The sequence below is a fragment of the Xanthomonas sp. Leaf148 genome, assembly GCF_001423585.1.
In the GTDB taxonomy this organism is placed as follows: domain Bacteria; phylum Pseudomonadota; class Gammaproteobacteria; order Xanthomonadales; family Xanthomonadaceae; genus Xanthomonas.
Genome location: NZ_LMOP01000001.1, coordinates 573,639 through 631,309, shown reverse-complemented (window position 1 = coordinate 631,309; position 57,671 = coordinate 573,639). Strand labels below are relative to the sequence as shown.

The 57,671-nt window shown below is 63.5% G+C and carries 38 protein-coding genes, 3 other RNA genes and 3 pseudogenes (2 of these 44 cut by a window edge); 26 read left to right on the top strand and 18 right to left on the bottom strand.

The features are described 5' to 3' along the window. Positions 1–1,438, bottom strand: partial view of a response regulator gene (locus ASF90_RS02610; protein WP_055845474.1) — the 5' portion only. The gene continues 1,745 nt to the left of window position 1, outside the view; 1,438 of the gene's 3,183 nt are visible here — the first part of the coding sequence; its start codon is at positions 1,436–1,438; its stop codon lies beyond the left edge, outside the window. 158 nt (positions 1,439–1,596) lie between these two features. Between ASF90_RS02610 and ASF90_RS02605 the strand changes: the two genes are divergently transcribed. Continuing rightward, the gene (locus ASF90_RS02605) at positions 1,597–2,760 is read left to right on the top strand and encodes a PAS domain-containing sensor histidine kinase (protein WP_055845471.1); all 1,164 of its coding nucleotides are present in this window, start codon (positions 1,597–1,599) and stop codon (positions 2,758–2,760) included. Beyond that, positions 2,753–3,121, top strand: a complete 369-nt coding sequence (locus tag ASF90_RS02600; protein ID WP_055845468.1) for a response regulator — start codon at positions 2,753–2,755, stop codon at positions 3,119–3,121. The genes ASF90_RS02605 and ASF90_RS02600 overlap by 8 nt, the downstream gene beginning before the upstream one ends. 32 nt (positions 3,122–3,153) lie before the next feature. Here ASF90_RS02600 and ASF90_RS02595 read toward each other — a convergent pair whose 3' ends face one another. Then, complete coding sequence (locus tag ASF90_RS02595) at positions 3,154–4,503, bottom strand: glycoside hydrolase family 16 protein (RefSeq protein ID WP_055845466.1); 1,350 nt, start codon at positions 4,501–4,503, stop codon at positions 3,154–3,156. A 371-nt stretch (positions 4,504–4,874) separates the two neighbouring features. Then, positions 4,875–5,150: a DUF2798 domain-containing protein gene (locus tag ASF90_RS02590; RefSeq protein WP_055845463.1), complete on the bottom strand. Its 276-nt coding sequence runs from the start codon at positions 5,148–5,150 to the stop codon at positions 4,875–4,877. 133 nt (positions 5,151–5,283) lie between these two features. Between ASF90_RS02590 and ASF90_RS02585 the strand changes: the two genes are divergently transcribed. Beyond that, the gene (locus ASF90_RS02585) at positions 5,284–6,231 is read left to right on the top strand and encodes a LysR family transcriptional regulator (protein WP_055845461.1); all 948 of its coding nucleotides are present in this window, start codon (positions 5,284–5,286) and stop codon (positions 6,229–6,231) included. Positions 6,232–6,412: 181 nt separating this feature from the next. Here ASF90_RS02585 and ASF90_RS02580 read toward each other — a convergent pair whose 3' ends face one another. Beyond that, entirely contained in the window at positions 6,413–7,996 is a 1,584-nt protein-coding gene (locus ASF90_RS02580) for an alpha-L-arabinofuranosidase C-terminal domain-containing protein (protein ID WP_055845458.1), read from the bottom strand. Positions 7,997–8,238: 242 nt separating this feature from the next. Between ASF90_RS02580 and ASF90_RS02575 the strand changes: the two genes are divergently transcribed. Next, positions 8,239–9,288 (top strand): aldose epimerase family protein, encoded by a 1,050-nt coding sequence (locus ASF90_RS02575; protein WP_055845455.1) that lies wholly within the window; start codon positions 8,239–8,241, stop codon positions 9,286–9,288. A 382-nt stretch (positions 9,289–9,670) separates the two neighbouring features. Here the strand turns inward: ASF90_RS02575 and ccsA are convergent, their stop codons facing one another. Then, complete coding sequence (gene ccsA / locus ASF90_RS02570) at positions 9,671–10,462, bottom strand: cytochrome c biogenesis protein CcsA (protein WP_055845453.1); 792 nt, start codon at positions 10,460–10,462, stop codon at positions 9,671–9,673. A 338-nt stretch (positions 10,463–10,800) separates the two neighbouring features. Between ccsA and ffh the strand changes: the two genes are divergently transcribed. The 8 genes from ffh to rplS all read left to right on the top strand — a co-directional run bounded on the left by ffh (position 10,801) and on the right by rplS (position 17,686). Beyond that, complete coding sequence (gene ffh / locus ASF90_RS02560; protein ID WP_055845447.1) at positions 10,801–12,177, top strand: signal recognition particle protein; 1,377 nt, start codon at positions 10,801–10,803, stop codon at positions 12,175–12,177. Positions 12,178–12,650: 473 nt separating this feature from the next. Further along, on the top strand, positions 12,651–13,478 hold the full coding sequence (locus ASF90_RS02555; RefSeq protein WP_055845443.1) for a DUF2314 domain-containing protein: 828 nt from the start codon (positions 12,651–12,653) through the stop codon (positions 13,476–13,478). Positions 13,479–13,485: 7 nt separating this feature from the next. Continuing rightward, complete coding sequence (locus tag ASF90_RS02550; protein WP_055845441.1) at positions 13,486–14,577, top strand: nitronate monooxygenase; 1,092 nt, start codon at positions 13,486–13,488, stop codon at positions 14,575–14,577. Then, the gene (locus ASF90_RS02545) at positions 14,568–15,365 is read left to right on the top strand and encodes an aminotransferase class IV family protein (protein WP_055845438.1); all 798 of its coding nucleotides are present in this window, start codon (positions 14,568–14,570) and stop codon (positions 15,363–15,365) included. Before ASF90_RS02550 ends, ASF90_RS02545 begins: the two co-directional genes overlap by 10 nt. A gap of 109 nt (positions 15,366–15,474) precedes the next feature. After that, positions 15,475–15,735, top strand: a complete 261-nt coding sequence (rpsP, locus tag ASF90_RS02540) for a 30S ribosomal protein S16 (RefSeq protein ID WP_005989876.1) — start codon at positions 15,475–15,477, stop codon at positions 15,733–15,735. A 43-nt stretch (positions 15,736–15,778) separates the two neighbouring features. Then, positions 15,779–16,291, top strand: coding sequence for a ribosome maturation factor RimM (gene rimM / locus ASF90_RS02535; protein ID WP_055845435.1), 513 nt, complete (start codon positions 15,779–15,781; stop codon positions 16,289–16,291). A gap of 65 nt (positions 16,292–16,356) precedes the next feature. Beyond that, positions 16,357–17,130 carry a tRNA (guanosine(37)-N1)-methyltransferase TrmD gene (gene trmD / locus ASF90_RS02530; protein ID WP_055845432.1) on the top strand — a complete coding sequence of 258 codons (774 nt, stop codon included), beginning with the start codon at positions 16,357–16,359 and terminating at the stop codon, positions 17,128–17,130. Between the two features lie 145 nt (positions 17,131–17,275). Then, a complete protein-coding gene (gene rplS, locus ASF90_RS02525; RefSeq protein ID WP_055845430.1) occupies positions 17,276–17,686 on the top strand; it encodes a 50S ribosomal protein L19 in 411 nt (136 codons plus the stop codon). 619 nt (positions 17,687–18,305) lie between these two features. On the opposite strand, the gene ASF90_RS02520 is transcribed toward rplS, so the two are convergent. Continuing rightward, entirely contained in the window at positions 18,306–19,799 is a 1,494-nt protein-coding gene (locus tag ASF90_RS02520) for an MATE family efflux transporter (protein WP_055845429.1), read from the bottom strand. A 446-nt stretch (positions 19,800–20,245) separates the two neighbouring features. On the opposite strand from ASF90_RS02520, the gene ASF90_RS02515 reads away from it, so the two are divergent. Next, positions 20,246–20,653: an RNA-binding S4 domain-containing protein gene (locus tag ASF90_RS02515; protein WP_055845428.1), complete on the top strand. Its 408-nt coding sequence runs from the start codon at positions 20,246–20,248 to the stop codon at positions 20,651–20,653. Between the two features lie 267 nt (positions 20,654–20,920). Here the strand turns inward: ASF90_RS02515 and ASF90_RS21225 are convergent. The 4 genes from ASF90_RS21225 to mutS form a co-directional block, all read right to left on the bottom strand. Then, positions 20,921–20,994: non-coding RNA, sX9 sRNA (locus ASF90_RS21225), on the bottom strand. A 62-nt stretch (positions 20,995–21,056) separates the two neighbouring features. Next, positions 21,057–23,303, bottom strand: coding sequence for a catalase/peroxidase HPI (gene katG / locus ASF90_RS02510; protein WP_055845424.1), 2,247 nt, complete (start codon positions 23,301–23,303; stop codon positions 21,057–21,059). A 355-nt stretch (positions 23,304–23,658) separates the two neighbouring features. Continuing rightward, positions 23,659–24,273, bottom strand: a complete 615-nt coding sequence (locus ASF90_RS02505; protein ID WP_055845421.1) for a DUF937 domain-containing protein — start codon at positions 24,271–24,273, stop codon at positions 23,659–23,661. A 298-nt stretch (positions 24,274–24,571) separates the two neighbouring features. After that, positions 24,572–27,193 (bottom strand): DNA mismatch repair protein MutS, encoded by a 2,622-nt coding sequence (mutS, locus tag ASF90_RS02500; protein ID WP_055845419.1) that lies wholly within the window; start codon positions 27,191–27,193, stop codon positions 24,572–24,574. A 944-nt stretch (positions 27,194–28,137) separates the two neighbouring features. Here mutS and ASF90_RS02495 point away from each other — a divergent pair. The 6 genes from ASF90_RS02495 (at position 28,138) to ASF90_RS02470 (ending at position 34,586) form a co-directional block, all read left to right on the top strand. After that, the gene (locus tag ASF90_RS02495) at positions 28,138–28,668 is read left to right on the top strand and encodes a VOC family protein (protein WP_055845418.1); all 531 of its coding nucleotides are present in this window, start codon (positions 28,138–28,140) and stop codon (positions 28,666–28,668) included. Further along, positions 28,661–29,833 (top strand): tryptophan 2,3-dioxygenase family protein, encoded by a 1,173-nt coding sequence (locus ASF90_RS02490; protein WP_236699181.1) that lies wholly within the window; start codon positions 28,661–28,663, stop codon positions 29,831–29,833. The genes ASF90_RS02495 and ASF90_RS02490 overlap by 8 nt, the downstream gene beginning before the upstream one ends. An 85-nt stretch (positions 29,834–29,918) precedes the next feature. Then, positions 29,919–31,376, top strand: coding sequence for an FAD-dependent oxidoreductase (locus tag ASF90_RS02485; protein ID WP_055845415.1), 1,458 nt, complete (start codon positions 29,919–29,921; stop codon positions 31,374–31,376). Positions 31,377–31,403: 27 nt separating this feature from the next. Then, positions 31,404–32,660, top strand: coding sequence for an aminotransferase class V-fold PLP-dependent enzyme (locus tag ASF90_RS02480; RefSeq protein ID WP_055845412.1), 1,257 nt, complete (start codon positions 31,404–31,406; stop codon positions 32,658–32,660). Continuing rightward, complete coding sequence (locus tag ASF90_RS02475) at positions 32,657–33,448, top strand: SDR family oxidoreductase (RefSeq protein ID WP_055845410.1); 792 nt, start codon at positions 32,657–32,659, stop codon at positions 33,446–33,448. Before ASF90_RS02480 ends, ASF90_RS02475 begins: the two co-directional genes overlap by 4 nt. A 13-nt stretch (positions 33,449–33,461) precedes the next feature. After that, on the top strand, positions 33,462–34,586 hold the full coding sequence (locus tag ASF90_RS02470) for a pyridoxal phosphate-dependent aminotransferase (protein ID WP_055845407.1): 1,125 nt from the start codon (positions 33,462–33,464) through the stop codon (positions 34,584–34,586). Between the two features lie 108 nt (positions 34,587–34,694). Here ASF90_RS02470 and ASF90_RS02465 read toward each other — a convergent pair whose 3' ends face one another. After that, positions 34,695–36,959 (bottom strand): methyl-accepting chemotaxis protein, encoded by a 2,265-nt coding sequence (locus ASF90_RS02465; RefSeq protein WP_055846252.1) that lies wholly within the window; start codon positions 36,957–36,959, stop codon positions 34,695–34,697. Between the two features lie 296 nt (positions 36,960–37,255). Here ASF90_RS02465 and ASF90_RS02460 point away from each other — a divergent pair, with 296 nt between their 5' ends. Then, positions 37,256–37,549: a hypothetical protein gene (locus ASF90_RS02460; RefSeq protein WP_055845404.1), complete on the top strand. Its 294-nt coding sequence runs from the start codon at positions 37,256–37,258 to the stop codon at positions 37,547–37,549. A gap of 186 nt (positions 37,550–37,735) precedes the next feature. On the opposite strand, the pseudogene ASF90_RS23770 reads toward ASF90_RS02460, so the two are convergent. After that, a pseudogene (locus ASF90_RS23770) lies at positions 37,736–37,891 on the bottom strand (IS5/IS1182 family transposase); the annotation flags it as partial. Between the two features lie 391 nt (positions 37,892–38,282). Between ASF90_RS23770 and ASF90_RS02455 the strand changes: the two are divergent. Then, entirely contained in the window at positions 38,283–40,211 is a 1,929-nt protein-coding gene (locus ASF90_RS02455) for an alpha-L-fucosidase (RefSeq protein ID WP_055845402.1), read from the top strand. A 681-nt stretch (positions 40,212–40,892) separates the two neighbouring features. Then, positions 40,893–42,268 (top strand): annotated as a pseudogene (locus ASF90_RS02450) (IS5 family transposase). A gap of 1,522 nt (positions 42,269–43,790) precedes the next feature. On the opposite strand, the gene ASF90_RS02445 reads toward ASF90_RS02450, so the two are convergent. Further along, positions 43,791–44,837: a hypothetical protein gene (locus ASF90_RS02445; protein ID WP_115560462.1), complete on the bottom strand. Its 1,047-nt coding sequence runs from the start codon at positions 44,835–44,837 to the stop codon at positions 43,791–43,793. Positions 44,838–45,461: 624 nt separating this feature from the next. Between ASF90_RS02445 and ASF90_RS21215 the strand changes: the two are divergent. Continuing rightward, positions 45,462–46,568: pseudogene (locus ASF90_RS21215) on the top strand (IS3 family transposase). Positions 46,569–46,679: 111 nt separating this feature from the next. Then, a non-coding RNA gene (locus ASF90_RS21210) (sX9 sRNA) lies at positions 46,680–46,755 on the top strand. A 4-nt stretch (positions 46,756–46,759) separates the two neighbouring features. Here the strand turns inward: ASF90_RS21210 and galA are convergent. The 5 genes from galA to ASF90_RS02415 all read right to left on the bottom strand — a co-directional run bounded on the left by galA (position 46,760) and on the right by ASF90_RS02415 (position 55,426). Then, the gene (galA, locus tag ASF90_RS02430; RefSeq protein WP_055845396.1) at positions 46,760–49,327 is read right to left on the bottom strand and encodes a beta-galactosidase GalA; all 2,568 of its coding nucleotides are present in this window, start codon (positions 49,325–49,327) and stop codon (positions 46,760–46,762) included. Continuing rightward, positions 49,324–50,526, bottom strand: coding sequence for an arabinogalactan endo-1,4-beta-galactosidase (locus tag ASF90_RS02425; RefSeq protein ID WP_055845394.1), 1,203 nt, complete (start codon positions 50,524–50,526; stop codon positions 49,324–49,326). The genes galA and ASF90_RS02425 overlap by 4 nt, the downstream gene beginning before the upstream one ends. A gap of 312 nt (positions 50,527–50,838) precedes the next feature. Beyond that, a non-coding RNA gene (locus tag ASF90_RS21205) (sX9 sRNA) lies at positions 50,839–50,915 on the bottom strand. A gap of 61 nt (positions 50,916–50,976) precedes the next feature. Further along, positions 50,977–53,670 carry a TonB-dependent receptor gene (locus tag ASF90_RS02420; protein WP_055845391.1) on the bottom strand — a complete coding sequence of 898 codons (2,694 nt, stop codon included), beginning with the start codon at positions 53,668–53,670 and terminating at the stop codon, positions 50,977–50,979. Positions 53,671–54,037: 367 nt separating this feature from the next. Continuing rightward, positions 54,038–55,426 carry a short-chain fatty acyl-CoA regulator family protein gene (locus ASF90_RS02415; protein ID WP_055845388.1) on the bottom strand — a complete coding sequence of 463 codons (1,389 nt, stop codon included), beginning with the start codon at positions 55,424–55,426 and terminating at the stop codon, positions 54,038–54,040. A 134-nt stretch (positions 55,427–55,560) separates the two neighbouring features. Between ASF90_RS02415 and ASF90_RS02410 the strand changes: the two genes are divergently transcribed. Together ASF90_RS02410 and ASF90_RS02405 are read left to right on the top strand one after the other, a co-directional pair. Continuing rightward, positions 55,561–57,066, top strand: coding sequence for a CoA-acylating methylmalonate-semialdehyde dehydrogenase (locus ASF90_RS02410; RefSeq protein ID WP_055845385.1), 1,506 nt, complete (start codon positions 55,561–55,563; stop codon positions 57,064–57,066). A gap of 10 nt (positions 57,067–57,076) precedes the next feature. Next, positions 57,077–57,671, top strand: the 5' portion of a protein-coding gene (locus ASF90_RS02405) for an acyl-CoA dehydrogenase family protein (RefSeq protein WP_055845381.1). Its footprint extends 587 nt past the window's final position; the window shows 595 of its 1,182 coding nt (coding positions 1–595); the start codon lies at positions 57,077–57,079; its stop codon lies off the right edge, out of view.

The window sequence follows — 57,671 nt, the reverse complement described above, 5'->3', positions numbered from 1 at the left end:
CCACCAGCTGCGTCGGTGCGTCGGCCTCGGTGCCGATTTCCAGGGTCAGGCCCTTCTGTCGCGCCAGCGGTTCAAAGGTGTCGCGCAGTCGCTGCAGCACCGAGCTGGTGGCCACGGTGTCATCGGTCAGTTCCACGTGACCGGCTTCGATCTTGGACAGATCCAGGATGTCGTTGATCAGCGCCAGCAGATCGTTGTTGGACGACAGAATCGCCTGCGCGTACTTCACTTGGTCGGCGCTCAGCGTGCCGTCCTTGTTGTCGGCAAGCAGCTTGGCCAGGATCAGCGCGCTGTTGAGCGGGGTGCGCAGCTCGTGCGACATGTTGGCCAGAAATTCCGACTTGTAGCGCGAGGCGGTGGCCAGTTCGTTGCCATTGCGCACCAGCTGGCCTTGCGCCACCAGCAGCGCCTGCTTCTGCGCTTCCAGCGCCTGGGTACGTTCTTCCAGCTGGACGTTGGTTTGTTCCAGCTCGGCCTGCTGCTGCTCCAGATCGCTTTGCGATTGCTGCAGGCTGCGGCTTTGTTCTTCCAGTTCTTCGTTGGCTACGCGCAGTTCTTCCTGCTGCGTCTGCAGTTCCTCGCTCTGCCGCTGGGTTTCTTCCAGCAGGGCCATCAACTGTGCTCGCAGCAGCGCGGTGCGCAGCGCCAGGCCGATGTTTTCACCGCAACGTGCCAGCAATTCTTGCTCGCGCGATCCGGATGTCTGCGCGTCGGTGACCCGACCGAGTTCCAGCAGACCAGTTACCCGGCCATCGGCAGTCACCGGGGCCAGCAGTAATTCCTGGCAGGCGCTCTGGCCCAGCCCGGAGGCAATCTGCAGATGCCCGGCATCCACGCCACGCACGCGGCGCACCGTGCCACGCTGCAACACCTCACCCCATTGGCCGGCATTGCTGGGCAGCGTCTTGGGCATGTCGACCGGCAGCGCCGCGCCGCCGGTGAGCCGCAGGCGCTCGCCTTCGATGCGGTACAGCGCGCCGACCTGCGCGCCCAAGGTGTCGCACAGCGCGCGCAGCGCGGCATCGGCCAAGTCTTCCGGGCTTTGATCGCCGCGCAGGCTGGCTTCGACCGTGTTTTCGGCCTGCTGCAGCCACAACGCCAATTCGGCCTGACGACGTGCGCGGATCGCCTGCGTCACCACTAACGCCATCGCCAGAAACGAGACGCCGCCAATGCTGCGATTAATCGATGAGAAGCTCGAATTGGTGCTGGGCGGCGCCAGATGAAAACCGATCGCCAGTAGCACGCACGACAGCACGCCCACTACCAACGGCGCCTGCGGGCGGTTCTGAAAGACCGTCACGCCGACCGCCACGAAGTAGGTCAGCCATACCGCATACCCCAGCGGCGTGACCAACTCCACGCTCAACGTGCCAGCCATCAAGGCCCCCGCGATGACCCAGATCCAGCGGTCGCGTGTGGTCGAGATGTTCTGCATGAGGCGCGCGCACCGAACTGAGAGGGCGGTCATGGTAGCCGATAACTTTCACGCGCCAATCGCCGGGTTTTTGACGCTTTTCCAGCCGGGTTGGCTTGCACGCAACCTTCACGGCGACGTCACTATGGTCGCGCGCTTTTCCGGGGGAACATCGCGCGATGGAGACGGAAACGACCATCGACAACGCAGGGCCGCTGTCGCACGACAGCCGGCAGTGCCAGCTGTTGGTGCAAAGCGTCTCCGATTACGCGATCTATATGCTCGACACCGGCGGCTATGTGCGCAGCTGGAATCCCGGCGGTGAGCGCATCAAGGGCTATACCGCTGCTGACGTGCTTGGTTCGCATTTTTCGCGTTTTTATCTGCCCGAAGATGCGCAGCGCGACGAGCCCATGCAGAACCTGGACATTGCCAAGCGGCAGGGGCGTCTTGCTGTTGAAGGGTGGCGCGTACGCAAGGACGGCAGCCGCTTCTGGGCCAGCGTGGTGATCGAGCCGGTGCTGGAGTTCGGCGTGCTGGTCGGGTTTGCCAAGATCACCCGCGATGTCACCGACCGCCATGACGCGCAACGTCTATTGCAGCAGGCGCAGCACGCGCTGTTGCATTCGCAGAAAGTCGAGGCGCTGGGTCGGTTGACGCTGGGCATGGCGCACGACTTCAACAATCTGCTGACGGTGATGGTGACCAGCCTGGATCTGATCGCGCTGCGTGCCGGCGACGATGCGCGCACGCGCATGCTGGTGGAAGCGGCGCAGACCGCGGTGGATCGCGGCACCTTGCTGACACGCCAGCTGCTCGCCTTCGCGCGCGGGCAGCGCCTGGTTCCGGAGCGGCATGCCGCCAACGCGGTGGTGACGCGCACGCTCGAATTATTGCGCCGCGCCTGCCCGACCGCGGTAACGCTCTCGCTGGACTTCGCCGATGCGCTGCCCGATGTATGCGTGGACCCCGGCCAACTGGAAGCGGCGCTGCTCAATCTGGTGTTCAATAGTTGCGACGCGATGTCGGCCGGTGGCGCCATCACCGTGATCACCGCCTCGCAGCAGCGCGTTGCACCGTCGGCGCCGCAGGGCGCAACGCGTCGTTACGTCAGCATCGCAGTGCGCGACAATGGCCCCGGCATGTCGGCACAGGTGGCGCAGTGCGCCAGCGAGCCGTTTTTCACCACCAAGGATGTTGGCAAAGGCTCCGGCCTGGGATTGAGCCAGGTCTATGGCTTTGCGTCCCAATCCGGTGGCTTCGTCGATCTGGAGACCGCACCTGGGTGCGGCACCACCGTCACCCTGTTTCTCCCGGCCATCGAGGAGGCCGAGCATGACTGAACCCCTGCGTCTGTTGATGGTGGAAGATCAAGAAGAACTCCGCGAGTTGATCGGCGAGGCATTGCGCGATGCAGGCATCACCGTCGACACCGCCGATGATGCCCATGACGCCTTGCGCATGCTGCGCGACAGCGGCCCTTACGACGTGGTGTTCAGCGATATCCGCATGCCCAACGGCATGTCGGGGATCGAATTGAGCGAGCAGGTGGCGCAGCTGTTGCCGCAGGCGCGCGTCATCTTGGCCTCGGGGTTTGCGAAAGCGCAGCTGCCGCCGCTGCCAGCTGGGGTCGACTTCCTGCCCAAGCCTTATCGCCTGCGTCAGCTTATCGACATGTTGAAGGGCGTTGCGGCCAACGCCTGAGCGCTGGCCGCAGGTCTGCATCCGCTGCGGCGTCAACGGCTCTGGTAGTAGACCTTGTCGATGGCGATCTCCACCGGCGCGCCCGGCGGATCGGCCACCAGCATGAAAGGCTGTTTGACCGCCTGCAAATCCAGGTCGTAGAAGGCACTGAACGGAATGCTCACTTCGTGCCAGGCGCCATCGCGCACCAGGCCGTACTGGTTGCCGCCGGCCGCAAAATCCACCCAGCTGTCGCCGAAGCTGGTGTTGATGCCGATCTTGAATGTCGATGCGGTGGTGGTCTTTACCTGCAGCTTCAGCGCGCCGCCTGCGTAGGCAGCCAGATTGCGGTAATCGCTCTGGATTCCCAGTCCATACCAGGCCCCCGCGTTGGCGCGATACGCCATGACATTGGCCCCTTCGAACGGCGCCTGCGCGATCGGTGTGAGGTTGTTCCAGAGATACAGTTCGGCATCCTGGCCGAAGGTCAATCGCGCGCTGGTATCGGCCTGGTCGGTGAACACACCAAAGCGTCCGGCCGGCATGGCGTGTTGGCTGCCCACATACAATTGCGAACCGGGGTTTTGATACAGACGTATGTAATCGATCTCCATCTTGCCCGGCAGCGGCGCGGTCACCGCGGCCGGTGAGGTCACTCCGGTGTAGGTGCCACCCACCGCCAGATTGAGCAGCAGATACTGCTGCTGATGGAACTCGTGCAACGAGGCACCTTCGATATTGGAAATCGCAAATTCGAAATACTGCTGCCCGTCGATCGAGATGCGGATGAACTGCGGGTCCCAGGTCATGCGGTACACATGGAAATCGGTGTGCAGATTCACCGGGCTGGTGTAGCTGGTGTCGTAGTCGGCCTGCGCGCCGTTGTAGTCCCAATGCACGGCCGCACCGATACGGCGATTAGCGGTGCCGTTGGCGATCGCCGCAGCCATGCCGGCTTCCATCAGATCGATTTCGCCACGCCCGGGCCACACGCCGATGGTGCCCAGCATCCAGTACGCCGGCCACAGCCCATTGCCGACCACCGGCGTCTTGATGCGCGCTTCGAGCGTGCCGTAGGTGAAATGCATGCGGCCTTCGGTCTTGAGTCGTGCCGAGGTGAAGGGCATGCCGCCAAACGCTTCGCGGCGCGCTTCGATCACCAGCCGGCCGTTTTCGATGCGCGCGTTGTCGGGGCGACTGGTGTAGTACTGCATCTCGCCATTGCCCCAGCCGCACAAGCTGATCTGACACCCGTTGCCGACGTCGTACGTCCACTTGGTGCCGTCGATCGATGGACCGTTGAAGTTGTCTTCCCACACCAGGGTCTGCGCTTGCGTGCAGGGGGCCAGTGCGATGCCCAGCAAAACAGCGAACTGCATGGTGACGCTGCGTACGACGCTCATGCGCCTCTCCAATGATGGACCCGGGTCCGTGGAGAAACGACGCTGCGCAGCGCCTGGTTCAGAGTCAAAGCAATTGTTCGGCGTGTTTCCGTTCCGTGGTGTTCATTCCGGAATAATCAATCATTGGTATGACGACGGTCGCAAACGTCGGCTGCCGCATGTTGCGCGGCAGCAGCCTGATGCGATCGCACATGCTCGGAGTATTTCACTGCCGCGCAGCTGCTGGCATGCGCGAGCCAGTCACACCTCAAATGTGTCGAGGACGCATGGAAGCGCTTGCAGCATGGCGGTGCCATCTACGCCGTACGCGCGCAGGCACGGCCATGCTGCAAGCGCCCGTCGATCACCAGCGTTGCACGTGCCTGCGTTCGTCACTGACCCGCATGCACGGTCCAAGCAACCAGGCGGCTTACCAGCGGCCGCACCACCAGCACGCAGCAAAACGCGGTGGGCATCGCAATGCGGTAGGCATCCAGCACGCGCCATCCGAATCCCGGCGTCAGCCCGGTATTGGCGCCGGTGATCACGACGCACATCAGCAACGCCATGATCGCGGCCATGTAAAACGCAAACACGAACGGTGTGGCGCGTACGCCGAGCTTCCAACGTGAGCGCGCCAGTGCGGAGGAGGGTGGGGATGACGACATAGGGGGCCTCGCTTGCCGCGAACCAGCGGCATGGCGCAACTCTAGGGCGAGCGTCGCAGCTCGGGTAGATCGCGTAACCTTGCGGCTTACGTAAGAGAATCTTACGAATCGCTCGGGAATACTTGCTCCACTAATGAATATTCTTCAGTCGATTCGCAGTTTCGTCTGCACCGTGGATGCCGGCAGCATTGCCGGTGGAGCCAAATTGCTGGGCGTCAGCGCCGCCGCAGTCAGCCAGAACATCGCGCGGCTCGAGCAGCATCTGGGCGTGCGCTTGCTGCACCGGACCACCCGCAGCCTGGCGTTGACCGAACGCGGTGCGCTGTATTTCGAACAGGTGCGGCAACTGGAGCGCGACCTGGAGCGTGCGCGGCAACTGGTAGCCGGCCCGCAGCAGGCGCTGGCGGGAAGATTGCGTGTGGCCAGCACCGCCGCGTTCGCACGCCATGTGCTCGCACCGATGCTGCCTGCGCTGCGTCAGCAATATCCGCAGTTGGAGATCGAACTGCTGTGCACCGACCGAGTGGTGCAGCACGCGCAGGAGAGCGTGGATGTCAGTTTGCGTATCGAAGCGCAGCTGGAAGATGGCCTAGTGGCACGGCCCATTGCGGATGTGCCGTTCGTGGTATGCGCGGCGCCCGAGTATCTGGCCCGCTGCGGCACCCCCAAGCACCCGGACGAGCTCAAATATCACGACTGTCTATTGCTGCGCTACCCGGTGGACGGGCGCTTTTTGCGTTGGAACTTCGTGCGCGACGGCGTGCGGTTTCAGCCGCAACTTGGCCAGGCGATGGTCAGCGACGATGTCGACGCGCTTGCCACCATGGCCGTCGCTGGCGGCGGCATCACCCGCCTGGCCGCCTTCGTGGTGCAGCCCTACCTGCAGCGCGGTCAACTGCAAGCGTTGTTTGTGCCAGATGGCAGTGACGCAACGCAGGCCGCCGTCGAGCCATTGCGTCTGTTTCTTTGCGTGGCCGACCGCCGTGACTTCACTCCGAAAGTGCGCGCTTTCATGGCGCACTTGCTGGAACGCTTGCCGACAGAGTGGCGCGTTGCTGAGCCGGATTCGCTACCGATATAGGCGTCTACATCGGTCTAGATCGGCCAATCAAGCGCAGCGACCGGCCACGCGAGTGTGAGTAGCGCACGCACCCTGACCTGCACACGTGACATGCTGATTTCCAGCAACGGCCTGGCCTGTGTGGTGGTCGCGCAATCGTTTTGTTGCGCGCTCTTGAAGCGATAACCCCGCGATAGCTGGCTTACTGCAGCTCGAGCATCACCACCGAGTGCGCAGGCAGCGCTACCGTCAACACTTTCGCTTGCAAACGGGCGCCGTTGAATGGCTTCGGTTCGACGACACGCGGCTGCGCAAAAGTGTTGTGGGCAGTGATCGCCGGCGCGGTCAGAATCCTCCCGTCGACTCGGCGTGCAGACAGCCCTTGCACGTCTACGCTGACGCTTGCCGCGGCAGTGGCATCCAGGTTGGTCAGCGCGACATACACATGCCCATCCTTCGCCTTGACTGCCGAGCCATGCACCGCCGGCACATGCGCGTCGCCGTGGCGGTACTCCGGTGTCTGCAGCTGCAGCGGCAGGTGCGTGGCGTCCTGGTAGGGCTTGTACAGCGCAAACACGTGGTAGGTGGGCGTCAGTACCATCTTGTCGCCATCAGTGAGGATCATCGCCTGCAACACGTTGACCATCTGCGCGATGTTAGCCATGCGCACGCGCTCGGCATGCGTGCTGAAGATATCGATGTTCAGCGACGCAACCAGCGCATCGCGCAGGCTGTTTTGTTGGTGCAGAAATCCCGGATTCGCATCGGGCAGACCTGCGTACCAAGTGCCCCATTCGTCGACCACCAGCGCGATTTTCTTGCCCGGGTCGTACTTGTCCATGATCGCGCTGTGCTTGGTGATCAGCTCGTCCATCACCAGCGTGCGCGACAGCGTATCGATCCAGGCGCGCTCGTCGAAGTCGGTCGATGAGGCACGCGGCGGCCAGCCGCCGGGCACGGTGTAGTAATGCAGGCTCAGGCCGTCCATCAGCGTGCCGGCCTCGCGCATCATCACCTCGGTCCAGTGGTAGTCGTCGTTATTGGGGCCAGGCGCGATCTTGAGCAGCGGTTGATTGGCCGGTGCCTTGACGAAGGTCTGGTAGCGCCGATAGACGTCTGCCGCGTATTCCACCCGCATATTGCCGCCGCATCCCCACAGCTCGTTGCCCACGCCGAAGTAGGGCACCTTCCATGGCGCATCGCGGCCGTTGGCGCGGCGCTCGTTGGCCAGGCTGGAGCGTGTGGGTGCGGTCATGTATTCGGTCCACTGCGCAATCTCGTCCGGCGCCGCATTGCCCACGTTGCCGGCGATATAGGCCTGGGTGCCGAGCAGTTCGGTGAAGTCCATGAACTCGTGGGTGCCGAACCGGTTCGATTCTTCCACGCCACCCCAATGCGTATTGACGCGGATCGGGCGTTTGGCCGGGTTACCCACGCCATCGCGCCAATGGTATTCGTCGGCAAAGCAGCCGCCCGGCCAGCGGATGTTCGGCACCGCAATCGCCTTCAACGCGGCGAGCACGTCGTTACGATATCCGCGCGTATTGGCAATCGGGGAGTCTTCGCCCACCCACACGCCGCCGTAGATGCCCGTACCCAGATGCTCTGCAAACTGACCAAAGAGCTGCCGCGAGACCTGCGCGCCCGGTTGGTCCGCACGCAGCGTCCCGGTCACCTTGACCTCGGCCGCCGACACGCTGCAGACGGCGGTCGCCATGGCGGCTGCAACGACGGTCTGCGCCAGCCGTTTGCATGAAGTCCGCAACGTGAGGGAAATCCACTGCATCGGCTGGGCGCTCCTGTGTTGGTCGTCGGGTTGGTCACGCGCTGCCGTAGGAGCGGCGCTGGCCTAGCGTAGTGCGTGGCGCGGCCGGTTGTCGTGCTGCAGCGCGAGCGCCGCAGGCGAGCACGGCCGCGGACACCGATCTGAGGCTGCGCGTGCCGCACGTGGAGATGTGCGCAAGGGCATGGTCGGCAGATGCGCGACACCGCTATGCTCGCCAGCTTCCATCAGTGGCGGGGCGATTCATGCAGCGAGTGTTCGGGCAGTTGCCAGACGGTGTCGAGGTCCACGCGCTTACCCTGCGCAGCGATGCCGGGCTGGAGGCCGAGGTGCTGACGTATGGCGGCATTCTGCACGCGCTGCGGCTGACCACCGCGCACGGCGTGGTGCCGCTGCTGCTGGCCTTGCCGGACCTGCCTGCCTACGCGGCCGATGGCGACAGCCTCAATATCCTGGTGGGCCGCTTCGGCAACCGCATCGCCGGTGCGCGCTACACCCTGGATGGGGTGACGCACGTGCTTGCGGCCAACGAAGGGCGCAACCAGCTGCATGGCGGCTTGCGCGGGTTCGGTCGGCGCGTGTGGAGCGTGCTGGAGCAGACCTCGGATCAGGTGCTGCTGGGTTACGACTCGCCCGATGGCGAAGAAGGCTACCCCGGCAATCTGCAGGTGCGTGCGCGTCTGGCGCTGCACGAGCGCAGCCTGCAGCTGGACTTCGAAGCGCATTGCGATGCCGCCACGCCGTTAAACCTGACCCATCACCCGTACTTCAATCTGTCGGGCGACCCGCAGACGCGTGCGGCTTCACAGGTGTTGCGGGTGCCTGCCGACCGCTATCTGCCGGTGGATGCCGAGTCGATCCCGACCGGCGAGATCGTCTCGGTCGCGGGCACACCCTTCGATTTCCGCGCGCCTGCCGCGCTGGCCGACCGCATCGACTCTGCGCATCCGCAGGTGGTGCTCGGCAAGGGCTACGACCAGTGTCTAGTGCTGGCAGACGGTGCAGACAGCGTGGCCGAACTGTACTCGCCGCACAGTGGCGTGGCGCTGCGCATCAGCAGCGACGCGCCGGCAGTGCAGCTCTACGAAGGGCAGCATCTGGACACCCATCATCCCGGCCTGGGCCGCGGTGTCTGCCTGGAGCCGCAGGACTACCCGGACGCGCCCAACCAGGCCAACTTCCCCTCCACGATCCTGCGCCCTGGCGAGACCTACCGCCGCCGCATCGTCTATCGCTTCGCCAGCCCCGGCCCGGACCAGCCGTGGGATGTGGTCAGTGCGGCGCTGGATGCGTGAGGGGCGGCGTCAGGGCAATGGGAGGCGATGGAGCTGCGCGGCCGCTGCTGGAAACAGGCGTTGCTGCGTCTGGTCACCGCGCAAGCATGGAGTGCGCTCGTGAGCTGGGCGCAAGCGACGCAGCTGGGCGCAAGCGACGCGGCGACATCGGCAGGCGCACACTGCACGCCGATCCACACAGCAGTCAGGTCAGCCTGACGGTTGATAAACGCCGCAGTGGCAAGGCAATTCCTAGCCTGCGCTCTGAAGCGCATCGCCCGCGTATTAGCGCAGACGCCCGATGTTTACTTCGTTGGCACCAACGTGCAGTGACCCACGTCGTAACACCTTCGGCGTGCGTCCCGCCCTGATGACGTGCGAGACCGTTGCACGCCCACCGCCATCAACGCGGCCCCAGCACCAGCTCGATCACGAACTTGCTGCCGAAGAACGACAGCACCAGCAGCGCCATCGCTGTCAGCGTCCAATGCACCGCCTTGCTGCCGCGCCAGCCATTGCGCCAGCGGCCGATCAATAGCGCGCCGAACACGATCCACGACAGGATGCTGAGCACGGTCTTGTGCAACAGCCTCTGCGCCAGGAAGTCCTGCACGAACAGCAGCCCGGTCAGTAGGGTCAGGCTCAGCAACACGAAGCCGACCGTGATCGTGCGGAACAACAAGGTTTCCAGCTCGGTCAACGGCGGTAGCGCACGTAGCCAGGTGTGGAAGTCGCGCCGCCGCAGCGCACGCTCCTGCAGCCACAGCATGATCGCCAGCAGCGCGGCGATGCCCAGGGTGGCGTAGGCCAGCAAAGCCATCCAGGCGTGCAACTCCAGCCGCCAGCCCAGGTCCGCGCTCGGTTCGTGGCCGTAGGCGTGATAACTGGCCAGCAGGATCGCCGACAGCGGAAACACCACGACGCCCACCGCCGCCATCCGCCCGCGGCCGCCGAACACCGCCGTTAGCGCGGCCATGCCAAGGCCACACAGCGACAGCGCCGCAAAGAAATGCATGTCCGGCCCGCCTGCTGTGCGGAACGCCACCAGCACGTGATACCCGGCGTGCAATGCAACGGCGGCAAGTGCCGGTGCCAGCCAGCGCGCAGGGGCCTGGTTGCCATCGCGCAGCACCGCCTGGGTGAGCAGCGCCGCGGCCAGCAGATACAAGGCGAACGCGATGAGAACGATTGTCATCGTGGAAGTTTCGCATATTGGCGGCGGGGAGTCGGGATTGGTGAATCGGGAATCGGGAATCGGGAATCGGGAATCGGGAAAGCAGGGTTGCGAGCTGCGGGGCTGGAGGTGGGCTGGCCAGGTGGGCCGGCGCACGAGCGGGTAAGGGAGACTTGCCGGTCGGCGCTGCAGCTGCCGTTCCTGGCGCTGGCTGCGCTGGCGCGCGGGTTGGCTCTGCACATTGCCGAGTGTTGGGGCGACTTCTTCCTGGTCTGGCTTCGCTGGGCGGGCGGCGGGGCGGTCGGTTGGCCTGTGCCGCTATAATCGGTGCCCGTTTCCCCTTACGCGGTCCTTTGCGCATGTTCGAGTCCCTAACCCAACGTCTCTCCGGCACCATGGAGCGCCTGCGCGGACGCGGCCGCCTGACCGAGGAAAACATCCGCGAAGCCACCCGTGAAGTGCGCATCGCACTGCTCGAAGCCGACGTCGCATTGCCGGTGGTGCAGGCGCTGATCGAGCGCATCAAGGTGCGTGCGGTCGGCCAGGAAGTGCTCAAGTCGCTGACCCCGGGCCAGGCGCTGATCAAGATCGTGCGTGACGAGCTCACCGCCGTGATGGGTGCCGCCGCTGCCGACCTCAACCTCAACGTGCCGGCGCCGGCCATCATCCTGATGGCGGGCCTGCAGGGTGCGGGCAAGACCACCACGGTCGGCAAGCTCGCCAAGCACTTGAAGGAAAAGCGCAAGAAAAAGGTCATGGTGGTCTCGGCCGACGTTTATCGCCCGGCCGCGATCGAGCAGCTCAAGACCCTGGCCGAACAGGTCGGCGTGCTGTTCTTCCCCTCCGATGCCTCGCAGAAGCCGGTCGACATCGTGCGCGCGGCCATCAGCGACGCGCGCAAGTCCTTCGCCGACGTGCTGCTGGTCGATACCGCCGGCCGTCTGGCGATCGATCAAGCGATGATGGACGAGATCAAGGCCTTGCACGCCGCGATCAATCCCACCGAAACCCTGTTCGTGGTCGATGCCATGACCGGCCAGGACGCGGCCAACACCGCCAAGGCGTTCGGTGAGGCGCTGCCGCTGACCGGCGTGGTGCTGACCAAGACCGACGGCGATGCCCGCGGCGGTGCCGCACTGAGCGTGCGCTACATCACCGGCAAGCCGATCAAGTTTGTCGGTACCGGCGAAAAGACCGACGGCCTGGACGTATTCCATCCGGACCGTGTGGCCAGCCGCATCCTGGACATGGGCGACGTGCTGTCGCTGGTGGAACAGGTCGAGCAGAGCGTCGATCAGGAAAAGGCCGCCAAGCTCGCCGCCAAGGTCGCCAAGGGCAAGAAGTTCGACCTCAACGACATGAAAGAACAGCTCGAGCAGATGCAGAACATGGGCGGTATCCATGGGCTGATGGACAAGCTGCCGGGCATGGGCCAGATCCCGGACAACGTCAAGCAGCAGGTCACCGGCAAGGAAGTGCCGCGCATGATCGCCATCATCAATTCGATGACCAAGAAAGAGCGCCGTAACCCGGCCCTGCTCAACGGCTCGCGCCGCGCCCGCATCGCGCGTGGCTCGGGCATGTTGCCGGCCGACGTCAACAAGCTGATGAAGCAGTACCAGCAGATGGAAAAGATGATGGGCAAGCTGGCCGGCGGCGGCATGAAGGGCCTGATGCGCAACATGAAGGGCATGATGGGCGCCATGGGCGGCCGCGGCGGCATGCCGTTCCGTTGAGGTCAGTGATGCGCTGACGCGGCCAGTGCGGCGCCGCACTGGCAATGTAGGGCATCGCGCAGATGCAGGTGCGATTGCGTGGATGCAGTCAGAGGTCCATATCAAACGCTGCGTGGGTCGAGGGCGCAGTGTCCTCACCGCTCGCGGGACACGCCGTAAACCCGTCCCTGGGGGCTCGGTGGCAGCATCCATGCCGCCACACGGTCCCGCAAGCGGCGAGGGCACCGCACCAGAAAGTTGGTCGGTTGCTTTGTTCAAAAGTATGCGCACCGACTATCTCGACCAGTCCTTGCCCGCCCACCGTTGCGGGACCTTACGCGGCATGGATGCCGCGTAAGCGCTTACAAGGACGTCCTTGCAGCGTGTCCCGCGATGGTGGGCGCGCAAGGGCCCTGCAGCCAGACAGTAGATCAGCCGGCCTGCAGTAGACTGGCGTGAAGTAGTTTTGTTGCCGGCTCTTAGTCGAGGTAACCGTGACAGAAAGCCGTATGTATCCCGCCCAGGACGACGCTGCGATGTTGGCGGCGTATGTCGATGCACGCGCGACGTTCAAGTTTTTCTGGCGTGAGCTGTCCTGGGAATATCGTCGGATCGTGCCGGCGTTGTCCCTGGCAGCGATCAAGTTACCGTTTGCCACCGACGCATCCGCAGTTGGTGCGCCGTCACACGAGCACATGTGGGTATCGGACGTGCAGTTCGATGGCGAGCAGCTGTCCGGCAGCCTGCTCAACGACCCGGCATGGATCTCGGAGCTGGCCGCCGGCGACGCCGTCTCTGCGCCGATCGGCGAACTGGAAGACTGGATGTATGTCATCGATGGGCTGGCTTACGGCGGCCACACCATCGATGCGATGCGTCGCGCGATGCCGCAGGACGAACGCGCCGAACACGATGCCGCGTGGGGCCTGGATTTCGGTGGTCCGGGTGCCGTGCGCCTGGTGCCTGCGCGCGTTCAGGAGCGCAAAAGCGGCTTGTTCGGCAAGCTGTTCGGCAGCAAGCCGGCTCAGCCCACCGCAGCGCAGCAGGACCCATCGGAGTGCGAGCACCCGATGAGCGAGAACATGGGTGCCAAGTTCGATCAGGGCCTGCGCGATCAGCCCGACATGGTGCATTTCCGCGACGACGCTGGCTGGACGCTGTTGCAGCGCGATGCCCTGGCCGGTAATTATCAGCCGGTCTCGCTGTTGCTCAAGCACGGCGCCGATGCGTCGCTACGCACGCCCTCGGGAAACACCGCGCTGGACCTGGCGCGACAGATGCAGTGGCCCAGGATCGTGCAACTGCTCGAAGGCTATCGCTGAGGGTGTCATGACACAGTCGCTCGCGTTGGATGGCCCGTACTCAAGCGTCGACGCTTTCTGCGAGCGCTTTGGCTTGCGCGTCCCGATCCTGCTCAGCCCCATGGCCGGCGCTTGCCCGGTGCCGCTGTCGGTCGCTGTCGCCAATGCGGGTGGTATGGGCGCGATGGGGGCGGTGTTATCGCAGCCGCAGGACATCGTTGCGTGGATGGCCGCATTTGGTGAAGCGAGTGCCGGGCCTGCGCAGGTCAATCTGTGGATTCCCGATCCGGCGCCTGTGCGCGATGCAGAGGCAGAAGCGCGGCTGCGCGGGTTTCTTGCGCAGTGGGGCCCGCCGGTGGCCGAGACCGCAGGCGATGCCACCCCAGCCGACTTCGATGCACAGTTCGAGGCCTTGCTCGACGCGCGCCCGGCGGTGGCCTCCTCGATCATGGGGGTGTTCCGGCCCGACCAGGTCGCGCGGCTGAAGGCGGCCGGCATCGCCTGGTTCGCCTGCGTCACCACCCTGGAGGAAGCGCGTGCGGCGCAGGCTGCCGGTGCCGACGCGGTGGTTGCGCAAGGTGCTGAAGCCGGCGGCCATCGCGGCGCGTTCGATGCCAGTCAGGCAGCGCAGCAGATGACCGGGTTGTTCGCGTTGCTGCCGCGGCTTGTCGATCGGCTGGAGATTCCGGTCATCGCTGCTGGTGGTATCGCCGATGCGCGCGGCATTGCCGCGGCTCTGACGCTGGGCGCCAGCGCGGTGCAGATCGGCACCGGCCTGCTGCGCACGCCCGAAGCAGCACTGCCCAGCGCCTGGGCCGATGCGCTTGCGGCCGCCGAGCCGGAACACACCCAGCCAACCCGCGCGTTTTCAGGTCGCCTGGGACAGGCATTGCTCACGCCTTATGTGCGTGCGGCGGCGGCTGCGGATGCAGCGCCGCCGGCGCCGTATCCGGTGCAGCGCGGCTTGACTGCGCCGATGCGCCAGGCGGCAGCGCGCGACAACCGTCTGGCGTCGATGCAGGCCTGGGCGGGCCAATCGGCGTGGATGGCGCCAGTGCAGCCGGCCGGTGAGCTGGTCACGCAGTGGTGGACGCAGGCGCAGGCACTGCTATGTCGCTGATCTTCTGCAACGGCGCGCCGGCGAGCGCGCAACAGCTCGGTGCCGCCGCGCTGATCAACTACGGCCACTTCACCACGTTGCAGGTGCGCAACGGAGCAGCGCTGGGGTTGGATCTGCATCTGCAGCGCCTCCAAGAGGGCAGCCGCGCGCTGTTCGGGCAGGAACTGGAAGCGGACCAGCTGCGAGCGCAGTTGCACGCTGCGCTGGTGGCATCGGCCATGGTCGATGCCAGTCTGCGCGTCACCGTGTTCGCGCCCGACTACGATTTTCGCAACCCGTTGCGCGAAGTCGCGCTGGATGTGCTGGTCGCCATCTCGCCGCCGGCGGACATGCCCGAGACCGGGCTCCGCGTGCAGGTCACCGATTACGTGCGCGAGCGGCCGGAACTCAAGCATGTCGGCACGTTCCCGCTGTTGCATCTGCGCCGGCTGGCCATGCAGGCCGACCATGACGATGTCGTGCTGCAGGACCGTCAGGGCAGGGTGCTGGAGGGGGCGTTCTGGAATCTGGGGCTGTGGGAGCGCGGCGGGTTGGTCTGGCCGCAAGGGGCGTCGCTGTTGGGCACCCGGCAGCAGTTGCTGCAGTCCGGCCTGAAAACGCTGGGCGTCACGCAGGTCAGTCGCCCGGTGGAGTTCAGCGAGCTGAACCGCTTCGATGGCGCATTCGCCTGCAACGCGCGTGGCCAGCAGGCCATCGTGGCGCTGGGGCCGGCGCGTTGGGGGCCGCATGCCGCACAGTTGCCGCTGCTGGAGCGGGCCCTGCAAACCCATGCCTGGCAAGCGATCTGAGCGATCTGGTGTGCCGGCGCCGGCTGACTTGGCTTCGCCGCCGGAGCCCGCTATAATCGCCGGCTTACCGCGCCACTCTGGCGACTGGGCAACTCAGGAAAACAACACCATGGTCAAGATTCGACTGACCCGCGGCGGCGCCAAGAAGCGTCCGTTCTACCACATCATCGTGACCGACGTGCGCAGCGCGCGCGATGGCCGCAACATCGAGCGTCTGGGTTACTACAACCCGGTTGCACAGGGTGCAGAACCGCGCATCGTGCTGGACGTTGCACGCGTCGACCATTGGGTCGGCCAGGGCGCGCAGCTGACCGACAAGGTGCGTAACCTGTATCGCGAAGCATCCAAGTCCCAGGCCGCTGCGGCCTGATCTTGAGGGCCTGGCGTCGCCGCCTGGCCCAGAGTCGACGCAGATGAAGCCGACCGAGCGCCGCATCCTGTTAGGCAGGGTTGTCGGCGCTTTTGGTGTCAAGGGCGAGCTCAAGCTCGAATCCTGGACCGAGCCGCGCAGTGCGATCTTTCGGTATCAGCCGTGGATCGTGCGCACGCCATCGGGACAGGAAACGGTTGTGAGCGGCGTACGTGGGCGCGATCAGGGCAAGAACCTGATTGCGGTGTTCCCGGACGTGACCGACCGCGATACGGTCGAGGCCATGCACGGGACCGAAATCTATGTCTCCCGCAGCGTCTTGCCGTCACCAAAGCCCGACGAGTACTACTGGGTGGATCTGGAAGAATTGCAGGTGGAAACCGTCGAGGGCGTCAAGCTCGGGACGGTCTCGCATCTGTTTTCCACCGGGTCCAACGACGTGGTCGTCGTGCGCGGCGATCGCGAGCGGCTGATCCCGTTTGTGCTGCCGGAGTTCGTCAAATCGGTGGACTTCGAGGCCAATCTGATCGTGGTCGACTGGGATCCGGATTTCTGATCGAAGCGGTGCCTCGGCTTCGCTCTTGCTCTACCTATTCCCCAATCCCGATTCCCGATTCTTAAGTGCGCATCGACGTCATCAGCCTGTTCCCGGAGTTCATCGCGCAATGCGCGGCGTTCGGTGTGGTCGGGCGGGCGCAGGAGCGTGGCTTGCTTGAGCTGCAAGGCTGGAATCCGCGCGACCATGCGCAGGGCAATTACCGCCGGGTGGACGATCGCCCGTTCGGTGGCGGGCCCGGCATGGTGATGTTGATCGAGCCGTTGCGGGCCTGTCTGGATGCGGTGCAAGCCGCCGATGCACGGCCGGCACCGGTGATCTACCTCAGCCCGCAAGGGCGGCCGCTCACCCAGCCGCTCGCACGCGAGCTGGCACAGTTGCCGCGCATGATCTTGTTGTGCGGGCGCTACGAGGGTGTGGACGAGCGCTTCCTGGCGCAGGCAGTGGATCTGGAAATCTCCATCGGCGACTACGTGTTGTCCGGTGGCGAGTTGGGCGCTGCAGTCCTTGTGGATGTGGTGACGCGGCTGCAGGACGGTGTGTTGAACGACGCCGAATCTGCCGCGCAGGACAGTTTCGAAGGCCCGCAAGGCCTGCTGGATTGCCCGCACTACAGCCATCCATCGACCCATGCCTGGGGCGATGTGCCGGACGTGTTGCGCTCCGGCAACCACGGCGCCATCGCGCGCTGGCGCCGGCAGCAGTCGCTTGGCCGGACCTGGCTGCGACGCCCGGACCTGTTGGACGAGGCTGGGTTGGACAAGAACGATCGCCGTCTGTTGGACGAGTTTCGCCGCGAACTCGCCCCAAGCGACGATAAACCCGGTAACGAGAAATAAGGGCTCACCCCTAGCTCTTGCAAGATTGATTGGGGTACAATATGCGGCTTGCTGGTCAGCCTTGCGTCTGGCCCTCTTTACGAACCTCGAGCAATCGCCGTGCGGCGACTGCCGGTCCAATATCACCAGACACGCGGTGCCCATCATGAGCAAACTCAACAAGACCATCCTGGCTGACTTCGAAGCCGCCCAGATTCAGCGCAAGCTGCCGGAATTCAACCAGGGCGACACCGTTGTGGTGAACGTCAAGGTGAAGGAAGGCAACCGCGAGCGCGTGCAGGCCTATGAGGGCGTCGTGATCGGTACCAAGAATGCCGGCCTGAACTCCGCCTTCACCGTGCGCAAGATCTCGCACGGCTTCGGCGTCGAGCGCGTGTTCCAGACCCACAGCGCCATCATCGACTCGGTCGAAGTGAAGCGCCGCGGTAAGGTCCGCGCCGGCAAGCTGTACTACCTGCGTGGTCTGGAAGGCAAGGCTGCCCGCATCAAGGAAGATCTGGCCGCCGCTGCACAGGCCAAGGCCGCTCGCCAGGCTGCTGCCAAGGCCGCCGAGTAAGCCACACTGGCAGGTCGTTAAGATCTGCCTTTGCCAAACGGCCGCCTTCGGGCGGCCGTTTGCGTTTGTGGGATGGAATTTGTGGAATGGGAAATGTCGACCACGCTCAGGGCGTGCGTTTTTTTATGGTGCGCTCAGTGGGTGATGCGCTGATGCTGATGCCATCGCAGTGGCGGATTGCGCGCTGTGCAGATCGCTAGCCGTCATCGACTCAGATGGATCGACGCAGATGTAAGGCATCTCGCTGCATCCGGTCCCTGGAGTGGATGCACGTCAGCAAACAATCGCATGTCGATCCACTCTACGTGTCTGGGACATAGAGGGCGCGCGATGGATGCAGCAATCCACGGATCTGCTCACTCACTGCGCTGTAAAACCGCTGCACTGTTTCAGGCACGGCCAAGTGCAGCGCAGATGCTGCTTGGTCGTCAGGATGTCAGGCGTTGCTGGATGCCGATGGATGACGACATCCGGCGGACAGCATGACGCCGCTTGGATTTATCACGTGTCAGTCGTTGGGTCTGCGCGACACCTTGAAACCAATCAACGCATCTGCGCACCGGCATTGATTGCACGGCTTGGCTGCGCTTGACGTGCACGTTCCGCTTGGCGTGCACGTTCAGTGCGATCGTGTCTGCGTCTGCGTCTGCGTCTGCGTCTGCTCGGCGGTGGGTGCGGTATCGGCGACCGGCGAAGCGGGGTGTGCGGTTACTTCAGCCGGGGCGGCCAGTGCTGACGGATGCGTCGGTGTGGCCAGCATGCGCGCCTTGCGCCAGCCGCCCCAGCGGTAATACGCCAGCGACAGCAGCATCGAGCAGGTGGAGCTGATCGGAAAGCTCCACCACACCGCATCAGCCCCAAGATGCGGCAGCAACACGTTGGCTAACGGCACGCGTACGCCCCATAGCGAAAACGCCAGGATCAACAGCGGCGGGATCACCGCGCCGGTGGAGCGCACCACGCCCGACACCACGAAGCTGACACCGAACAGCAGGAACGACCAGATCGCGATGTGGTTGAGATGCCGCGCAATCTCCAACGTGGCGCTGCCTGCGGGCAGAAACAGGGCAAGGGTCCAGCGATCGAATCCGATCAACAGCGCAATCAGCAGGCCGGTCATCAGGAAGTTGGCGGCAATGCCGGTGCGAGCGATGGCATCCACGCGCGACCACAGGCCGGCCCCCACGTTCTGGGCGGCCATCGACGAACAGGCGGCGCCGACGGCCATTGCCGGCATTTGCACGTAATTCCATAGCTGCAGCCCGGCACCGAACGCGGCCGCAGTGTCGGTGCCGAAGCCGTTGACCAGCGACAGCATTGCGATCATCGCCAGCGAGATCATCACCATCTGCAGGCCCATCGGCACGCCTTTGACGATGAGCGCGCGCAGGATGGCCGGGTCGATGCGGAACAGATGCAGGTCGCGCCGTCCCAGCCACAACACGTGGCGTTTCTTGCGTAGATAGAGCAGCAGGCCGGCCAGTGCGACCACCTGCGCGATCAGCGTGGCCCAGGCCGCACCGGCAATACCCAGTGCAGGAAACGGACCGATGCCAAACAGCAGCAACGGGTTGAACACGATATCCAGCAGCACCGACAACAATAGAAACCGGAATGGCGTGCGCGCATCACCGGTACCGCGCAACGCCGCCGACAGGAAGGCGAATAGATACAGCGTTGGCATCGCCAGGAAGATCACCCGCAGATAGTCTTCGGCCAGCGTCTGCGAGGCGGCCGGCGTGCCCATGGCAGTGAGCAGGTGCGGCGCCAGATACCAGCCGAGCACGGCAATCACCGCCGACAGCCCGCCGAAGAAACTCGCGCTGGTGCCCATTACCTTGCGTGCCTGCGCGATGTCGCGCGCGCCCATGGCCTGTCCGATCAGGATGGTGGAGGCCATGCCGATGCCGAACACCGAACCGATCAGGAAGAACATGATGCTGTTGGCGTTGGCTGCCGCAGTCAGCGCTTCTTCTCCGAGATAGCGGCCGATCCAGATCGCATTGACCGAGCCGTTGAGCGACTGGGCGATGTTGCCGGCCATGATCGGCAGGGCGAACAACAGCAGGTTCTTACCGATCGGGCCTTCGGTCAGGACAGCGGATTTGGGCATCGCAGGCGTATCGTCGCGCAGAAGCTGCGCACACTAGCATTGCTGGGTGAGATCCGATGCAGTGCCATTTGGTTTGCGCTGCAGATGTCGGGCTGGGACACGCTCCACGTTCGATACCAGCGGTGACCGCCTTTGCAAGATGTTGCGCTTGCTGTTCGGGATGCGCTGCAGAGCAGGGGCGTGTCCCTCATCCGGCGCTGCGCGCCACCTTCTCCCGCGGGCGGGAGAAGGGCCGGGGTTTGCGAGCATTTGATGGATCGGTGTTGCACACGGACAACAGGTCGCTTCCCCCGCCTGCGGGGGGGAGGTGCCCTGCGTAGGGCGGATGGGCGCGCGCTGACCATCGACCTGGCAATCGATCAGCATCGCAGGGCTGACGGTCCAGCTTGAGTTCCCGAATGGCTGCCCAAACATTGCTTACCTGAGAGAACGAGACAGCAAGACGCATGAATCTGGAGCTGGAACAGGGCAAGACGGTCCGGCTGGATGTGTGGCTGTGGGCCGCGCGCTTTTTCAAGACGCGTAGCCTGGCCAAGACGGCGGTGGAGACCGGCAAGGTGGATGTGGCCGGTCAGCGACCCAAGCCGTCGCGCACGCTGCGCAGCGGCGAGCAATTGCGCATCGACCGTGGCGGTGAAATCTTTGAGGTCACGGTGGCTGCACTCAGCGACGTGCGCGGCCCCGCGCCGGTTGCGCAGGCGCTGTATGTGGAGGGCGATGCCTCGCGCGAGGCGCGTTCGCAATGGCGGTTGCAGCGCGCTGCCGAGCGCACCGGTTACCGCGCGCCGGAAGGAAAGCCAGACAAGCGTGCCCGCCGGTTGATCAACGCGTTGGGCGATATCGACGCGTTGTAAAAAATCAGTGGGTGCGGGACGCATGCCTTGCACGGAGGCGGTCAGGGCAGACCATTGCTGTGGCTATTCGGGCGTGCGATTCAGCTGAAAACCCGCGCTCCTGTCGAAGGAAACTCGCTGTTGTTCGGGGTGATGGCGATGCTGAGCAGCAACGCATCTGATCAACAGCATCACGGCAGTCGGAACGCATGGCACTACGGCTGCAGTGCCGCAAAACAAAACGCCCCGGATATCCGGGGCGTTTGCGTTACAGCTGCGGCTTGGAGCGGCTGACAAACCATAGCGAGCAGTCGTCAGGTGACTGTGGACAGCGCACTCGGAACCATCATGGATTAGTCCGTGCCGGTTCCAAGCACCGACTGGGCCCACCTCGCGACGAGCACAGTCGGTGTGTTAGCTGCGCTTAGGCCAGATCGAACCGATCCAACTGCATCACCTTGGTCCAGGCAGCGACGAAGTCGTGCACGAACTTCTCCTGCGCATCGGCGCTGGCGTAGACCTCGGCCACCGCACGCAGGATGGAGTTGGAGCCGAACACCAGATCCACGCGTGTGCCGGTCCATTTGTGTTCGCCGCTGCTGCGGTCGCGGCCTTCGTACAGCTCCTTCGCGTCCGAGGTCGCTTTCCATTCGGTGCGCATGTCGAGCAGGTTGGCGAAGAAGTCGTTGCTCAGTACGCCGGGGCGGGTGGTGAACACACCATTCTTCGCGTCGCCTGCGTTGGCGCCGAGCACGCGCAGGCCGCCGACCAGCACGGTCAACTCCGGTGCGCTCAGGGTCAACAGCTGTGCCTTGTCGATCAGCATCGCTTCGGCGGGCACCGCGTAGCGGCGCTTGGCGAAGTTGCGGAAGCCATCGGCCACCGGCTCGAGGACGGCGAACGATTCGACATCGGTCTGTTCCTGCGATGCATCGGTGCGGCCCGGCGCGAACGGCACGGTGACGCTGTGGCCTGCGGCGTGCGCTGCATGTTCCACCGCCGCGTTACCGGCAAGCACGATCAGGTCGGCCAGCGAAATCTTCTTGCCACCCGATTGCGCGGCATTGAAGTCGGCCTGGATGCGCTCCAGCGTGCCGAGCACCTTGGCCAGCTGTTCGGGTTGATTGGCCTGCCAGTCCTTTTGCGGTGCCAGGCGGATGCGTGCACCGTTGGCGCCGCCGCGCTTGTCCGAGCCGCGGAAGGTGGACGCCGAGGCCCAGGCGGTGGTGACCAGCTGCGCCACGCTCAGGCCGGAAGCGAGGATGGTCTGCTTCAGCGCAGCGGCATCCTGCGCATCGACCAGTGCATGATCGACCGCCGGCACCGGGTCCTGCCACAGCAGTTCTTCGGCCGGCACGTCCGGGCCCAGGTAGCGGGCACGCGGACCCATGTCGCGGTGGGTGAGCTTGAACCAGGCGCGTGCAAACGCATCGGCGAACTGGTCCGGGTGGGCGTGGAAGCGGCGCGAGATCGCTTCATACGCCGGGTCAAAGCGCAGCGCCAGATCGGTGGTCAGCATGGTGGGGCGATGCTTCTTCGCCGCGTCGTGCGCATCGGGAATGATGGCGTCGGCGTTCTTGGCTACCCACTGGTGAGCGCCGGCCGGGCTCTTGCTGAGTTCCCACTCGAACTTGAACAGATGATCGAAGAAGTCGTTGCTCCACTGCGCGGGCGTAGTGGTCCAGGTGACTTCCAGGCCGCTGGTGATGGTGTCGGCGCCCTTGCCGCTGCCGTAGCGGTTGTGCCAGCCCAGGCCCTGGCTTTCCAGCTCGCCGGCTTCCGGCTCGGAACCGACGTTATCGGCGGGGCCGGCACCGTGGGTCTTGCCGAAGGTGTGCCCGCCGGCGATCAGCGCCACGGTCTCTTCGTCGTTCATCGCCATGCGCGCGAAGGTGTCGCGGATGTCGTGTGCGGAGGCAACCGGGTCGGGCTTGCCGTCCGGGCCTTCCGGGTTGACGTAGATCAGGCCCATCTGCACGGCGGCCAGCGGATTTTCCAGATCGCGGGTGTGCTTGACCTGGCTGTCGTCGTCCTTGACCAGCACACCATGCGCTTCGTCCACGCCCGGCGAGCCGTGCGCATAGCGGTCGTCGCCACCCAGCCACTTGGTTTCGCGACCCCAGTACAGGTCCTGATCCGGCTCCCAGGTGTCTTCGCGGCCAGCGGCAAAGCCGAAGGTCTTGAAGCCCATCGATTCGAGCGCAACGTTGCCGGTGAGAATCATCAGGTCGGCCCAGGAAATGGCCTGGCCGTACTTCTGCTTGATCGGCCACAGCAGGCGGCGCGCCTTGTCCAGGCTCACGTTGTCCGGCCAGCTGTTGAGCGGTGCGAAGCGCTGCTGGCCGCGACCGCCGCCGCCGCGACCGTCGCCGATGCGGTAGGTGCCGGCGCTATGCCAGGCCATGCGCACGAACAGCGGGCCGTAATGGCCGAAGTCGGCCGGCCACCAGTCCTGCGAGTCGGTCATCAGCGCACGCAGTTCCTGCTTGAGCGCGGGCAGGTCGATGCGCTTGAACGCCTCGGCGTAATTGAAGGTCTGGCCCAGCGGGTTGGACTTGGTCGAATGCTGGCTGAGTAGATCCACGCTCAATTGCTGCGGCCACCAATCGCGATTGGTGGTTCCGGCGCCGACGACGGCGTGGTTGATCGGGCACTTTGCTTCGGTGGTCATGGCAATACCTATGTGCGTGAGCACTTGGGGAGCTGCGTGCCGATGCGCGACACGTGCTGGTGGAATCGAAGTGGAGCAGTGCGTGAGGCGTGGTTATCGATGACGAAAACAATGCGGCAGCCGCTCCACGACGGCTGCCGGCCCTGCCGATGCTAGCGGCTGCCTGGCGTCGCACGTGCGATCTGGCTGACGGGAGACGCAACAGACAGGCGGATGCTTCAGGCGGACTCATCATGGCGGCGTTGGCACACGATAAAGAGCATCGATCATTTGGTGAATTCGAATTATTCAACCATATCGATAGCGTCGCACTATGGATAGCACGGCGGTGCCCACTCGGTGCAGCGCCCCGTGGTCAGCGTTTGCCGAACAGGCTGCCGCCCAACTTCATGACATCGCCCAGACCCAACTGGCCATCGCCATCCTGATCCAGCACGCTGGTCAGCAAACCGCTGGCACCGCCAGTGCTGCGGACCTGCTGATGTTCCTGCGCCAGGGCGGGGCCGAGCTGAGTGCTGGTTGCCGCACCGCCACCAAGAAACCGTTTGGCCAGGTACGCCATCACGATGGGGGCGAGCAGCTGCAGCAGTTGGCCTGCCTTGCTGGGTTCGAGCCCGGTGGCCTGGCCCAGGCCGGCCGCCGCCTGCGGTGCCTTGTCGCCGAACAGATGGCTCACGATGCCGGCACCGTTGGCTTGCGCCCCGCCAGCCGAACCGCCCAGTAGCGTGCCGAACAGGCTGCCGATGTCCGGACTGGCGGCGTGGTCGCGCTGCAGGGCGCCCAGCAAGGCATCGGTGCCGCCAGCCTGCTGGCTGTTGCGTCCCAGCGCGCCCATCAACAGCGGCAGCGCGGTCTGCACCGCCGATTGGGCCTGCTCGGGCGCAATGCCCAGGCGGCTGGCGAGTTGTTGCAACTGCGGGCCTTGCAATTGCGCGGCCAGCTGATCGGTCAGCGAGGCAGAAGTGGTCATGCGTCGGGTTCCCTGTTGGACAAAGCGTTGCGGCAGGGTGCGCCTGTCGCAGCGTCAGAGCAATCCACCCGCGCACTCGCGCGTGCGAAGCGTGATCCAGGGCGGCTGCCGGCGATCAGTGCCAAGTGGCGAAGCGAACGCATCTGGTCATGAAGCGGAGTTGTGGTGTTTGCATACCGTGCGTCGAAAAATAAAACCACCCAACTCCGCTCTAACCAATCCCTAATCCCTAATCCCGACTCCCCAATCCCGCTCTCAGACTAACCAATCCCTAATCCCGACTCCCCAATCCCCGCCCTCACAGCAACGCCTTCAACCGATACAGCGCTTCCAGCGCCTGCTTGGGGGTGAGTTCGTCCGGGTCCAGTGCCTGCAGTGCGTCCTGCGCCGCGGAGGAGGGTGCGGTGAACAGCCCGAACTGTTGCGGGGCATCCAGGGCAGCGGGCGCCATGTGTGCGCTATGACTTTCGCCGCCGCGTTGCTCCAGCTCGGCCAGGCGACGCCGCGCCTGCATCACCGCCGCCTTGGGCAAGCCGGCCAGTGCGGCCACCTGCAGACCGAAGCTGCGATTGGCCGGGCCGTCCTTGACCGCATGCATGAACACCAGACGCTCGCCGTGTTCCACCGCATCCAGGTGCACGTTCGCAATGCCGCTGGCGCCGCCGGCATGCGATTCGTCGGCCAGTGCGGTGAGCTCGAAGTAATGCGTGGCAAACAGCGTGTAGCAACGATTGGTGTGCGCCAGATGGCGCGCCACCGCATCGGCCAAGGCAAGACCGTCATAGGTGGACGTGCCCCGGCCGATCTCGTCCATCAACACCAGCGAGTGCGGCGTGGCGTGATGCAGGATGTAGCTGGTTTCGGCCATTTCCACCATGAAGGTGGATTGCCCGCGCGCCAGGTCGTCGCCAGCGCCGATACGGGTGAGGATGCGATCGATCGGCCCGATCACCGCGCGGCTGGCCGGCACGAAGCTGCCGATATGCGCCAGCAACACGATCAACGCGTTCTGTCGCATATAGGTCGATTTACCGCCCATGTTCGGGCCGGTGATGACCAGCATGCGGCGGTCGGTGTGAAGGTCCAGATCGTTGGGCTCGAACGGCTGGTCGCGCACTGCTTCCACCACCGGGTGGCGGCCGCGTTCGATGCGCAGGCACGGCGCGCTGTCCAGTTCGGGCTGCGCCCAGTCCAGCGCCTGCGCGCGCTCGGCGAAGGCGGCCAGCACATCCAGCTCGCTCAGTGCGTTGGCGCAGCGCTTGAGGCCTTCCAGCTCGCTGCCCAGCGCATCGAGCAACCCGTCATACAGCAGCTTTTCGCGCGACAGTGAGCGCTCGCGTGCCGACAGCACTTTGTCTTCGAAGCTCTTGAGTTCTTCGGTGATGTAGCGCTCGGCATTGGTCAGGGTCTGACGGCGGCTGTAATGCAGCGGCGCCTTGTCGGCCTGGCCCTTGCTGATCTCGATGTAATACCCGTGCACGCGGTTGTAGCCGACCTTGAGCGTGGCGATGCCGCTGCTGGCGCGTTCGCGTTGTTCCAGATCGATCAAAAATTGATCGGCATTGGTGGACAGCCGTCGCAACTCATCCAGATCGGCGTCGTAGCCGGTGGCGATGACGCCGCCATCGCTGAGCTTGAGCGGCGGTTGTTCGGCTACCGCGCCGATCAGCAAATGCGCGGTGGCGTCGTGCTCGCCCAGTTCGGCGAACAAGGTCTGCAGGCGCGGCGAATCCAGCGGCGCGAGGATGGTGCGTACCTTCGGTAACAACGCCAGGCCATCGCGCAGGGTAGAAAAATCGCGCGGGCGTGCCGAGCGCAATGCCACGCGCGTGAGGATGCGTTCCAGATCGCCAAGCGCGCGGAAGGCCTCGCGCACGTCGGCATCGGCGCCGGAATCGATCAGGCTGCCGACCGCGTGGTGACGTTGCATCAGCACATCGCGCAAGCGCAACGGACGATGCAGCCAGCGTCGCAGCAACCGGCCGCCCATCGGCGTGACCGTGCTATCGAGTACACCGAGCAAGGTATTGCGGGTATCGCCATCGACGCGCGTGTCCAGCTCCAGATGCCGGCGCGTGGCAGCGTTCATCGAGATCGCTTCGCTGGCCACTTCCATGGCGATGGAGGTCAGATGCGGCAGGCGCTGCTTCTGGGTTTCTTCCACATAGCCGAGCAGTGCGCCGGCGGCAGCGGTGGCGCACGGCTTGTCGTCGATGCCGAAGCCGGACAGGTCGTGCAGTTTGAAAAACGCCAGCAGTTGCCGGCGCCCGCTGTCTGCATCGAACAACCACGGCGGCCGGCGACGTACGCCGATGCGCCCGCGCAAAAATTCCGGCCAGTTGTCTTCGTCGGGCACCAGCAGTTCCGCCGGCTCCAGCCGCGCGATCTCCGCTTCCAGCGCATCGACGCTGTCTACTTCATTGACCAAAAAACGTCCGCCGGCAAGATCGGCCCAGGCCAGGCCATAGCCTTGCTTGCTGCGCGAGATCGCCATCAACAAGGTGTCGCGTCGCTCGTCCAGCAGCGCCTCGTCGGTGACCGTGCCCGGCGTGACGATGCGCACCACCTTGCGCTCGACCAGACCCTTGGCCAGCGCCGGGTCGCCGATCTGCTCGCAGATCGCTACCGACTCGCCCAAGGCCACCAGCCGCGCCAGATAGCCTTCGTAGGCATGCACCGGTACGCCGGCCATCGGAATCGGCGCACCACCGGAGCTGCCGCGCTGGGTCAGGGTGATATCGAGCAGCCGCGCCGCCTTGCGCGCATCGTCGTAGAACAGCTCGTAGAAATCGCCCATGCGGAAGAACAGCAGCAGATCGGGGTAGTCCGACTTGGCGGCGAAGAATTGCTTCATCAGCGGGGTGTGCTCGGGGGCCCCGCTGCTGGGCTTGGATTTGTCTTTGGTGTCAGTGCTTTGCAAGAAACGTCTTCCGAAATCTGGGCGCGGTGAGGGGCGGGCAGGCGATGGCGTGCAGGGCGTGCGGCAATGGCCTGCGGTGCGCCGCGTGCGGCGGCTGCGGTGGTCGGGTCGACCGGGGGGACGACAAGTTTAAGCCGAGCGGGCCGGAACCGCGATCCAGGGTGCAGCGCTGCACGCCTGGGCAGACGCACAAGCGGAGCGTTGCCGATGGGGTCAGAGCGGCGGGTTGGGTGCCCGGGCTCCGTGTTGGACATCCGCTGCAAATCGGGCCAGCGCCGCTTGCGATGATCGTGCGGGGTGTCGTGGCCAAGCGTAGTCGATTCTTGTGCGGAGGTCGTCTGGTGAAGTAGCCATGCATCCGCTTCCAAGGTGTCATCTCAGTGACAGCCCGCGCTTCTTTATGGCTGCCGCGAAATCTGGGCTAGATAATGGTTCCGCTTAAGTAACCATGTGGTGATTATGCTGGAATGAGATCTGTCTCGAGAAATTGATGTAAATCTCGAAGTTTCTGCAGGTACCTCTGATGATCTTCGAAAGATCTGCAGAGGACCACTTTGTGATGCATGTCTCGACGGATCTGCGTGCTCACCTGCAACTCTTGTGAAAAGTTGACTTTTCCATCGGTAGCGATCTACGGCGCCCTCGGAAAAACTCGCGATCGATTGCAAATGCCTTCGAAAAATCGTTGAGGTATTACTAAAAATCTCCCGCTATAAGTGTTAAGTTCCATCTCGTTGTGGATGAGAACGCTTGCAGCCAGTCGGCTCTTCGCCAGCATCGCCGGTGGAGGTGCCGCGAGGGGCAACTGCGTCCGATAGCTGCAGTCGCTATATCAAGCTGTGCGCAAGCGTGGCTGCGTGTTGTCGCTGGCTAGAAAATATGTTTTGAAGACCTTTCATTTAATTGAAAGTTGAATTTCTATGGGCGGAATATAGGAGTGCGGTATGTTGAGTAAACTTCATCATGTAGGTTATCGCTGCCGGGATGCGGCAGAAACAGTGGGTTTCTATGCCGATACCCTGGGTTTGAAGTTTGCGGCGGCATTGATTGACCACGTTCCTTCCAGTGGTCTGAAGGCAACCAATAATAATGTCTTCTTTGAAATGGAAGACGGCAGCTATATCTGTTTCTTCGAGGTGCTTGGCAGTGCGCTGCCGCTGGTGCCGGTCGAGGAAGACTGGGCGCAGCATCTTGCCCTTGAAGTGCGCGACAGCGAGCGGGCCGACGCACTTTGCGCCCGCTTGCGAGACAGCGGCGTCGAGGTGGAGGGGCCGGTGATCCATGACGTGGCCGGGGATGGACGGCATGCCGAATTGGCCACGTCGTGGTACTTCCGCGACCCGAATGGGCATCGCCTGGAGCTGATCGTCAAGCCGGAGGTGGCACAAACGGCCATCTGGGACGATCTGGAGAAGATGGCTTACGCCAATCTCGCCGCGTGGACGCAACTGAAAAGGGAGCATTTGCTTGGATGATGCTGGCCGGTTGAGTGCAGAGCCCGACCTGGCATTGCAGCAGCAAAAAGGCGCGCGGGCGGTCGCGGCGAACTACTGGGACTACATCAAGGTCGAGCAGCTGCTGGCCCTGCAGGGAGGACTTGACGACGATGAGTCGGCGGTCAGCAACGACGAGGCCTTGTTCATCAGCGTGCACCAAGTCCACGAGCTGTGGTTCAAGCTGGTGCTGCGCGAGTTGACCTTTACCCGTGACCTGCTCAATGCACCGGACGTGGCCGGGCATCAGGTGGTTGCCGGGGTGCGTTCGCTCCGTCGTGCAATCACGGTATTCGAGCAAGCGAATCAGCATTTTCGACTGATGGAGACGATGACGGCGCGCGACTTTCTGGAGTTTCGCGAGCGGTTGACGCCAGCCAGCGGGTTTCAATCGGCGCAACTGCGCGAGATCGAGATCCTGTTGGGTCTTGAAGATGCACAACGTATTTCCATCAGCGCGGGCTCCTATCGCGATGCGCTCAAACTGCCGGATGGCAGTCCCTCGACTGCTGCGCAACGTGTCGAAGCACGCGCCAAGGCCGGCCCATCCCTCAAGCAGTCTTTGTATGCATGGCTGGCTCGGCTACCGATCGATGGCGCCACGACGCCGACAGCGAAGGAGCGCTTCGCACGTCGCTACATCCAGGCGATGCGCGCCGACAGCGAGCGTCGTTGGCGTCTGGCCGCCGAGCGTGGCAGCAGCATAGAAGAGCTGCAGCGGCTGCGTGCGCGGCATGCGGCGGAAGACGATAGCGCCCAGGCGTTCCTGCTGGCCGACGAGCACGCGCAGCTCGACGCGCCCGCCCACGACGCACACCGTGCGGTACGTGCGGCCTTGGTGTTTGTCGAAAGTCATCGTGAGTTGCCGCAGCTTGCGTGGCCGCGCGAACTGCTGGAAAGCGTGGTCGAGCTGGAACAGGCGATGTTGATCTGGCGGCAGCGGCATGCGCGCATGGTGGAGCGCTTCATCGGCCGTCGCGTTGGCACCGGCGGTTCCGCGGGTGTGGACTACCTGGATCAGACCGCGCTGCGCTACCGAATTTTTGCCGAACTGTGGACGGCGCGCTCGTTGTTGCTGCGCACCGCCAGCGTGCCTGTGCTCGACAACCCGGACGGGTATGGATTCGCGATGGAGGGCGGCCGATGATGCCGGGGTTTGTTGTCGCCACCCGTTTGCTGTTTGCGTACGACCTGTCGCCATGCCTGATCGATGTGGGCGCAGGGTGTGCGCCATGACCGATACGTCGCAGGTGCTGGTGGTCGGCGGCAGCATCGCCGGCTTGATGAGCGCACTGGCGTTTGCCAGACACGGCTACCAGGTGACCGTGCTTGAACGCGACGGGGTCGTCGGCGGGTCATCGCTGGCGCGCGATGCCCATCTGCCCACGCCGAGCTGGTGGCGCAAAGGCGTGCCGCACGCCCGTCATACGCATGCGCTGGCCGCGCTGGGGCGGCAGGTGCTGCGCGAACGCGCGCCGGATATCTGGCAGGCGTTGCTGGATGCCGGTGCGGTCGAGATGCCGTTCGGCGCAACGCTTGCGCCAGGTGTCGCTGTGCCTCGCAACGACGATCCGGAGTTGTTCGGTCTGTCGACGCGCCGCTCGTTGATCGAGGACGTCGTTCGTGCGGTGGTGCTGGCAGAGCCGAACATCACGGTGCATGACGCAACCAGCGTCCACGGCCTGCTGGTTCGCACCGACGACAGTCCACTGGTGGAAGGGGTGTGCAGCTCGCGCGGTGAGCTACGCGCGGCGCTGACCATCGATGCGCTGGGTCGCGGCTCTGCGTTCGGCAAATGGTTGCGACAGGCCGGTGTGCAGACGCCCGATACCTTGGTGGACAACTGCGGGCTCGCATATTTCACGCGGTGGTATCGCTGCCGGCAGCGGCCGAATGTGCAACTCACTGCGGGTTTTTCGGTGGGTGGCTATGCCGCGTCCAGTGGCTGCATCGTGTGTCCCGCCGATAACGGCTATGTCTCCATCACGCTGATGGCACCGCATGGCGATAGCGCATGGCATGCCATGGTTGAGCCAGCGGTGTTCACTGCAGCTGCAGGCGCGCACGCCGGCATCGCAACCTGGCTCGACGCTGGCGTCTGCGAGCCGGTATCGGATGTGCTGCGCTGGCCAGTGTGCGAAAACCGCTATCGGTCCGCGGTGGCGAGCGGCATGCCGACCGTGGCTGGGACCATCGCGGTCGGCGATGCGTTGTGCACCACCAATCCGACCTATACGCGCGGTATGTCCTTGGCGATGCGCTACGCATATGCCGTTGCCGATCTTGCGCATCGCGAAGGACTGGATGACCCGCTGCGGTTTGCCGTCGATGCCGACGCGCTTGCGCAGCGTCTTGTGCGGCCCTGGTACGTCGATAGCGTGGCGCAGGACCGCACACGCAGCGCGCTGTGGGCAGGTAAACCGCCTGCATTTCAGCACCCGGATGCGATCGGTTTGCCGCACATCGCTGCCGCTGCGCGCCATGATGCAGTGGTCTGGCACGCATTGGCACGGCGCACGGGAATGCTTGAAGACCCGTCTGCAATTTTCAATCGGTACGACGTCGTAACGCGGGTGCGCAGTCTTGCCGCGACACATCCCGTGCTACCGCTGGCCGCACCTTCGCGAGAGTCACTGCTGCAGCTGATCGCTCAGCACCGCGTCGCGGCCGAGCCCACCCTTGTTTCCTGATCTGCCGTTGCCGAGAGGACGTGTCTGATGCAATCACCGTGGGAATCCGACGCACCGGCTGTGCGGATGAAGCAACGTTTTTCGCTCGATCCAGGCGTCGCCTGTCTCAATCACGGCATGCTGGGGGCATGCCCCAACGCTGTACTGGAACGCCAGACGGCGTTTCGTGCGCAGATCGAGCGGCTGCCGTCTGTGTTCATCCTGCGCGATCTACCGCGCTTATTAGATGCCTCGCGCGAGGCGCTGGCTGGGGTCATCGGCGCCGATCCAGTCGACCTGGTATTGCTGCCCAACGTGACCACCGCATTGAGCGCGGTGCTGCGCTCGCGTTCTTTTACGCGCGACGACGAGATTCTGACTACCAACCATGCGTATTTGTCTGCACGCAATCTACTCGACTTTGTCTCCGGCAACACCGGGGCCACCGTGGTGGTTGCGCAGGTCGGCGTGCCGGTGTCGGACCCGCAGCGTGTGGTGCAGGCCGTGCTGGAACGAGTCACCCCGCGCACGCGGCTTGCCGTGTTGGATCACGTCACCAGCCCGACCGGGATCGTATTTCCGATCAAAGCCCTGGTCGCGGCGCTGGCCGAACGTGGCATCGATACAGTGGTCGATGGTGCGCATGCACCAGGCATGTTGCCGTTGGATGTGCAGGCGATCGGAGCGGCGTATTACGCGGGCGATTGCCATAAATGGCTGTGCAGCCCGCGCGGCGCGGGATTTTTGCATGTGCGTCGCGATCGTCAGGCGGGCGTGCATCCGCCGGTGATCAGTCGCGGCTACGGCGACAACAGCAGCGCTCGCCCGCGGCTGCATCTGGAATTCGATTGGCTGGGTACCTCCGACCCGACGCCGTTGCTGTGCATTCCCGAAGCGATCGTTTTCCTGCAGAACGTGCTGCCTGGCGGCCTGCCTGCACTGTTCGCACATCACCATGCATCGGCGCTGCGCTGTGCGCAGTACCTGACGGCGCGATTGCCGCTGAAACGTCTGGCCACCGATGAACACCTGGCAAGCATGGTGGCGTTCGCGCTGCCGCCTCGCCTCTGCGCGGCATATCCCGATGCGGCCGCGCTGCAGGACTGGCTGTACGACACCCATGCCATCGACGTGGCAGTGAACGCGTGGCCAGACAACGCGAGCTACGTGCTGCGTGTTTCCATGCAGGTCTATGCCGCGATGGAGGATGTGGTTCGACTGGGCGATGCGTTGCAGGGCGCCTTTGCTGCGCTGGACGAACGAGATGCGCTGATGCAGGCCGTCACTGCGGGAGTTGCGCGATGAATGCAATCGAGATCGATCGTCAACATGTGCTGATTACCGGCGGTGCAGGAGGTATCGGCGTCGAGCTGGTGCACGTTTTTGCGCAGGCCGGTTACAGGGTGAGCTTTACCTACCGCCCGGGGGAGGAGAGCCGGCAACGGGCGCAGGCGCTGCTCGATGAAGTCGGCGATGAGTACGTGCACGCATTGGAGCTGGATGTGGGCGACCAGCAGAGCCACGCGCAACTGATGCAGGTACTGTCTTTGCCGCTGGACATCGTGATCCATAACGCTGGCGTCGGCACCAAGACCGTTGAACGTGCGGCGGCCAGCTACAAGGAACAGGACGAGGTGTTTTTCCGGGTCAATACGCTGGGGCCGCTGTGGCTCAGCGAGGATGTTATCCCGAGCATGCTGGCGCGCGGACACGGCAAGATCGTGTTCATGAGTTCGGTGGACGGCGGAATCACGCACTTTCCGCGCTTTCGCGCTGCCGATGGCATGAGCAAGGCGGCGGTGGCGTTTCTGGGGCGGCAACTTGCGGCCACCTACGCCTGCACAGGTATCGATGTCTTCACTGTCTGTCCTGGCGCCACCGATACGCCGATGTTTCAGGCCAGTACCTTGAATGCATTGTCGGCCGAACAACGCCAGGCGCTTGAAGCATCGCTGCCCGGCGGGCGGTTGATCGCGCCGCGGGAGATTGCCGACCTGTGCTTTTACCTGTGCCGCGATGAGGCACGCATTTTACGTGGCGCGGTGATCGATGCTTCGCTTGGGCTGGGCGTATGCCCGGCCGTCATGGGATAAGGGAGTCTTACGCATGCCTGTGCCGTCGAACAGTTTTTGGGAGCAATGGCTCACCGCGCATCGTGCCAAGCCTGATGCCTGCGTCACCTATTCGTTGTCGCCTTCGCCGCCATTGCAGCGCTATCTGGCGCAGCTGGATCCTGCGCAGTCGCTGGATTGGACCGGCGAGGACTATCAAGGCTTGCCACTGCTGCGCGAACGGGTGCTGGCGCAGTATGGGTATGCCAGCACATGCGGGTTGCAGGATGTGCTGATCACCGCCGGCGCGCAGGAGGCGAACTACTTGGTGCTGACACAGTTGCTCGCTGCCGGAGATGAGTTCGTCATCGATGCACCGGGGTGGCAGCAACCGCTGGTGCTGGCACAGCAAATCGGTGCGGTGCCCAAGTTGGTGACGCGTTCGGAGGCATCCAACTGGGCACTGGATATCGACCAGCTCGAAGCGTTGGTCACGCCCAGGACCAAGCTCATCTTCCTGTGCAATCCCAACAATCCGACTGGACGCGTGGAGAACCTGGCGACGCTGCAGCGCATTGTGGCTGCGGCAGAGCGCGTGGGGGCCTACATCCTTTCCGACGAGGTCTATCGCGGTCTGGAGTGGGATCGGCAAGAGACCCCACGCATCGCAACCCTTTACGACCGCGGAGTGAGTACCGGCAGCGTGTCGAAGCTGCTCGGCCTGCAGGGCTTGCGGACCGGCTGGATGGTGACGCGCGACCAAGCCTTGCTCAATGCGGCGATGGTGCTACGCGAAAACACCAGCGAGATCATGAACGTGCTGGGGGAGCGCATTGCCGAGGTCGCGCTGCGACCGGAGCATTTCGATGCGACGGTTGAGCACTCGCGTGCGATGGGGCGCGCGCGGATCGATCTACTGGATCGCTTTGTCGCCGAGCAGCCGGCACTGACATGGCAGCGGCCGCAGGCAGGCCTGCTCGGTCTTGCGCATCTCGACTTGCCGATCGACGCCGATGCCTTCAGTCGCCGGTTGCTTGCGCCGCCGTTCAAGACGTTTGTGATGTCCGGTGGTGCGTATGCATGCCCGCAGCACCTGCGGTTGGGGGCGGGCGGTGTGTCGCCTGCGGAACTGGAGCTGGGTCTGGCGCGGATGGCGCAGTTGCTGGCCGAATGGAGCTGACCGCTGTCTCGTCGTCATTGATTGGAAGGCAATCGGGTGCAATGCAGAAGGCCGGCTGCTCACGCAGCCGGCCTTCGTATTGCGCCATCTCTTGCTAAAAACGCCGGCTTAGAACTCTTGCCAATCAGCACCATTGCTCGACGCGCTGGCGACCACCGCTTGCCTGACGGGTCGCTTGATCGATGTCGCGGCAACGCGTGGCTTCGCTGCGGCAACGCCGGCCGGCTTCTTGGAATGCAGCACGGTCGGTGCAGCTGCGCGCACAACCGACGGGCGTTCGGCTTCGATCTTGAAGATCGACACCGCCTGCCTGAGCTGCACGGCCTGCTCTTCCATCGAGCGAGCGGCGGCGGTGGCTTCTTCCACCAGCGCGGCATTCTGCTGCGTGGTTTCGTCCATCTGGGTGACGGTGAGGTTGACCTGTTCGATGCCGGCCGACTGCTCCTGCGAGGCGGCGGAAATCTCGCCCATGATGTCGGTGACGCGCTGCACGCTCGCCACGATCTCGGCCATTGTGGTGCCGGCGCTGTGCACCAGTGCCGAGCCTTCGGCCACGCGCTCGACCGAATCGTCGATCAGGCTCTTGATCTCCTTGGCCGCCGCGGTGGAGCGCTGGGCGAGGGTGCGCACTTCGCTGGCGACCACCGCAAAACCGCGGCCTTGTTCGCCGGCGCGTGCCGCTTCGACCGCTGCGTTCAGTGCCAGGATGTTGGTCTGGAAGGAGATGCCGTCGATGACGCTGATGATGTCGGCGATCTTCTTGGACGAGGCTTCGATGCCGGTCATCGTGCCCACGACCTTGCTGACGATGTCGCCGCCCTGCGAGGCGACGCTAGCAGCGCCGATCGCCAGCTGATTGGCCTGGCGCGCATGTTCTGCGTTCTGCCGCACGGTGGAGGTGAGTTCTTCCATCGATGCGGCGGTTTCTTCCAGGTTGGCGGCCTGCTGCTCGGTACGTTGCGACAGATCCTGATTGCCGGCGGCAATTTCGCTGGCGGCCGAATTGATCGACACCGCCGAGTGCTGGATGCGCCCGACAATTTCGGCCAGCTGTGTGGCGGTGGCATTGGCGTCGTCGCGCATCTGTGCGAACACCCCCTTGAAGTCGCCACTCATGCGTGCGGTCAGGTCGCCTGCGGCGATGGATTGCAGCAGCGACGACAGCGATTGCAGATTGCCATCGGCGGTGGCCATCAGCTGGTTGAGGCTATCGACCATGATGTGGAAGTCGTACTGGAAGCGGTCGGCATCGCCGCGCGCGCTGAAATCGCCGTTGGCCGCCGACTGCGCCAGCTGCTTGATCTCGGTATTCATCGCCGACAGATTGGCCTTGACCTCGTTCATGGTCTGGGTGAGTACGGCTTTTTCGCCGGGCAGCGCGTCCATGCTCTCGCTCAGGTCGCCGATGGCATAGCGGCCCATGATGCGCGCGAGCGTGGTCTGCACGGCTAGATGCGAGGCGACCAGGGTGTTGGTGTCCTGCGCCATGCGGCCGTAGTCGCCGGGAAATGCGTTGGTATCGATACGGAAGCTGATCTGCCCATCGTTGTGGCGCTTGGCCATGTCGCCCTGGGCGCTGAGCAAGGCTTGCAGCTGTGTCTGCATGCCGCTCATGGCGCGCAGCAGGCGGCCGGTTTCGTCCTGCGCGTCGGTCTGGACGTTGTTATCCAGCTGACCGTTGGCGATGGCCTCGGCTGCCTTGGTCGCACGCGCGAGCGGTTGGGTCAGGCTGCGGGTGATCAGCCAGGCCAGCAGGCTGCTGATCGCCACGACAGCGATACCGCCCAGGCTGATCAGCAGCTTGCCGCGTTTCATCGACGCAACCGCTTCGGTATAGGCCTGATGGCTCTGATCTTCCTGGCGGGTGACCAGCTCGCGGATCTTGTCCTGCCACGCCATGGTGGCCGGGCGTGCCTTCGCACTCAGCAGCGCCTGCGCCGGTGCATTGTCGTCTGCGGCCGCCAGTTTCATGACCTCGTCGTTGATCTTGGCCGAGATCGTGCGCCGCTCGTCCAGCACTGTACGAATCTTGCGGCCTTCCTCCGAGCTGGGCAGCGTGTCGAGCTTGGCGCGCAGGTCGCTGTAGCGCTGGCGTTGCTCCTTGATGGTCGCCAGCGCTTCGGCGTCGAGCTCGGGGCTGGTTGCCATAGAGTAGGTGCCCAGCGCGATCATGATCGTGGAGTTCGCGTCCAGCATGCCGTTGCCGATCTGGATCTTGGCCATGCGATCCAGAACGATAAAGTCCAATTGCTGCTTGGCGTTGGCCATGGTGACCAGGCCGATCGCCACGAGCAGGCTCGACAGCAAGATCAGGATTCCAAATGCAGCGCCTAGGCGGCGGCCGACGTTATAGCGTTGCAAGTAAGCAGTCATGTAGGTGGTCCTGGTGTCCATAAAGAAGGCACCGACCCGCGGGCGCGTGAAGTACGCGTGATGGCTCGGCAACGGGATAGCGACCAACCACCACAGAACTGAAATCCTGCGGCCGAGCTCGCGTTTAGCCGGTATTTCCCCCGCTGTCAGGGAAAAACCGACTGACAATGCGCTGGGTTTCTGGTGTTCATCGCCCAGGCCATTGCGCGGCCGGTGACCGATCAGGCGCACTGCACATTGCCGTTGACGTACAGGCGCTACGCTGCGGCACTCTCAATGCTCGCGGTACGCTTGGAATGGACACTCGTAACGAGGAATGGATGCGCGCAGTGACCGATGCGCTCAGCGACCTGCTGGCCGCGCGTGTTGCGCAGGCCACGCTGCTGGAAGCCATGCTGGTGTCGCATCCCGATCCGGCGGCCTTGCGGAAGGCCTGGGACGAACTGTCGTCTCAGCGGATCGCGATCGTTGCACAGAACAAGGCAGTCGCCTCGGTGGAACGGCCAATGGATGAGTACACGCTGGAACAATTCCAGGCCTGGGAAGAAAAGTTTCGTCGCTATTTTCCGCGCGATGTGGATAGGCAATAGATCCGCGGTCGAGCGTTCTCGCCTCCGTAGAAAACGCAAAGCAACAGACGGAGAGCGGTGTATGTCCGTGACGCCTGCTTAATTGCCCCGATGCAGAAAGCTCCGCACAACCTGCGGGATGCTTGAAGTTCAAATGCCACGGCCGAGATGACGCGCGTCGTGGGCTTGAGCTTGGCAAATGTCGCGAGATGGGGACTCGTGCAGCGTTTTATCCATTGCCGGATCGCTGGCGTCCAAATGCTGCAGCAGATCAATCCGCAGCATCTTCGTTAGTGCGTACGGCTGACGACCAGGGCGTCCTGGCATCGAAGGGGGATGCACAAGCAGCCCAAGCAACTGCTGTGACGCAACGTCTCTGTGGTCCGCGCACTTCAGTGCAGCCAAAATAGGGCGCCTGCGGTCAATCGTGATGACAAAAAATGGCAGATGTTGGCTCGCCCGGGTTGTCGTACGGTCTTTGTTGGGTGTCATCAGTTAGCCATTGTTGTCTCTGTTCACGCAGCTCGCTTCGCGTGCGGAAGATGAGTCGCCATGCAAGCGCCAACAGCGCAGCGTAGAAAGACAATCGGCCGTCAAACCACACTTCCGCGCAGCGTGCGTCGCACGCGATTCAAGGCCAGCCGCGCAGCGGCCTGTGCGCGGTGCCTTGCATCACCGCCTGTTGCTTCGGGGGTAGGACTCTTTCGCCTTTGGAAAAGCTAAGATCGAAACTTGTGCAAAGTCGGAGGTGCCAATGATCGATCGTCGTACTTTTCTTGCCACGGGTGTGGTGGCCGCTGCCGCCAGCTTCAGTTCCCCGGCGGCGCGGATCACACAGACGCCGCGCGCAAACGGGCCGGCACCGTGGGGTGCGCTGCCCAGCAAGCGACAGCTACGGTGGCATCGGTGGGAGCAATACGCCTTCGTGCATTTTGCGATGAATACTTTTACCGACAAGGAATGGGGCTACGGCGACGAGGATCCGCGCAAATTCGATCCCAGCGATTTTTCAGCCGATCAGATCGTCGCTGCTGCCAAGGCTGGCAATCTGAAAGGGCTCATTTTTACGGCCAAGCACCACGATGGGTTCTGTCTCTGGCCGACGCGTTTGACCGAGCATTGCATCCGGAACTCGCCGTACAAGAACGGCAAAGGCGACATCGTCGGTGAGATGGCCGCGGCGTGTCGACGCGCTGGCCTGGCGTTCGGCCTCTATCTCTCGCCCTGGGATCGCAACCACGCCGAGTATGGGCGGCCCGGCTATCTCGACTATTTCCGCAAGCAGATCGTCGAGCTATGCACGGGCTATGGCGACCTGTTCGAGTTCTGGTTCGATGGCGCCAATGGTGGCGACGGCTATTACGGTGGAGCGCGCGAAGCGCGCAAGATCGATGCGCCCGCTTACTACAACTGGCCACGCATGATCGAGCTGGTGCATCGGCACCAGCCGATGGCCTGCACCTTCGACCCGCTCGGCGCCGATATCCGGTGGGGCGGCAACGAGGATGGTGTCGCCGGCGATCCGTCCTGGCCCACCATGCCCAATGCGCCCTACACACAGGAAAACGGCAACTCCGGGGTGCGTGGCGGGGCGCTGTGGTGGCCGGCCGAAACCAATACCTCGATCCGCCCGGGCTGGTTCTACCATGCCGATGAAGATGGCAAGGTGCGCAGCCCGGAGAACCTGGTGCGCTATTTCGACACTTCCGTCGCGCGCGGCACCAACATGAACCTCAATCTCCCGCCCGACCGACGCGGCCGCATCGCCGACCACGATGTGGCGGTGCTGCAGAGTTTCGGCGACGCAATCCGCGCCAGCTTCGCCATCGATCTGGCCAAGGGCGCCAAGGCCAGCGCCAGTGCGTCGCGCGGTGCTGGGTTCGAGCCGGCGCGCGTGCTTGATCGGCAGCCGGACAGCTACTGGTCCACACCGGATGAGATGACCACGCCCACGCTGACGTTGGAGCTGTCTGCGGTACACAGCTTTGACCTGATCCGGTTGCGCGAGTACCTGCCGCTGGGCGTGCGCGTCACCCGCTTTGCGGTCGAAGCCGAGGTCTATGGGCAATGGCAGCGGCTGGCCGAAGCGCAATGTATCGGTGCACAGCGCATCGTGCGGCTGGAGCGCCCGGTTGCCGCGCGCCGGGTGCGCCTGGTCGTGCTTGAGGCGCCGGTGTGCCCGGCGATCAGCGAATTCGCGCTGTTCCGCGCCGTGGCGCCGGTGCCGGTCGCACGCCCCACGGCAAACGCGCCGGACGTGCTGTCCACCGCCTGTTGGCGCATCGTCGAGGCGAGCGCGCCAGGGGCGGACACGTTGCTGGACGACAATGCCAGCACGATCTGGATCACGCCCGCTCCCACGCCGGGCCATCCCGCGCAGGTGACCATGGACCTCGGTGCGCTGCATCAGGTGGCCGGTTTCAGCCTCACGCCCTCGCGCACGGTGATGAACGGTGCGGCGCCACCGAAGGGCTATCGCGCCGAAACCAGCGAAGATGGCCAGCACTGGCAGCCCGCCGGCGCCGGCGAGCTGTCCAATATCGCCTACGCGCTCTCGACCCAGCGCCTGAATTTCCCCGAGGTTCGCCAGATCCGCTATCTGCGGCTGTCGTTCGCTGAAACGGCGGTGCCCGCAGAGCGGCTGGCGATCGCGGGGATCGGTGCGTTTTCGCGCTTGCGTTGAGCGCTTGTGCTTCCGCGCGGCCATGAGCCGTGCGGGGACGCATCGTTGCGGCGAGGCAGTTTCGCGCTTGGCACACGCCACATTGCTGAAAGCGATGCCGGTCTCGCATCTGGATCCATTCATGCGGAAAAGGCGTGCGATGCGCTGTTGTCCCAGCGCCTTGCGTATGTTGCGTACAAGAAAATACTGGCCAACGACCCGCGCCCTCTGGAGGCCTTTAAGTTGGAGCAGTTCCAGGCGTGGGACTGCAGAATGCGGCGCTATTGCGAGCGATCTGGATACGTCTGCGTCGGACACGTAAGACTAGTGGCCTGAGAAGCGTCGAGTACCGAGCTGCGGTCTAGGTGACTGCGCCGGCTTCGTGCGCCAGCGGCAGCGCGTCCACACCAGGGCGCCCCAGTTACTCAGCCACCCGGCAAGGCGTTGCGTCAGGAGCGATGAGGTGTACCGTGGACCGGCGTGGGACGTATAGGAAACACCACGGATCGCGACACTCTATACAAGCAGCGTCGGCACTGGTCGTGTCTCCAAACTGCCGGGTTTGCAGGGCCTGCGCACCGCTTACATGGTCGCCCCTGGCCCCCCCGGCCGCATCCATTGCAAGGCTTGACCTGCGTTTTAGGTGTGCTGGCATTGTCAGTTTTCATTACTCTACGGACCGGTTTCTGGCAGTTTTCGCCCATGCGTACACGCCGTCCAGCCGCCGAGCAGTTGCCTGCCGATGAGTTGTTTGGTTCGCGTTTGGAGAACCAGATCGACTTGCGCCATCCCCTGGTCCAGCTGAGCCACCGGCTGCCGTGGAGTGCGTTGGAGCAGGCACTGTCGCCACGGTTGCCGGTCACCACCGGCACAGGCGGTCGACCCGCATTGCCGATGCGCCTGATCGCCGGGCTGCTCTACCCCAAGCACGCCTACGACCTGTCCGATGAAGCGGTGTGCGGACGTTGGCTGGAAAATCCGTACTGGCAGTTTTTCACCGGCGAGGTCGTGTTCCAGACCTGCTTGCCGTGCGATCCCAGCTCCCTGACACGTTGGCGACAGCGTCTGGGCGAAGCCGGTATGGAAGAGTTGTTGGCGCATACGATCAACACCGCTCATGCGATGAAGGCGGTGGATGCAGGTGAGGTGTCGCGGGTGATCGTGGATACAACCGTGCAGGAAAAAGCGATCGCCCCTCCCACCGACAGCCGTTTGCTTGAGGTGGCGCGCAAGAAGCTGGTGCTGCTGGCCAAGCGACACGGCATCGCACTGCGGCAGAGCGATGCGCGTCAAGGTCCGGCGTTGAGCCGCAAGGCCGGGTGCTATGCGCATGCGCGCCAGTTCAAGCGCATGCGCAAGGTGCTGCGACGCCAGCGCACGATCCTGGGACGCGTACTACGCGATCTGCAACGCAAGCTGGCCCAGCTGGAACCGTCGGTGCGTGAGCGCATCGGTGTCTGCTTGGAGCGCGCACACCGGTTGTTGACACAGCGTCCCAGGGACACACAAAAACTCTGCGCGTTGCACGCGCCGGAAGGGGAATGCATCAGCAAGGGCAAGGCAAGGCGCCCGTACGAATTTGGTGTCAAGGTCGGCATTGCGGTGAGTGCGCGCAAGGGCTTGATCGTGGGCGCACGCAGCTTTCCCGGCAATTCCAACGACGGCGATACGTTGGCCGAGCAACTGGAACAGACGCGCGGGTTGCTCCAGGATGTGAGTGTCACCCCGCCGGTGGCGATCGTGGACCTGGGGTATCGCGGGCGCGACGTGGAGGGTGTGCAGATCCTGAATCGGGGCAACGCCAAGACGCTGACACGACGGCAATGGAGCTGGATCAAACGAAGGCAAGCGGTAGAGCCGGTGATCGGACATCTGAAACAGGACCGCCGCTTGAATCGCTGCCATCTCAAAGGCGCCCAGGTCGATGAACTGCACGTGTTCGGCCGCGCCGCTGGCGACAACCTGCGGTGGCTGCTGCGCTGGATCGCATTTTGCGTGCCTGGTTGCAGGTGCTGGGGGCGCGTTCCTCAACGTCCTCAAGCATTATGTGCTCGGCAACCATGGCATTTGGTGCTTGAGAGTGGTTTTTCAGGGGCGACTACATGGCACCTGACCGCGCTGTGTTGAATGCCGGCACGTTCCTGCGTGAGAACTCCAACGAGATCATGAGTGTAATTGGGACGTGTTGTGGAGATCGCGCTGTGTCCGGAGCACGTCGTACCGGCAGTGGCGCACTCGCGTATGGCGAGGGTGAACGCGTTGCTTTGCTGGATCGCTCATCGGCGGACAACTGCGTTGACTGGCACGCGACCAAAAGCCAAGTTACTTAGGCTTGCATACCTGCACCTATCCACGAGTACGACGACCGCAGCAGGCAACTACTAGCACCGCCTTGCAAACACATTTGTGAGCCGGTGGTGCTTCGTTGCCGGAGATTGAAAGGCACAGCTGTTTGTAGTGTATGGACTGTCTAAATCGTGAGGCCGCGGTGAGCCTCTTAAAAGAGCAGCACTCGTATGCGACGCGGCTATTCTGGGTCGCGCCCCAAGAACCCCCAACATCCTCTTGCGATAGAATTCGCCAGGGCGTATGAGGGGTACAAGCATTATTGCTCGCTGCGACGTGGCTGCACGCGGGTTCCTACGCGGGAGCCGCGCCTGCGAACCACGCAAGCGCGGATTTAGCGCAACAGGGCCCGAAAATAACAACTCTTAGCCCGGTCAACGTTTGTTATCAATACATGTCAAGCCGGCGGCTTTTCGCCAGGTTTCGGATGGCCAGGCAACCATTGCCAGTCGCATTTAAGGCGCTGAAACTCTGGCAGATATCCGGTGACGGTGTCTCCGTGGTTATTGTAGATGCATTGTTTCTGATTGCCTCCGCGAGCCCCTATGTATTGCGTAAACTGCCAGTGAGCTGGGCACGACTTATCAGCCGGCACTCGTACCTCATTTGGTGTGCCACCTGTAAGCTTTATCGTCCCCACACGCTCTCCAATGTGCTCCACACCTCTGACCTGGATGCCGGGAGAGGACGTGCATGTAAAGGTTTCGCTTCTTTCGTGGCACGTACTCCAGGCCATTCCACCGGAGCCGCTTAACGAGAAAACTCCCCAGGTCGGCGGGATTGGCGGCTCAAAGCTAGCTCCGACGCTGAACGATTGTTCGTGGCACTGGCTCGTCCCAACTGTGGCCTCCATTGTGCCGCAAATTTCGCCAGTATTGCACGACGCCCAACTACTAGGGTTGAAGAAGAAAGCCTTCTGGTCATGGCCTACCCAGCCCGTGAAGTTATTTGAAACATGTGTTGCGGATGCCGTACTGGCGTAAGCAAGCACAAGAAACGAGGCCGTGGCCAAAGATAAACTATTACGATGTTTTGACATGGGATTGTCCTGGGTGGGCTATGTTTAGGGACAGGTGGGGGGATGTATATATTAATTTTCAAAGTGAAATAAAATCAGGCTAAGAAATAAATTTAGCTGATGTAGAGGTAACTTTGGCGCCTCAAATACTTTAGCTGGTGCTGGTTGGTTGACTTTTTTATTTAATTGACGATCTGATTGAGATGGTTGAGAAGTTCGTTTGATAGTCGCGGTCGTTACTGGGAGCCAGTGCTGGTGGTGCCGGCGGATTTGCCGCTGACTAGCTCACTAAAATGTTTGCGTTGAGCGGGATCGGTGGAGGCGCTTGTCATGGCGTTAGACAGTGTTGATCGGAGTGCAGGTGTCAGCTCGACATCACCGCTATTAATCGCATCAAGGGTCAACCTGATTAATAACGGGTTGGTACTGTCCTTTTGAAGGTATCCTACTGCCGCATCCGCTGCATGTTCTGGAGTTGATAATTGATAGAGCTTTTGAGCGGCAACCGCCCGTACTGCTCTATCTCCCGTGCCAGAGGCAAGTGAATCCATCTGGGATGTGGCGGACTTTCTTAATTGCCCGCCTTCAACCGTGTCGTCTTTTTCGAGAGTGCTGACCAAATTCAAGGCGGCGATTGCTGTACCCTTATCCAGACTTGTGTCGTTCAGCCGGGCCACGGCGTCGGAAATGATCGCGTGAGAAGCTTGTCCACGAAAGCCGTAGTAAGTTTCATACATGTCTTGATAAAGGGACGTGTCCTTGCTTGACCACACCCGTTTTGCTTCATCCAGCATCATCTGCCTACCCACTGGACTGCCGGCAAGCATGTCACGCACCATGTTGCGGTGCATTGGCTGATTCCCAGGGATAGCTGCGTAGAAACTCGCAATCCGCTTCTGGGTCTCCGGGCTTGCCTCCATTGCTCTTGTCAGTTGAGCGGTAAAGGCATCTATCTCAGATTGAGGCATTGGTGGTTGGGCGTAGAATCTATCAAAAAATTCGTTCAAATGCGCCACAACGTTCTCCGCGCTGAAAGGCACTTCATAAGGCTGATCCGCTACGAAATTTCCAGAACGCAAGCTATCCCCCAGCCGGTATGAGTTCAGGGCCTGTATGGATCCGCCAGTGACAGTGCGATGCGTTGCAAGGTGCTTTTCTTCCATTGATTTCTGATCTGGCGTAGCGCCGGATATACTGTAAAAGTAGATCGCGGCGCCGACGAGTGCGGCTCCAAGTAGTGCGGCGGACGAATAGTTGTACCTGCTTTCGATTAATGAATTCATGGTGGGGTCGCTTCGGATAGGGATTATAAGAAGGCACGTCTCGAACGCGATGATCGCACTCGATAAATATTTGAGGTGTTGGCTCTTTCTCTGCCACTGCCGAAATCATTACGTTGAGGCCCGACCCCTGATGTGTAAGTGAGGAAGGTTTACAAGAGCCATCGGGTGGAAGTGGGGGGAACATAAACGACGGTCCAACTGGTTATGTGTCAGCTCTTGCCACAATCCGCAACAAATAGCCTTGATTTCTTCAGTAAGTCCCGATGTAACTTATTGTTATGTATTTATTTTGGTTTCGATAAGTGATGACGCGCAGTTGCTTGTCTCAATTAGTTACCAAATTTGAGGCGATTTATTTTTTCAGGAGGACGCAAATGTGATGTTATTACTCGATATTTCCTCGTTCAGGGCGCGCATTTATGCACTTATTGCAACGCGGCTTAAAAAATGGGTATAGCTTGAAAAAGCGCGGGCCCAAGTCTCTGTTGAGCTAGTATCCATTTGGTTTTGGCTTTGCTTTTGACTTTGGTTGGCAAAAAGTCAGCGCACGATTGTCAGCCTCCCGTAAATGGACCCAGCCATAACTAGAGGTCTCCGGCACACTAGCCACCAAGGAGACCAACGATGCGCAAGAGCAGGTTCACAGAAAGCCAATTGTCGCCACGCTGAAGCAGGTTGAGGGCGGCCGCCAGGTCAAGGGTGTGTGCCGTGAGCTGGGTATTTCCGACGCGACGTACTATGTCTGGAAGTCCAAGTACGGTGGCATGGAGGCAGCTGATGTGCAGCGCCTTCGCGACCTGGAGACCGAACACAGCAAGCTCAAGCGCATGTATGCCGAGCTCGCGATGGAAAACCATGCACTCAAGGATGTCATCGCAAAAAAGTTGTAGACCCAGCGCACAACCGCCCGCTTCTTGTCTGGCTCACCGATCAACATGGCTGGAGCGAGCGCCGGGCCTGCGCGGTGGTTGGGGTGGCTCGCTCGACAGCGCGCTATCGGCGTGGTCCCGATCGCGACGAGGAGGTCATTGCGCTGTTGTCCGACTTGGCCGAGCGTTTTCCCGAGCGTGGTTTTGGAAAGCTCTTTCAGATCATCCGCCGTCGCGGACATGTGTGGAATCACAAGAGGGTCTGGCGCGTGTATTGCCTGATGAAGCTTAATCAGCGTCGTCGCAGCAGGCGTCGGGTCCCGACGCGCCATCCACAGCCGCTGGCATGCGGAGAGCGACCCAATGCTGGATGGTCAATCGACTTCATGTCCGATGCGCTGTGGGATGGTCGGCGTTTCCGCACGTTCAATGTCATTGACGACTTCACTCGGGAAGCCTTGGCGATCGAAGTGGACTTGAATCTTCCGGCGGCCCGCGTCATCCGCACGTTGGAACACATCGCAGCCTGGCGCGGCTATCCCGCTAAGCTTCGCTTGGACAATGGCCCGGAGTTGTCGCATTGGCCTTGGCCGAGTGGGCTGAGCGCAAAGGTATCGCATTAGATTTCATTGAGCCGGGACGGCCGATGCAAAACGGTTTCATTGAACGCTTCAACGGCAGCTACCGGCGCGGCGTGCTGGATATGCACATCTTCCGCACGCTGAGCGAGGTCCGCGAACAGACCGAACACTGGCTGGCCGACTACAACCAACAGATACCGCACGACAGCCTGGGCCGGCTAACGCTCGCCGAGTTCCGTGATCAGCATCAACTGCAGACCTCTATTTTTAGCTGGCACTGAATTGCGGGGAGTCGACACAGCGGCGAACTGCACTTGATGGCCGGGGTTTAGAGCAGCTAATAACATGACTGTGCTCACCGCCAGGCGGGCGCGGCCGGTGCTCGGTGCGGCATGTACCACGCCTACACTCCGGTTCCTCCGCGCCGTCCACGCCCACCTGACGACTGCTCGCGACGTTTTGGTAGCCGCGCTTAGCCCACCGACGGCCGTAGGGCCGACTTGGCAGCCTGCAGGCGCAGCGTAGCCGGGCGCAATCCGGGCGTGCTGGCCTGCAGCACGATATCGCCGCTGCTTCTGGTGGTCTGCAACAGCGCAGCACACAGTCCGTTGAAGGCCTTGCGCTGCGGCGCCTTGTCGTCTTCGTGACTGCTGGGGTCGCCGTTGCCGACGCCGATCAGACGCGCGGGGCCGCGCAGGGCGAAGTTCACCTGGTTGTTGGCGTTGGGTACCAAGCGGCCTTGCGCATCGACGATCTCCACTTTCACGACTGCCACATCTTCTGCATCGGCACGTAGTGCGTTGCGGTCGCAACTCAGGCGGATCGCGGCGGGCTTGCCAACGGTCTCACGGCGTTCGCTGAGCACCAGTGCGCCCCCACGATAGCCGCGCGCTTCGATGACGCCGGGGGCGTATTTCACCCGCCATTCGACATGGCCGTAGGCCGGCACCTGCTGCAGGCCCTGGCTGACGCCGTTGACCAGCAACTCCACCGCGTCGAGATTGCTATGGCACCAGACGGCGAGGTGGCCGTTGTCTTCGGGTTGCAGCAGACCGTCCCAGTTCCAGTGCGGGAACAGATGCAGCACTGGCTCGCGCGTCCACTGCGCGCGGTAGTACCAGTAGTTGTCCTTGGGGAAGCCGCAGCTATCGAGTACGCCGAATTGCGAGGCCACATTGGGCCAACGGTTGTACGGGGTTGGTTCGCCGCGGTAGTCGAAGCCAGTCCAGATGAAACCGCCGGCGATATAGGGGCGTTGGGCGACGTAGCTCCACCACGCTTCGGCGGTGCTCGCCCACCAGGGGTGGTCCAGGTCGTAGGCGCGTGTATAGCCGCGTGCGTCGTCGCGCTGGTAATTGCCGCGCACCGACACGGTGCTGCCGGTTTCGCTGCCGTAGATGGGGATATTGGGGTATTGCGCGTGGAAGCCGTCCATCTGGCTGGTGCGGTAATTGAAGCCGACCACATCCACCACCTGGCCCACGCCGTCGCTGAAGCCTTTATCCATCGCAAAGGTGGTGGGGCGGGTGGGGTCGAGCTGACGTACGCGCTGCTGCATGCGCGACACGATGCGCGCACCGCGCTCGGTGACCTGCTGTGGTTCTTCATTGCCGAGCGACCACAGGATCACGCTGGGATGATTGCGCCCGCGCCGCACCATCGTCTCCAGTTCGCCCATCGCTTCGGGGTCGGTGGACATGCGGCGGGTTTCTTCGATCACGAACATGCCGAGCCGGTCGCACAGGGCGAGCAATTCGGGGGTGGCCGGATTGTGCGAGCTGCGATACGCATTGCAGCCCATCGACTTGAGCTGGCGCAGGCGCCATTCGTGCAGGGCGTCCGGGATCGCGGTGCCGACGCCGGCATGGTCCTGATGGTTGTTGGTGCCGTGCAGTTTGAGTGGCGCGCCGTTCAACAGGAAGCCGCGTTGTGCGTCGAAGGCGATGCTGCGTACGCCGAAGGCGGTGACCACGGCGTCGGTGGCCTTGCCGTCGCTGTGCACGCTGGTGGTCAGGGTGTACAGCTGTGGGGTGTCGATCGACCACAAGGCCGCCTGACCTAGCGGGAGGGTGTGTTCGAGCTGTTGCACCTGGCCTGGCGCCACCGTGATGGAAGCACTCACCGCCTGCGCGACCACGCGTCCATCCGGGGCGGTGATGCGGGCCTGTACGCTGCATTGGCGCGGGGCGGTGCCGTCGTTGCGCACTTCGGCAGAGACCTGCGCAGTGGCGTTGTCGCCCTGCAGGGTGCTGCGCACGAACACGCCGTGCTGCGGCAGATGCAAGGGGTCGGTCTTCTGCAGCCACAGATGGCGATAGATGCCGGCGCCTTCGTAAAACCAGCCTTCGCCCAGCGTGGCATCCACGCGGACGGTAATCAGGTTGGGCTTGCCGTAGTCCAGCACTTCGCTCAGGTCGACCTCGAAGCCGCAATAGCCGCTGGCATTGCGCCCGACGATGTGGCCATTGCAGAACACCACGCAATCGCGGAACACGCCGTCGAACACCAGGCAGATGCGCTTGCCCAGATCGCTGGCTGGAATCTGCAGCGTGCGCCGATACCAGCCCACGCTGTTTTCGGGAAAGCTCGTTCCCAACGCCTTATAGCCGTGTGCGGCCGCCGGGTCTTCCTCGGTCATCGAAGCGGAGATCGGCTCCGGGCGAAAGGGCAGGGTCACGGCCCAGTCGTGCGGCAGATCTACCTGTTGCCAGCTGCTGTCGTCGAAGCTCAATTGCGCAGCGGTGGCGGTGTCCTTGCCGGCCTTGGCGAAGGTGCGCTGGAAGGTGCCGAATTCGAAATCGCGCGACGGGTCGCTGGCATGGCCTAGATGAAAGCGCCAGCCGAAGTCGAACAGCAGCCGCTCGCGTGGCGCCAGCGTTGCGTCACCTAATGGGCCAGCCGGTGGTGTGTTTTTGGCAGTCGCCGATGCGGCGCCGGCAATGCCTGGCACCAGCGCGGCACCCGCGCCGACAGGAAGTGCGGCGCTCACACTGCTTGCAAGCATGCCGCGCAGTAGCTCGCGGCGATTGATGCCGGTCATGGCTGTGTCCTCGTGCTGGCGTCTGCTGGGTTTGCCGATGCAGGTGTATGCGCTGCGGGCGTGTATGAGGGCGGCGCGCCGGTGTATGGATGGTGCATGAAATCGATCGCCGGCAGCACGTCATTGCCATGCTTGAAATCGAAGAAGCTGGCGTTTTCCCACGACGAACCGGTGCCCCAGCGCGTCTTGCAGCTGCTACTGGTCCATGCCGGTTCCCAGTACACGACGCCGGCACCGCCGGTGTCGATCACCAGCTGGGTGAGATCGATCATGTACTTGGATTGGCCTTGCGGCGTGGCCGGGTAGCCAGCAATCAGCGAGTCTTCGCCGAGCAGGTTCTGCGAAGTGTCGCCGGACTCCAGGGTCCACGGGTAGGCGGTTTCCACCACCACCACGTCGGCATCAAAGCGGCCACGCAAGCGCTGGATGGTCTTGCCCAACTGCGCCATCGATTGGGTGGACCACTTGCGGTAGTAGCTGATGCCGATCAGGTCGAAGTCGGTGACGCCGGCCTTGGTGGCGGCGGCGAACCACGACTCCACATTTTCCGGCTGGGCGATATGCAGCATCACCCGCGGTTTGATCGTGGAGCGCGCGCTCATGTCGCGCACCGCCTTGATGCCGGCGTTGAACAGCTTGGCGTTGCGCTGCCAGTCGATGGGGCGCTTCTTGTCCCAGGGCTGGCTGTCCATCAGGTCGGAGTTGCTTTCGTTGCCCACCTGCACCAGCTCCGGCATCAGCCCGGCGCGATCAAGCGCGCTCAGCGTGTCGTAGGTGAAGCCGTAGAGCGTGCGTGCCAGTTCATCGGTATCGGTGATGCTGGCCCAGCCCTTGGGAATCAGCTGTTTTTCGCCGTCGGCCCAATCGTCGGAATAGTGCAGGTCCAGCAGCACCTGCATGCCTTGTGCACGTGCGCGTGCAATGGTCTTTTTGACGTCGGTCAGGTCGCTGTACTTGGTCCAGCGTGCATCGTTCCAGAGCCGCACACGCACCAGATTGGCGCCATGCGCATGGAACAGTTCGAACGGATCGGTGACCACACCGTTCTCGCGATATTGCACTCCGCATTCCTCCATCTCGTTGACGTAGGACAGGTCCGCGCCGAGATACAACGTGGCGGGAGGCTGGGCGGCGTGTGCGGAAACGGATAATGCCAACGCCAGCAGCGTCGGCGTCCAGAAGCGGCGTGTAGAGCGCATGTAATTCCTCGACAAATCAACCATGGAGCGGCCAACAGCATGCTGCATGTGGCCATCGTGCAGCGCAGGCGGTGTGCGGAATCGCAACCAGTGTCGCAGTGCGTTCCCGTGTATCGACGTCACTCACCTGCTGCCCGGCGCAGCAGGCGCCGGATGTATCTGTGGGGTGGCGATCGAACACGACGGTGCAGGCGCCAGGCGCATAGCGGTCTGCATGGAACCGGCAGCTACAACGCGTATCTGCCGGTTCCTGCGTGCCGTCCATGCAGTGCCGGCGACTGCGCGTCATGCGTTTGCCACCGTGCTTGGAGCGGCTAAAAAAACGTAGCGGGCAGTCGTCAGGTGGGTGTGGACGGCGCGCTCAGAAGCGGAGTGTACGAGTGGTACAAGCCGCATCGAGCACCGGCCGCGCCCGCCTGGCGGTGAGCACAGTAGCTTTGTTAGCTGCTCTTAGAACCGGTACGTCGCTTCCAGCTGGTAGCGGCGGCCGAACAGCTGGTAGCCGCCATCGTCCTGATTGGCCAGACGGTTGGGCTTGTTGTCGGTGTAGGCACGCAGCGGCTCGTTGGTGAGATTGCCGGCCTGGAAGCGGAAGCCCAGCTGCTTGCTGTACTGCCAGTTCAAGCTCAGATCCACGGTGCCTTCGCTCTGCAGGCGTGCCAGACGCGCGGCATTCCAGCCGTACACCACCGTGTAGGGGCTGTGGTACTTGTAGCCCACGCGCGCTTCGAAAGTGCCGTTGCTGTACCACAGGTCGAAGGTGCCGGTCTTGCGGGCCAGGCCGCTGAGCGGCAGCGGGTTGTTTTCCGGAGAGAATTCCTTGAGGTTGGAATCCACCAACGAATAGTTGGAATAGACGCCGAAGTTTTCCATGTGCGGGATAAAGAAGAACGGCGTCTGGAAGGTGAGTTCCACACCATTGATGTAGCCGCCGCCGCCATTGAACGGCGCGCTGACCAGGTAATCCAGGCCGTTGATCACTTCGCGGTCGGTGCGGTAGCCGATGCTGGAATCCACTTCCTTGCGATACACCGCCAATGCCGCCAGCGCTTCCTTGTGGAAGTACCACTCGTACGACACATCGACCTGGGTGGCCTTGAACGGGTCCAGCTGCGGGTTGCCGCCGCTGCCGGTCAGCTGGCCGACGGTCACGGTGGGGTCGTCCAGGCGACGGCCGGTGCGCAGCTCGTCCAGCGGCGGGCGTGCGATGACCTTGGCCACTGCAAAGCGCAGGATGCGTTGATCGTCGATCAGGAAGTTGAGCGTCGCGCTGGGCAGCACGTCGGTGTACTCCTTGCTGTCGCTGCTGGCCTGCACGGTGCCGCCGACCGAATCGAAGCCGTCGCTGGTGGTCTTGGTGTTGACCAGGCGCACTCCGATATTGCCGGTGACATCGGTACCGAACAGCTGCGAGCTGAAGACCGCCTTGGCGAAGGCTTCGCGCACGTCTTCCTTGACGTTCCAGTGGTCGAGCATCTGCTCATCGAGCGCGGCCGGATCGAAGCCGCCAAAGCCAATGCGCGCGATCTCGGCCATGTTGCCGCCGGTGAGCGTGGGCACATTCAAGTCCGGCATGGTGACCGGGTAGATCAAGCCCTGATACGCCGAAATCGGCTGGTCGTAGCCGGACTGGTTGCCGATGAAATTTCGGTTCTGCTTTTCGCGGCTTGCGGCGCGTGCGCCGAATTCCAGCGAGGTGAACGGGCCTGCGTCCACCGCACGGCTGGCATTGAGCGCCAGCGCAGCGATCTTGTCGCGCAGTGCCTGCGGTTGAGTCTGCCCGGCGATGCCGTATTCGGGCGTGTCCGAGCTGGTGCTGATGGTGGGCGTGACGCTGCGGCGGAAATCGAACGACACCGTGTCCGGGTTACTGCCGAAGCGCACTGCCTGCCAAACGTTGTCGCGCTTGGCCTGCGAGAACGACAGATCGCTGCCCAAGGTCCACACATCGCCGTTCCACTTGGCGTTCAAACCACCGGCGGTGAGCGTCTTGACCTCGTTGTAGTGGCTGACCACATGGTCGACCTGCAGGTTGGAATTGGCCAAGGTGCCGGCCACCACATCGCCATCGACGATGGTGTAGGACGAGCCCGGCGTGGTGTACGGGTTGGTCGCACCGGAAAAGGTGCTGAAGGCCAGGCCGTTGAACCAGTTCTGCAATTGGTCTTCGTCGATCTCGATGCGCGAATACAAGCCGTCGAACTTCAACTCGAAATTGCCCGAGCGCCACTGCACGGTGCCCATCGCGCCGGTGCGGGTCTGCTCGATCAGCTTGAGCTGGTCGGCCGCGCCCCACGGGGTGGGATCGACGGTGCCATCGCCATCGACGTCGCGCGAGGTGGTGGCATCGGTATAGCCCCAGCTGCCGATCGACGAGCTGGCATTCTTCTGCTTCTGATAGGTGGCGCCGAAGGCCACGGCCAGATTGTCGTTGAACTTGTGCACCCAGCTGGCGCCGAAGCGGCTGCCCCACGGGGTGTAGCCGTCCACGTCCTTAGCGTGGTCGTAGAACACCGGCCCGGCGGTGCCGACAAAGCCGGGGCCGGTGTAGTCCAGCGGGCTGATGGTGGAGATGTCCACGGTCGCCGCCAGGCCGCCGGCGACCAGGTCGGCCGACTGGGTCTTGTAGACCTTGACGGTGGAGACGATCTCGGTGGGAAACACTTCCCAGCGCACTGCGCGATTGGGTTCGGACGAGGCGATCTCGCGCCCGTTGACGGTGCCCATGGTCATGCGCGGGCCCAGGCCGCGCACGGTGGCCAGGCTCTCGTTGCCGCGGTCGCGGGTGCCGTTGACGCCGGGCAGGCGCACCAGCGCTTCGGCCACGGTGACGTTGGGCATCTGGCCCATGTTGTCTGCAGAGATCACTTCCATGACGTGATCGGACATCTGCTTGGCCTGCACGGCCTGATTCAGGCTGGCGCGCTGGCCGATCACGGTGATGTTGTCCAGCGTCACCGGTGCCTGCGCGTTGGCGGCGCTGCTGCTGGTGGCGTTGGCCGGCGGCGCGGCGGGCGCGGTGTCCTGTGCCTGCGCACTGAACGCGGTGGCCAGCACGAAGGCGATGGTGGTGCAGAGGACGTCGCGGACCGGCGTGCGGCGCAGGCGCCGGCTGGCCGAGTGACCGGTGTGGTGAACAGGCATCGGTTGATCCCTCCCAGGACTAAGTGACCGAATAAGGTGATGGCGGCTGATGCGGCCCGCCGGCGCCGATGTAGGTCTGGCGCGATCGAGCGGACATGGCGTGGTGCGGTGGTGCGGTTGCGGTAAGTGCGTTGCTGCGGCGCTTCACGATCGACAATCGACAATCGCGCTGGCGTCCCCCTGTCCTGCATGTGTCCGCTTCAGGGTAGAAGCGCGAGTCATTCCATTCCAATGAAGCATTTTGCGTGAGCTATCTCGGCTTGGAATGCTGCAGTGCAGCGCTAGCGTTTGCTTCGTCACAGTCTGGCGTGGGTGCGTGCCAGGCGACTAAACGTTGCCCAGGTGGCAATTGCGTGGTGTGGTCTCGCTAGCGCGTGCTGACCGGCAACCGGGGCAGGGCGGGGAATGCGCGCTGCACGCAGTCGCTGCGCTCGCAGGTCAGGCAGCCCGGCCCGATCGGCACGGCATCGTCCACCGCGCCCAGATCCCAGCCGCGCGCATAGACCAGCTGGTCGGCATGACGCAGGTCGCAGCCCATCGCCAGCGCAAAGGTCTTGCGCGGGCGGCCGTAGCCGGGGGCGCCGCTGCTGACCTGGCGGGCCAGCCAGAAATAGCGGCGGCCATCGGGCATGCGCGCGATCTGGGTGAGGATGCGGTCGGGTTGGTTGAACGCCTCGTACACGATCCACAGCGGGCAGGCGCCGCCCACGTGCGAAAAGTGGAAGTCGGTGGACGAGTGGCGTTTGGAGACATTGCCGGCGCGATCCACCCGCATGAAGAAGATCGGTAACCCGGCTGCACCGCGTCGTTGCAGGGTGCTCAAACGATGGCAGACCGCCTCGAAGCCCACTCCGAAGCGGTCCGCCAGCCACTCGATGTCGTAGCGCGAGCGCTGCGCGCTGTTCAGGAAATCGCTGTACGGCATCACCAGCGCGCCGGCGAAGTAATTCGACAGCCCGATCCGCGACAGCGCGATGCGCTCGGCATCCTCGAACCCGGCATCGGCGATGCGCGCGTCCAGCAACGGTGCGCATTCCAGCAAGGCCAGGTGCGCGGCCATCTGGAACGCCTGCTGGCCGGGCCGCAGATGGGCGGGCAGCCACAACACGCGCGCCTGCGCATCCACGCTGCGTTTGTCGCTGTGCAGATCGGGCGCCTCCTGCACCAGCAGGCCGTGACGATCGGCCAGGCGCTGGCGCAGCCGCAGCGGCAGGTTTTCCGGGGTCAGGCCGAGTTCGGCATACAACGCCTCGGCGCGCTCATCCAGTTCGGGCAGGTAGTTATGGGCGCGGTTGAAGTAATCGCGCACCTGCTCGCCCGGCGACAGCGACGGCATCGCCGCATGCTCAATACCGATCTGCATTTGCAGCGCGGCATTGCGCTCCAGCAGATGCTGATGGGCGCGGTGCAGATCCAGCAGCGCCTGCGCCACCTGCGGCAGGTTGCCGGTGAGCGCGCGCAGCTCGGCCGGCGACAGCGTGTGGCCCAGGCTGCGCAGCGATTCGTCCAGCGGGTCGGCCAGGGCGGCTGGGTCGTCCAGATCCAGCAGGCCGTCCAGATCGCCCAGCGTGGCCTTGAGCCGTTGCTGGATCGCCAGCGTCAGCGGGCGCTGGTTGCGCTCGATCTGGTTGAGATAGCTCGGCGATAACGCCAGCCGGCGCGCCAGCTCGGCCTGGGTCAGGCCGTGGCGCTGCCGCAGCCGCTGCAGGCGCAGGCCGAGCTGATGGCGGAGGACGGGCGGCGAGGACTGGGGCATTCGCAATATTCGCAAAATTGTGCGGCCAGCTTAGCGCGATTAAGCAGATGTGGGCTGGGAATGGCAGGTTGGGCTGCGAACAATGCGAAGTACTGGGCCAGCCGGCCCGATGTCTTCTGCGAGCGAACCCTGTGATGAGCGAATCCGTCCCCCGCGTGTCCCTGTTGATCGATGGCGAAATGCTGGTCTCCGCCAGCGACCAGTGGCAGGACGTGGTCAACCCGGCCGACCAGTCGGTACTGGCCCAGGTGCCGTTCGCCACCACGGCTGAAGTCGACGCCGCAGTGGCCGCCGCCAGCCGCGCCTTCGTCAGCTGGCGCAAGACGCCGATCGGCACCCGCGCACGCGTCTTCCTCAAGTATCAGCAGCTGATCCGCGAGCACATGCCCGAGCTGGCCGCGCTGCTCAGCGCCGAGCAGGGCAAGACCCTGGCCGATGCCGAAGGCGATGTGTTCCGCGGGCTGGAAGTGGTGGAGCACGCCGCGGCGATCGGCAATCTGCAGTTGGGCGAGCTGGCCAACAACGTCGCCAACGGCGTGGATACCTACAGCCTGCTGCAACCGCTAGGCGTGTGCGCGGGCATCACGCCGTTCAACTTCCCGGCAATGATTCCGTTGTGGATGTTCCCGATGGCGATTGCCACTGGCAACACCTTCGTGCTCAAGCCGTCCGAGCAGGACCCAATGGTCACCATGCGCCTGGTCGAACTTGCCCTGGAAGCGGGCATTCCCAAGGGCGTGCTCAACGTGGTGCACGGCGGCGAAGAGGTGGTCAACGCACTGTGCGACCACCCGGACATCAAGGCGCTGTCGTTCGTCGGCTCCACCAAGGTGGGCACGCACGTCTATCGCCGCGCATCGCTGGCCGGCAAGCGCGTGCAATGCATGATGGGCGCCAAAAATCACGCCGTGGTGCTGCCGGACGCCAATCAGGAACAGACCCTCAATGCGATGGTCGGCGCCGCATTCGGTGCGGCCGGCCAGCGCTGCATGGCCGCCTCCACGCTGGTGTTGGTGGGCGACGCGCGGCAGTGGATTCCTGCCCTGGTCGCCAAGGCCAAGACCTTGAAGCTGGGCGCGGGCAACGCCCAGGGCACCGACGTCGGTCCGCTGATTTCCTGTGCGGCGCGCGAGCGTGTGGAGGGCTTGATCGCCTCCGGCGTGGAGCAGGGCGCCACGCTGGAACTGGATGGTCGCAGCCCCACCGTGACCGGGTTCGAACAGGGCAACTTCGTCGGCCCGACGATCTTCTCCGGCGTCACGCCGGGCATGCGCATCTACGACGAAGAAATCTTCGGGCCGGTGCTGGTGATCCTGGGCGCAGACACGCTGGACGATGCGATCGCGCTGGTCAACGCCAATCCCAACGGCAACGGCACTGCGTTGTTCACCCAGTCCGGCGCCGCCGCGCGGCGTTTTCAGGAAGACATCGACGTGGGCCAGGTCGGCATCAACGTGCCGATTCCGGTGCCGGTGCCGCTGTTTTCGTTCACCGGCTCGCGCGCTTCCAAGCTCGGCGACCTGGGCCCGTACGGCAAGCAGGTGGTGATGTTCTACACCCAGACCAAGACCGTTACCGCGCGCTGGTTCGACGACCAGACGCTGGGCCATGGCGTCAATACCACCATCTCTCTCAAGTGACCCCAACGCCATGAATGCAGCCATCCAGCTACACGCCAACGCGGCCGATCTGAACGACGAGCAGGAAGCGTTCCGCGCCGCCGCGCGCGACTTCGCCGACAAGGAACTCGCCCCGTACGCGGCACAGTGGGACGCAGAAAGCTACTTCCCGCGCGAGGCGATTGCCAAGGCCGCCGAACTCGGTTTCTGCGGCCTCTACACTGACGAAGGCGTGGGCGGCCTGGGCATGCGTCGACTCGATGCGGCGGTGGTATTCGAGGAACTGGCGACCGTCGATCCGTCCACCTCGGCCTTCATCAGCATCCACAACATGGCGACATGGTTGATTGCCAGCTACGGCAACGACGGCGTGCGTGCGCAATGGGGCGAGGCGATGACCAGCGGGGCCAAGCTGGGTTCGTATTGCCTGACCGAGCCGGGTGCCGGCTCGGATGCGGCATCGTTGAAAACCCGCGCCCAGCGCGATGGCGACAGCTACGTGCTCAACGGCAGCAAGGCCTTTATTTCAGGTGCCGGCGCCACCGATGTGCTGGTGGTGATGGCACGCACCGGCGACGATGGCGCGCGCGGCATCAGCGCTTTTGCAGTGCCGGCCGACGCGCCGG

Coding starts and splice junctions, on each gene's coding strand:
- ASF90_RS02590 (WP_055845463.1), bottom strand. CDS start 5,150: ATGTCGTCATCCCCACCCTCCTCCGCACTGGCGCGCTCACGTTGGAAG.
- ASF90_RS02420 (WP_055845391.1), bottom strand. CDS start 53,670: ATGCCTGTTCACCACACCGGTCACTCGGCCAGCCGGCGCCTGCGCCGC.
- ASF90_RS02585 (WP_055845461.1), top strand. CDS start 5,284: ATGAATATTCTTCAGTCGATTCGCAGTTTCGTCTGCACCGTGGATGCC.
- ASF90_RS02410 (WP_055845385.1), top strand. CDS start 55,561: ATGAGCGAATCCGTCCCCCGCGTGTCCCTGTTGATCGATGGCGAAATG.
- ASF90_RS02455 (WP_055845402.1), top strand. CDS start 38,283: ATGATCGATCGTCGTACTTTTCTTGCCACGGGTGTGGTGGCCGCTGCC.
- ASF90_RS02485 (WP_055845415.1), top strand. CDS start 29,919: ATGACCGATACGTCGCAGGTGCTGGTGGTCGGCGGCAGCATCGCCGGC.
- ASF90_RS02505 (WP_055845421.1), bottom strand. CDS start 24,273: ATGACCACTTCTGCCTCGCTGACCGATCAGCTGGCCGCGCAATTGCAA.
- rpsP (WP_005989876.1), top strand. CDS start 15,475: ATGGTCAAGATTCGACTGACCCGCGGCGGCGCCAAGAAGCGTCCGTTC.
- ASF90_RS02605 (WP_055845471.1), top strand. CDS start 1,597: ATGGAGACGGAAACGACCATCGACAACGCAGGGCCGCTGTCGCACGAC.
- ASF90_RS02545 (WP_055845438.1), top strand. CDS start 14,568: ATGTCGCTGATCTTCTGCAACGGCGCGCCGGCGAGCGCGCAACAGCTC.
- rplS (WP_055845430.1), top strand. CDS start 17,276: ATGAGCAAACTCAACAAGACCATCCTGGCTGACTTCGAAGCCGCCCAG.
- ASF90_RS02550 (WP_055845441.1), top strand. CDS start 13,486: ATGACACAGTCGCTCGCGTTGGATGGCCCGTACTCAAGCGTCGACGCT.
- ASF90_RS02460 (WP_055845404.1), top strand. CDS start 37,256: ATGGACACTCGTAACGAGGAATGGATGCGCGCAGTGACCGATGCGCTC.
- ASF90_RS02595 (WP_055845466.1), bottom strand. CDS start 4,503: ATGAGCGTCGTACGCAGCGTCACCATGCAGTTCGCTGTTTTGCTGGGC.
- ASF90_RS02600 (WP_055845468.1), top strand. CDS start 2,753: ATGACTGAACCCCTGCGTCTGTTGATGGTGGAAGATCAAGAAGAACTC.
- ASF90_RS02575 (WP_055845455.1), top strand. CDS start 8,239: ATGCAGCGAGTGTTCGGGCAGTTGCCAGACGGTGTCGAGGTCCACGCG.
- ASF90_RS02515 (WP_055845428.1), top strand. CDS start 20,246: ATGAATCTGGAGCTGGAACAGGGCAAGACGGTCCGGCTGGATGTGTGG.
- ASF90_RS02520 (WP_055845429.1), bottom strand. CDS start 19,799: ATGCCCAAATCCGCTGTCCTGACCGAAGGCCCGATCGGTAAGAACCTG.
- galA (WP_055845396.1), bottom strand. CDS start 49,327: ATGACCGGCATCAATCGCCGCGAGCTACTGCGCGGCATGCTTGCAAGC.
- ASF90_RS02470 (WP_055845407.1), top strand. CDS start 33,462: ATGCCTGTGCCGTCGAACAGTTTTTGGGAGCAATGGCTCACCGCGCAT.
- ASF90_RS02415 (WP_055845388.1), bottom strand. CDS start 55,426: ATGCCCCAGTCCTCGCCGCCCGTCCTCCGCCATCAGCTCGGCCTGCGC.
- ASF90_RS02425 (WP_055845394.1), bottom strand. CDS start 50,526: ATGCGCTCTACACGCCGCTTCTGGACGCCGACGCTGCTGGCGTTGGCA.
- katG (WP_055845424.1), bottom strand. CDS start 23,303: ATGACCACCGAAGCAAAGTGCCCGATCAACCACGCCGTCGTCGGCGCC.
- ASF90_RS02580 (WP_055845458.1), bottom strand. CDS start 7,996: ATGCAGTGGATTTCCCTCACGTTGCGGACTTCATGCAAACGGCTGGCG.
- ASF90_RS02475 (WP_055845410.1), top strand. CDS start 32,657: ATGAATGCAATCGAGATCGATCGTCAACATGTGCTGATTACCGGCGGT.
- ASF90_RS02465 (WP_055846252.1), bottom strand. CDS start 36,959: ATGACTGCTTACTTGCAACGCTATAACGTCGGCCGCCGCCTAGGCGCT.
- ASF90_RS02480 (WP_055845412.1), top strand. CDS start 31,404: ATGCAATCACCGTGGGAATCCGACGCACCGGCTGTGCGGATGAAGCAA.
- ASF90_RS02495 (WP_055845418.1), top strand. CDS start 28,138: ATGTTGAGTAAACTTCATCATGTAGGTTATCGCTGCCGGGATGCGGCA.
- ccsA (WP_055845453.1), bottom strand. CDS start 10,462: ATGACAATCGTTCTCATCGCGTTCGCCTTGTATCTGCTGGCCGCGGCG.
- ffh (WP_055845447.1), top strand. CDS start 10,801: ATGTTCGAGTCCCTAACCCAACGTCTCTCCGGCACCATGGAGCGCCTG.
- ASF90_RS02445 (WP_115560462.1), bottom strand. CDS start 44,837: ATGAATTCATTAATCGAAAGCAGGTACAACTATTCGTCCGCCGCACTA.
- rimM (WP_055845435.1), top strand. CDS start 15,779: ATGAAGCCGACCGAGCGCCGCATCCTGTTAGGCAGGGTTGTCGGCGCT.